General features: G+C 63.0%; 58 protein-coding genes, 1 tRNA gene and 2 pseudogenes (2 of these 61 running past the window's edge). 31 read left to right on the forward strand and 30 right to left on the reverse strand.

Features of this window, described 5'->3' with window-relative positions:
• The 6 genes from aprA to HZY77_RS06290 all read left to right on the forward strand — a co-directional run.
• Positions 1-300: the final stretch of an adenylyl-sulfate reductase subunit alpha gene (aprA, locus tag HZY77_RS06265; RefSeq protein ID WP_296819843.1), read on the forward strand. Its footprint begins 1722 nt before the window's first position; only the last 300 of its 2022 coding nucleotides appear in the window; its start codon lies off the left edge, out of view; it ends in the stop codon at positions 298-300.
• Positions 301-475: 175 nt separating this feature from the next.
• A complete protein-coding gene (locus tag HZY77_RS06270) occupies positions 476-1387 on the forward strand; it encodes a YkgJ family cysteine cluster protein (RefSeq protein WP_296636911.1) in 912 nt (303 codons plus the stop codon).
• A gap of 8 nt (positions 1388-1395) precedes the next feature.
• Positions 1396-1857, forward strand: coding sequence for a DUF4124 domain-containing protein (locus HZY77_RS06275; RefSeq protein ID WP_296819846.1), 462 nt, complete (start codon positions 1396-1398; stop codon positions 1855-1857).
• Positions 1858-1870: 13 nt separating this feature from the next.
• Positions 1871-2683 carry an AAA family ATPase gene (locus HZY77_RS06280; RefSeq protein WP_296819849.1) on the forward strand — a complete coding sequence of 271 codons (813 nt, stop codon included), beginning with the start codon at positions 1871-1873 and terminating at the stop codon, positions 2681-2683.
• Positions 2684-2712: 29 nt separating this feature from the next.
• Entirely contained in the window at positions 2713-4803 is a 2091-nt protein-coding gene (locus tag HZY77_RS06285) for a VWA domain-containing protein (protein WP_296819851.1), read from the forward strand.
• Positions 4800-5072 (forward strand): hypothetical protein, encoded by a 273-nt coding sequence (locus HZY77_RS06290; RefSeq protein ID WP_296819854.1) that lies wholly within the window; start codon positions 4800-4802, stop codon positions 5070-5072. The genes HZY77_RS06285 and HZY77_RS06290 overlap by 4 nt, the downstream gene beginning before the upstream one ends.
• Here the strand turns inward: HZY77_RS06290 and cgtA are convergent.
• From cgtA to rplU, 3 genes are all read right to left on the reverse strand, one after another.
• Positions 5069-6130, reverse strand: coding sequence for an Obg family GTPase CgtA (gene cgtA, locus HZY77_RS06295; RefSeq protein ID WP_296819856.1), 1062 nt, complete (start codon positions 6128-6130; stop codon positions 5069-5071). The genes HZY77_RS06290 and cgtA overlap by 4 nt on opposite strands.
• 94 nt (positions 6131-6224) lie before the next feature.
• Entirely contained in the window at positions 6225-6488 is a 264-nt protein-coding gene (gene rpmA, locus HZY77_RS06300; protein ID WP_018507686.1) for a 50S ribosomal protein L27, read from the reverse strand.
• 12 nt (positions 6489-6500) lie between these two features.
• Positions 6501-6812, reverse strand: coding sequence for a 50S ribosomal protein L21 (gene rplU / locus HZY77_RS06305; protein ID WP_018078920.1), 312 nt, complete (start codon positions 6810-6812; stop codon positions 6501-6503).
• A 167-nt stretch (positions 6813-6979) separates the two neighbouring features.
• Here rplU and ispB point away from each other — a divergent pair, with 167 nt between their 5' ends.
• The 12 genes and pseudogenes from ispB (at position 6980) to HZY77_RS06365 (ending at position 17905) form a co-directional block, all read left to right on the forward strand.
• Complete coding sequence (gene ispB / locus HZY77_RS06310) at positions 6980-7948, forward strand: octaprenyl diphosphate synthase (protein WP_296819859.1); 969 nt, start codon at positions 6980-6982, stop codon at positions 7946-7948.
• Between the two features lie 74 nt (positions 7949-8022).
• Positions 8023-8099: transfer RNA gene (locus tag HZY77_RS06315), tRNA-Pro, on the forward strand.
• 254 nt (positions 8100-8353) lie between these two features.
• The gene (locus HZY77_RS06320) at positions 8354-8956 is read left to right on the forward strand and encodes a TetR/AcrR family transcriptional regulator (protein ID WP_296819860.1); all 603 of its coding nucleotides are present in this window, start codon (positions 8354-8356) and stop codon (positions 8954-8956) included.
• Positions 8953-10047, forward strand: a complete 1095-nt coding sequence (locus HZY77_RS06325) for an efflux RND transporter periplasmic adaptor subunit (protein WP_296819862.1) — start codon at positions 8953-8955, stop codon at positions 10045-10047. Before HZY77_RS06320 ends, HZY77_RS06325 begins: the two co-directional genes overlap by 4 nt.
• Before the next feature lies 1 nt (position 10048).
• Positions 10049-12949 (forward strand): annotated as a pseudogene (locus HZY77_RS06330) (efflux RND transporter permease subunit); the annotation flags it as partial.
• A 97-nt stretch (positions 12950-13046) separates the two neighbouring features.
• Positions 13047-13100 (forward strand): hypothetical protein, encoded by a 54-nt coding sequence (locus HZY77_RS06335; RefSeq protein ID WP_296820849.1) that lies wholly within the window; start codon positions 13047-13049, stop codon positions 13098-13100.
• Between the two features lie 42 nt (positions 13101-13142).
• Entirely contained in the window at positions 13143-14048 is a 906-nt protein-coding gene (locus HZY77_RS06340; RefSeq protein WP_296819864.1) for a TolC family protein, read from the forward strand.
• 97 nt (positions 14049-14145) lie between these two features.
• Positions 14146-14556 (forward strand): TolC family protein, encoded by a 411-nt coding sequence (locus tag HZY77_RS06345; RefSeq protein ID WP_296820850.1) that lies wholly within the window; start codon positions 14146-14148, stop codon positions 14554-14556.
• An 85-nt stretch (positions 14557-14641) separates the two neighbouring features.
• Positions 14642-14893 carry a CDGSH iron-sulfur domain-containing protein gene (locus HZY77_RS06350; RefSeq protein WP_296636882.1) on the forward strand — a complete coding sequence of 84 codons (252 nt, stop codon included), beginning with the start codon at positions 14642-14644 and terminating at the stop codon, positions 14891-14893.
• Between the two features lie 15 nt (positions 14894-14908).
• A complete protein-coding gene (locus HZY77_RS06355; RefSeq protein ID WP_296819866.1) occupies positions 14909-15511 on the forward strand; it encodes a DUF924 family protein in 603 nt (200 codons plus the stop codon).
• Between the two features lie 68 nt (positions 15512-15579).
• A complete protein-coding gene (metG, locus tag HZY77_RS06360) occupies positions 15580-17631 on the forward strand; it encodes a methionine--tRNA ligase (protein ID WP_296819868.1) in 2052 nt (683 codons plus the stop codon).
• A 4-nt stretch (positions 17632-17635) separates the two neighbouring features.
• Entirely contained in the window at positions 17636-17905 is a 270-nt protein-coding gene (locus HZY77_RS06365) for an acylphosphatase (RefSeq protein WP_296819871.1), read from the forward strand.
• Positions 17906-18124: 219 nt separating this feature from the next.
• On the opposite strand, the gene dnaE is transcribed toward HZY77_RS06365, so the two are convergent.
• From dnaE to HZY77_RS06385, 4 genes are all read right to left on the reverse strand, one after another.
• Complete coding sequence (gene dnaE / locus HZY77_RS06370) at positions 18125-21550, reverse strand: DNA polymerase III subunit alpha (protein ID WP_296819873.1); 3426 nt, start codon at positions 21548-21550, stop codon at positions 18125-18127.
• 178 nt (positions 21551-21728) lie between these two features.
• On the reverse strand, positions 21729-22289 hold the full coding sequence (gene efp / locus HZY77_RS06375) for an elongation factor P (RefSeq protein WP_296819875.1): 561 nt from the start codon (positions 22287-22289) through the stop codon (positions 21729-21731).
• 44 nt (positions 22290-22333) lie between these two features.
• Positions 22334-23485, reverse strand: coding sequence for an elongation factor P maturation arginine rhamnosyltransferase EarP (gene earP / locus HZY77_RS06380; protein ID WP_296819877.1), 1152 nt, complete (start codon positions 23483-23485; stop codon positions 22334-22336).
• 66 nt (positions 23486-23551) lie between these two features.
• On the reverse strand, positions 23552-23857 hold the full coding sequence (locus HZY77_RS06385; protein WP_296661301.1) for a PsiF family protein: 306 nt from the start codon (positions 23855-23857) through the stop codon (positions 23552-23554).
• A 298-nt stretch (positions 23858-24155) separates the two neighbouring features.
• Here HZY77_RS06385 and HZY77_RS06390 point away from each other — a divergent pair, with 298 nt between their 5' ends.
• Complete coding sequence (locus HZY77_RS06390; protein WP_296819879.1) at positions 24156-24362, forward strand: cold-shock protein; 207 nt, start codon at positions 24156-24158, stop codon at positions 24360-24362.
• A gap of 58 nt (positions 24363-24420) precedes the next feature.
• Here HZY77_RS06390 and icd read toward each other — a convergent pair whose 3' ends face one another.
• Positions 24421-25659, reverse strand: coding sequence for an NADP-dependent isocitrate dehydrogenase (gene icd / locus HZY77_RS06395; RefSeq protein WP_296819881.1), 1239 nt, complete (start codon positions 25657-25659; stop codon positions 24421-24423).
• 42 nt (positions 25660-25701) lie between these two features.
• Here icd and HZY77_RS06400 point away from each other — a divergent pair, with 42 nt between their 5' ends.
• From HZY77_RS06400 to HZY77_RS06415, 4 genes are all read left to right on the forward strand, one after another.
• A complete protein-coding gene (locus HZY77_RS06400; protein ID WP_296819883.1) occupies positions 25702-26244 on the forward strand; it encodes a pseudouridine synthase in 543 nt (180 codons plus the stop codon).
• Positions 26237-26704, forward strand: a complete 468-nt coding sequence (locus HZY77_RS06405; protein ID WP_296819885.1) for an NUDIX hydrolase — start codon at positions 26237-26239, stop codon at positions 26702-26704. The genes HZY77_RS06400 and HZY77_RS06405 overlap by 8 nt, the downstream gene beginning before the upstream one ends.
• Positions 26701-27777: a tRNA 2-thiouridine(34) synthase MnmA gene (gene mnmA, locus HZY77_RS06410; RefSeq protein ID WP_296819887.1), complete on the forward strand. Its 1077-nt coding sequence runs from the start codon at positions 26701-26703 to the stop codon at positions 27775-27777. The genes HZY77_RS06405 and mnmA overlap by 4 nt, the downstream gene beginning before the upstream one ends.
• A 39-nt stretch (positions 27778-27816) precedes the next feature.
• Positions 27817-29511 (forward strand): glutamine--tRNA ligase/YqeY domain fusion protein, encoded by a 1695-nt coding sequence (locus HZY77_RS06415; RefSeq protein WP_296819890.1) that lies wholly within the window; start codon positions 27817-27819, stop codon positions 29509-29511.
• A gap of 121 nt (positions 29512-29632) precedes the next feature.
• Here HZY77_RS06415 and HZY77_RS06420 read toward each other — a convergent pair whose 3' ends face one another.
• Both HZY77_RS06420 and HZY77_RS06425 read right to left on the reverse strand, forming a co-directional pair.
• Positions 29633-30457: a class I SAM-dependent methyltransferase gene (locus HZY77_RS06420; protein WP_296819893.1), complete on the reverse strand. Its 825-nt coding sequence runs from the start codon at positions 30455-30457 to the stop codon at positions 29633-29635.
• A gap of 825 nt (positions 30458-31282) precedes the next feature.
• Complete coding sequence (locus HZY77_RS06425; protein WP_296819895.1) at positions 31283-31699, reverse strand: GFA family protein; 417 nt, start codon at positions 31697-31699, stop codon at positions 31283-31285.
• A gap of 205 nt (positions 31700-31904) precedes the next feature.
• Between HZY77_RS06425 and HZY77_RS06430 the strand changes: the two genes are divergently transcribed.
• Together HZY77_RS06430 and HZY77_RS06435 are read left to right on the forward strand one after the other, a co-directional pair.
• Positions 31905-32267: a hypothetical protein gene (locus HZY77_RS06430; RefSeq protein ID WP_296819898.1), complete on the forward strand. Its 363-nt coding sequence runs from the start codon at positions 31905-31907 to the stop codon at positions 32265-32267.
• Positions 32264-32734, forward strand: a complete 471-nt coding sequence (locus HZY77_RS06435; protein ID WP_296819900.1) for an energy transducer TonB — start codon at positions 32264-32266, stop codon at positions 32732-32734. Before HZY77_RS06430 ends, HZY77_RS06435 begins: the two co-directional genes overlap by 4 nt.
• A gap of 45 nt (positions 32735-32779) precedes the next feature.
• Here HZY77_RS06435 and msrA read toward each other — a convergent pair whose 3' ends face one another.
• From msrA to HZY77_RS06465, 6 genes are all read right to left on the reverse strand, one after another.
• Complete coding sequence (gene msrA / locus HZY77_RS06440) at positions 32780-33313, reverse strand: peptide-methionine (S)-S-oxide reductase MsrA (protein ID WP_296819903.1); 534 nt, start codon at positions 33311-33313, stop codon at positions 32780-32782.
• Between the two features lie 109 nt (positions 33314-33422).
• A complete protein-coding gene (locus HZY77_RS06445) occupies positions 33423-34037 on the reverse strand; it encodes a glutathione S-transferase C-terminal domain-containing protein (protein ID WP_296819905.1) in 615 nt (204 codons plus the stop codon).
• Between the two features lie 27 nt (positions 34038-34064).
• The gene (locus HZY77_RS06450; RefSeq protein ID WP_296819908.1) at positions 34065-34649 is read right to left on the reverse strand and encodes a uracil-DNA glycosylase family protein; all 585 of its coding nucleotides are present in this window, start codon (positions 34647-34649) and stop codon (positions 34065-34067) included.
• 74 nt (positions 34650-34723) lie between these two features.
• Entirely contained in the window at positions 34724-36166 is a 1443-nt protein-coding gene (thrC, locus tag HZY77_RS06455; RefSeq protein ID WP_296819912.1) for a threonine synthase, read from the reverse strand.
• A gap of 15 nt (positions 36167-36181) precedes the next feature.
• On the reverse strand, positions 36182-37495 hold the full coding sequence (locus HZY77_RS06460) for a homoserine dehydrogenase (protein ID WP_296819914.1): 1314 nt from the start codon (positions 37493-37495) through the stop codon (positions 36182-36184).
• 24 nt (positions 37496-37519) lie between these two features.
• Positions 37520-38764: a pyridoxal phosphate-dependent aminotransferase gene (locus HZY77_RS06465; protein ID WP_296632233.1), complete on the reverse strand. Its 1245-nt coding sequence runs from the start codon at positions 38762-38764 to the stop codon at positions 37520-37522.
• Positions 38765-38929: 165 nt separating this feature from the next.
• On the opposite strand from HZY77_RS06465, the gene HZY77_RS06470 reads away from it, so the two are divergent.
• Positions 38930-39319: an Mth938-like domain-containing protein gene (locus HZY77_RS06470; protein ID WP_296819916.1), complete on the forward strand. Its 390-nt coding sequence runs from the start codon at positions 38930-38932 to the stop codon at positions 39317-39319.
• A 142-nt stretch (positions 39320-39461) separates the two neighbouring features.
• Here the strand turns inward: HZY77_RS06470 and yrfG are convergent, their stop codons facing one another.
• The 13 genes from yrfG to HZY77_RS06535 form a co-directional block, all read right to left on the reverse strand.
• Positions 39462-40172: a GMP/IMP nucleotidase gene (gene yrfG / locus HZY77_RS06475; RefSeq protein WP_296819918.1), complete on the reverse strand. Its 711-nt coding sequence runs from the start codon at positions 40170-40172 to the stop codon at positions 39462-39464.
• A 22-nt stretch (positions 40173-40194) separates the two neighbouring features.
• Positions 40195-41145 (reverse strand): RNA polymerase sigma factor RpoS, encoded by a 951-nt coding sequence (gene rpoS, locus HZY77_RS06480; protein ID WP_296819920.1) that lies wholly within the window; start codon positions 41143-41145, stop codon positions 40195-40197.
• A complete protein-coding gene (locus HZY77_RS06485; protein ID WP_296819923.1) occupies positions 41142-41489 on the reverse strand; it encodes a peptidoglycan DD-metalloendopeptidase family protein in 348 nt (115 codons plus the stop codon). Before HZY77_RS06485 ends, rpoS begins: the two co-directional genes overlap by 4 nt.
• Positions 41474-42076, reverse strand: a complete 603-nt coding sequence (locus HZY77_RS06490) for a LysM peptidoglycan-binding domain-containing protein (protein ID WP_296819926.1) — start codon at positions 42074-42076, stop codon at positions 41474-41476. The genes HZY77_RS06485 and HZY77_RS06490 overlap by 16 nt, the downstream gene beginning before the upstream one ends.
• Positions 42076-42756, reverse strand: coding sequence for a protein-L-isoaspartate(D-aspartate) O-methyltransferase (locus tag HZY77_RS06495; RefSeq protein ID WP_296632216.1), 681 nt, complete (start codon positions 42754-42756; stop codon positions 42076-42078). The genes HZY77_RS06490 and HZY77_RS06495 overlap by 1 nt, the downstream gene beginning before the upstream one ends.
• Positions 42741-43484, reverse strand: a complete 744-nt coding sequence (gene surE, locus HZY77_RS06500) for a 5'/3'-nucleotidase SurE (RefSeq protein ID WP_296819928.1) — start codon at positions 43482-43484, stop codon at positions 42741-42743. The genes HZY77_RS06495 and surE overlap by 16 nt, the downstream gene beginning before the upstream one ends.
• Positions 43485-43587: 103 nt before the next feature.
• Positions 43588-47304 (reverse strand): translocation/assembly module TamB domain-containing protein, encoded by a 3717-nt coding sequence (locus HZY77_RS06505; RefSeq protein WP_296819931.1) that lies wholly within the window; start codon positions 47302-47304, stop codon positions 43588-43590.
• A 5-nt stretch (positions 47305-47309) separates the two neighbouring features.
• Positions 47310-48203, reverse strand: a complete 894-nt coding sequence (locus HZY77_RS06510; RefSeq protein ID WP_296819933.1) for a BamA/TamA family outer membrane protein — start codon at positions 48201-48203, stop codon at positions 47310-47312.
• Positions 48200-48619, reverse strand: a complete 420-nt coding sequence (locus tag HZY77_RS06515) for a POTRA domain-containing protein (RefSeq protein ID WP_296819936.1) — start codon at positions 48617-48619, stop codon at positions 48200-48202. The genes HZY77_RS06510 and HZY77_RS06515 overlap by 4 nt, the downstream gene beginning before the upstream one ends.
• 65 nt (positions 48620-48684) lie before the next feature.
• A complete protein-coding gene (locus tag HZY77_RS06520) occupies positions 48685-49041 on the reverse strand; it encodes a POTRA domain-containing protein (protein WP_296819938.1) in 357 nt (118 codons plus the stop codon).
• Positions 49042-49110: 69 nt separating this feature from the next.
• On the reverse strand, positions 49111-49557 hold the full coding sequence (locus HZY77_RS06525; RefSeq protein ID WP_296819940.1) for an SRPBCC family protein: 447 nt from the start codon (positions 49555-49557) through the stop codon (positions 49111-49113).
• A 145-nt stretch (positions 49558-49702) separates the two neighbouring features.
• Entirely contained in the window at positions 49703-49867 is a 165-nt protein-coding gene (locus tag HZY77_RS06530; RefSeq protein ID WP_296819942.1) for a hypothetical protein, read from the reverse strand.
• A 148-nt stretch (positions 49868-50015) separates the two neighbouring features.
• The gene (locus HZY77_RS06535) at positions 50016-50468 is read right to left on the reverse strand and encodes a DsrE family protein (protein WP_296819944.1); all 453 of its coding nucleotides are present in this window, start codon (positions 50466-50468) and stop codon (positions 50016-50018) included.
• Between the two features lie 215 nt (positions 50469-50683).
• Between HZY77_RS06535 and HZY77_RS06540 the strand changes: the two genes are divergently transcribed.
• From HZY77_RS06540 to HZY77_RS06550, 3 genes are all read left to right on the forward strand, one after another.
• On the forward strand, positions 50684-52078 hold the full coding sequence (locus HZY77_RS06540; RefSeq protein ID WP_296819946.1) for an ATP-binding protein: 1395 nt from the start codon (positions 50684-50686) through the stop codon (positions 52076-52078).
• Positions 52068-52802: a response regulator transcription factor gene (locus HZY77_RS06545; RefSeq protein WP_296819948.1), complete on the forward strand. Its 735-nt coding sequence runs from the start codon at positions 52068-52070 to the stop codon at positions 52800-52802. Before HZY77_RS06540 ends, HZY77_RS06545 begins: the two co-directional genes overlap by 11 nt.
• A gap of 70 nt (positions 52803-52872) precedes the next feature.
• The gene (locus tag HZY77_RS06550; protein ID WP_296819950.1) at positions 52873-53373 is read left to right on the forward strand and encodes a DsrE family protein; all 501 of its coding nucleotides are present in this window, start codon (positions 52873-52875) and stop codon (positions 53371-53373) included.
• Positions 53374-53438: 65 nt separating this feature from the next.
• On the opposite strand, the gene clpB is transcribed toward HZY77_RS06550, so the two are convergent.
• Positions 53439-56018 (reverse strand): ATP-dependent chaperone ClpB, encoded by a 2580-nt coding sequence (gene clpB, locus HZY77_RS06555; RefSeq protein ID WP_296819952.1) that lies wholly within the window; start codon positions 56016-56018, stop codon positions 53439-53441.
• Between the two features lie 91 nt (positions 56019-56109).
• On the opposite strand from clpB, the pseudogene nadC reads away from it, so the two are divergent.
• A pseudogene (gene nadC / locus HZY77_RS06560) lies at positions 56110-56949 on the forward strand (carboxylating nicotinate-nucleotide diphosphorylase).
• Between the two features lie 23 nt (positions 56950-56972).
• On the forward strand, positions 56973-57245 hold the 5' portion of the coding sequence (locus HZY77_RS06565) for a GNAT family N-acetyltransferase (RefSeq protein ID WP_296819956.1). The gene runs 198 nt beyond the window's last position; only the first 273 of its 471 coding nucleotides appear in the window; the start codon lies at positions 56973-56975; its stop codon lies off the right edge, out of view.

The raw sequence follows: 57245 nt of genomic DNA on the forward strand, positions 1-57245 counted from the left end.
ATGCTGAAGGAAGACGCGGAGAAGATGCGTGCGAAGGACCTGCACGAACTGCTGCGCGCGTGGGAAAACTACCACCGCATCCTGACGGCCGAAGCCCACATGAAGCACATCCAGTTCCGTGAAGAAAGCCGTTACCCCGGCTTCTACTACCGCATGGACAAGAACTTTGTCGATGAGGAAAACTGGCACTGCTTCGTGAACTCGGTCTACGACAAGAACTCCAAACAGTGGAACTGCTTCAAGCGCGCCCACGTGGATCTGGTCGACAAGTCCAAGCTGTTCAAGCCCGCTGCCCACTGATTCATTAGGTTCGCAGTGAACTCCGGCGCCTAACGGCGCCCGGTTTTTCCGGCAGCGATACCAGCAAGAGCAACAAGGTTGTTCAGCATCCAGCCGAAAGCGCGTAACCTACGCGTTCCCGTTTGTATGTTGTTTTTGAAGTGAGGGGCCAGGCCCCGGAAGGTAAGGTAGTGAGATGAACGAAGCCGAATTCAAGGACATGATTGCCGATTCCCCGTTTGCGGGAAGCCCGGTCAAACCCATCATGCTGGCGGAAGACGCGAAACTGCAGTTCCGTTGCCACCGCGACGTCAAATGCTGGAACGCCTGCTGTTCCAACATCGACATTCCGCTGACACCCTATGATGTCCTGCGCCTGAAAAAGCGCCTGGACATGTCGTCGGGCGAATTTCTCAAGCAGTACTCGGTCCCGTTCGAGATGGACAAGGATGGCATGCCGGGCATCAAGCTGAACCCGGTCGAGGGCGGCACCGCCTGCCAGTTCATGACGCCGGAGGGCTGCGGCGTCTATGAAGACCGCCCCACGGCCTGCCGCTACTACCCCGTCGCCCTGCTGACCATGCGCCGCTCCGACGAATACGTCGACCGCAGCGCCTATGCGATGGTCAAGGAGCCGCACTGCCTTGGCCATTTCGAAGACAAGACCCAGACCATCGAGGAATACCGCCGCGAACAGGGCGTGGACGAATACGACCGGAAGGCGCACGCCTGGCGTCAGCTGGTGGTCAAACGCAAATCAGCCGGCCCCGCCATCGGCAAGCCGACTCCGGTCTCCAACCAGCTCTTCTTCATGGCGAGCTACGACGTCGATCGTTTCCGCGCTTTCGTCATGAGCCCGAGTTTCAACGACACCTACGACATCCCGGTCGACGTCATGGCGCTGCTGATCGCCGACGATGAGGCCCTGCTCGACTTCGGCCTGAATTTCCTGCGCCACACCCTGTTCGGCGAGAAATTTGTCGAGGAACGCCCGGACGCCTACGAAAAGCGTCTGGCACGTCGCCGCGCCCTGGCCGAGCAGGAGAAAGAAGCCGAGTTCCAGCAAAAGATGGCGCTGGAGGACGACAAGTATTCGGGCGAGCATTGATTCCGCCGATGCGAAGCCTGATTGGACTGACGGTGCTCGTACTGGCGCTCGCTTCCCACGCGGAAGCCGCCACGCTCAACAAATGCATCGATGCCAAGGGTGAGGTTACGTATTCCAACCTNCCCTGCCACAACGCCCGGGAAGTTCGTACCGTCGAAATCGATCCCGCGCCGCAACCCGACCCTGTACAAGCGCAGCCCGCTCAGCCAACTATTGTTCCGACATCCAAGNNCCGAAATCCCCGCCCACGGAATCTGCCCCCGATTCGCCTCGAAACCCGTCGCACCAGCGCGCCCCCGCCCTCCCGGGCATCGGCGAGCAAATGCGACGCGCTGACCAACAAGCTTGGGCAGATATTCGACAAGATGGACCAGGCGCGCCGCAAAGGTTATACGCAGAAGCAAATGGACGCGTGGAACCTGCAAGTCAAAGAGCTCGAACGCAAAAAACAGCTGTCCGGCTGCTTCTGAAAGTCCCCCGACCATGAATGCCCGCACCCTCGACCCCGCCCACCACCTCATCGAAAAAGAGCCTTACTACGAGGCCGTCGGGGAAGAAATCCAACTGTTCGAGGCTGCCTACCGGCAACAAATACCGGTACTGTTGAAAGGCCCCACCGGCTGCGGCAAGACGCGTTTCATGGAGCATATGGCATGGCGCTTGAAGCGTCCGCTTATCACGGTCTCGTGCCACGATGACCTCACCGCCTCCGACCTGGTCGGCCGCTACCTCGTCAAAGGCGGCGAAACCGTATGGATCGACGGTCCGCTGACCCGCGCGGTGCGCTGCGGCGGCATCTGCTATCTGGATGAAATCGTCGAGGCACGCAAGGACACCATGGTCGTGATCCATCCGCTGGCCGACGACCGCCGCACCTTGCCGATGGAAAAGCTCGGACAGATCGTCGAGGCGCCACCCGAGTTCTGCCTGGCCATTTCCTACAATCCCGGTTATCAGAGCGTACTGAAGGATCTGAAGCAATCGACCCGGCAGCGCTTTGTCGCACTCGAGTTCGATTACCCGTCGGCCGCGCTCGAACGGCGCATCGTCGCCAGCGAATCCGGCGTATCCGACGCCATCGCCGACAACCTCGTCCGTTTCGCGCAAATGACGCGCAATCTCAAGGGGAGCGGACTTGAGGAAGGCGCATCCACGCGGCTGCTGGTACATGCGGGCAAATTGATCGCCGACGGCGTCAGTCCTGTCACTGCCTGCAAAGCCGCCGTCGCCCAGGCGGTCACCGACGACGCCGACATGCTCAAAGCGATCCAGGAGTTGTCCTCCTCCATCTTCTGATGGCACAGCAGCAACTGACAACAGCCGAGATGGAGGCCAGCCTCCACGTCTGGCTGGACACCGAATTCACCTATTTCAAGGTCGAGCAGCTCGCCACCGAGCTCGCCACGCTGACGCGCGACGAGCAGGATTTCATCCTCGGCTGGATACGCCGCATCGCTTCCACCCACATCACACTGGCTTGGCAATTCGGCCGCCGCGCGCCGGCCCTGTTGTCGCGCATGGAGCGGCGCCTGCTGGAAGCGTGGGCGGTGCATACCTGCGACGTGTTCGACCGCACAGGCCTGCAAACTGCGCTACGCGTGATGGAGGAAGTCGACAGCTTCGACGCGGCCCAGCACCGGAACGATGCGGCCGGCGCGCTGTTCGACGACATCGCTCCCATCCTGGGGAATTTCGTCTGCGGCCTCTCGGGACGACGGCTGCGCATCGAGGAAGGCGATGCCGCCTGGACCGACGGCGAGCGGATCGTGTTGCCGCCGCTGATCGCCGCGCTACCGGATCTCGACGACAACTTCCAGTTGGCCAAGATCACGGTCGCGCTGCTGTGGGCGCAAACCCGTTACGGCACCTTGCGCGCCGACTTTGCAGGCGTCGCCACGAAATATGCCGATCCCGAGCGCGCACTCGCCCGTCTGTACGCATTGGAAACCCTTCGCCTGAGTGCGCGCATCGCCCGCGAACTGCCCGGCCTACACCGGCAGATGCAGCGTCTGCGTGCACAGCTCGATCCTGGGTTGCCACCGAGTTGGCAGCGGTTCGAGGCCAGGCTTGCCGCCGACCAGGCCACGCTGGCCGACAGCCTGGCCCTGCTCGATGCCGCGTACTCGGATGCCGACTGCCCGCAGTGGAGCGATCAGGGTTGCCTGCGTCAGGATGCTATTGCCGCCGCTCGCATGGCCCGGCTGGACAAGGANAAAGCGCGGCTGCGCATCAAGCTGGCCGAACTGCTGGAGGAACACACGGCCACGCAACCCGATCCGCAGTCCGCCGCTGAAACACCGCCAGAACTGAACGTGACGCCGCGCGATGAAAACGGCCTGCTCGATTTCGAGATCACCCTCGACGACGCGCCGGTCGCGCCGCCCGACGGCGTCAAGCAGCTGCTGACCTCGGTCTATCTCGATTTCGGCGAGATCCCTCCGGACTACCTGACCCCTGCAGGCGACGGCGAGTACGACCCGAACCTCGTCTTCGACCAGCCCGAAGATCCCGATGCGGTGTGGCACGGCACCTATCACGAGAAGGGCGCCGAACTGTATCCCGAGTGGGATCACGGCCGCCAGCATTACCGCAAGAACTGGTGCGTGATGCGGGANAAAACCGTCACCCCGGCCTACGACGACTTCTACCACGACACGCTCGGTAAACACGCAGGCGTGGTCAAGCACCTGCGCCGAAAATTCGAAGCGCTGCGCGACGAGAACCGGATCGAGAAGCGGCAGGTCCAGGGCGACGAGATCGACCTCGATGCGTTGATCGAAGCCCTCGCCGATGCGAAGGATGGCAGTGAAATGAGCGACCGCCTGTTCGTGCGCCTGCACCGTGCCGAACGCAACATCGCCGTGGCCTTCCTGGTCGACATGAGCGGCTCGACCAAGGGCTGGATCAACGAGGCCGAGCGCGAAGCGCTGATCCTGCTGTGCGAGGCGCTGGAACTGCTGGGCGACCGCTATGCAATCTACGGATTTTCCGGCACCACGCGCAAGCGCTGCGAACTGTTCCGGATCAAGACCTTCGACGAACGCTACGACGACGAGGTAAAGGCCCGCATCTCCGGCATCCGTCCGCAGGAATACACCCGTATGGGCTTTGCCCTGCGTCACATGACCAAGCTGCTGAATCAGGTCGAGGCGAAAACCCGCGTGCTGGTCACGCTCTCGGACGGCCGTCCGGATGACTATTTCGACGTCTATCGCGGCCAGTACGGCATCGAGGACACACGCATGGCGTTGCTGGAGGCGGCACGCACCGGCATCCATCCCTTCTGCATCACGCTCGATCGCGACGCGCGCGACTATCTGCCGCACATGTATGGCGCGGCGCGTTACATCATCCTGGACGACGTGCGACAATTGCCGGTGAAAGTCACCGACATCTACCGCCGCATCACAACATGAGCCTCGACGAACTGAAAGTGGGATTCTTCTACAGCAACGGTGCCTACGGCCGAACCTGGGGCGTGCGCCAGCTCGCCCAGATCGCCACCGATGCCACAACCGGCGAAACGGTCTACCACTTCAAAGGCGTCGCCGGCACCTGCCGCCGCAAGAAAGGGCATTGCAGCGCGCTGGAATTTGCGCACTGGGCCAAATACCAGGTAGCACTACTGGAAAACGATTGGAAACGCGTGGGCGGCGACGCGCCCGTCGAGTCACAGGCCGATTAATCGGCAGCGGGTTCCATCGGGACGTGGGGCGCCGTCTCGGCAGGTACACGCGCCTGCGTTCCCAGATACTCCATCACCGCATAGGTCAACGCGTTGCAGCCGGTTCCATCGAGCGCCGAAATCACGAACACCGGCCCTGTCCAGCCATAGTCGGCGACAAATTTCGCCACCACCGTCTCGCGTTCGGCTTCGTCCACCATATCGATCTTGTTCAGCACCAGCCAGCGCGGCTTGTCGTAGAGTTGCGGGTCGTACTTGCGCAGTTCCTCGACGATGGCACGCGCTTCGTGAACGGGGTCGCCGGCCTCCCAGCGCGGCGAGATGTCGACCAGATGCAGCAGTAGATGCGTGCGTTGCAAATGGCGCAGGAACTGGTGCCCCAGGCCGGCCCCCTCGGCCGCGCCTTCGATCAGGCCGGGAATGTCGGCGATGACGAAGCTGCGTTCGCTATCCACCCGCACCACGCCCAGATTGGGCGCCAGTGTGGTGAACGGATAATCGGCCACCTTGGGGCGCGCCGCCGACACCGCACGGATGAAGGTCGACTTGCCCGCGTTGGGCATACCCAGCAGGCCCACATCCGCCAGCACCTTCAGCTCCAGCGCCAGTTCCCATTCCTCGCCCGGCTCCCCGAGCGTGTGCTGGCGCGGCGCGCGGTTGATGCTGGATTTGAAATGCAGGTTGCCTAGGCCACCCTTGCCGCCCTTGGCCAGACATACGGTCTGGCCGTTTTCGGCCAGATCGGCCACCACCTCGCCGCTATTGATATCGGTAAACACCGTGCCCACCGGCACGCGGATGGTCAGATCCTCGCCGCCCTTGCCGTAGCACTGGGCGCCGCGCCCGTTTTCGCCATTCTGCGCTTTGAAACTCCGCTTGAAACGGAATTCGACCAGTGTGTTGATATTGCAGTCAGCCACCGCATACACGCTGCCGCCGCGCCCGCCGTCGCCACCATCCGGCCCCCTTGGGAATGTATTTTCACGGCGAAACGATGCGCTGCCGTCGCCACCCTTGCCCGCCAGCACCTGGATTTTCGCTTCGTCGATGAATTTCATAGTGGAGTGATCCTAATTAACCCCGCACAAACAAAAAGCCCCATCCGGCGGACAGGGCTTTTTGGCGAACGAGTCGGACTCAGTTCAAATCGACTCAGGCTGCGACCGGTTCAATGCGAACGACACGGCGACGGGCAGCGCCCTTGACCTCGAACTTGACCGTGCCGTCCGCCTTGGCGAACAAGGTGTGGTCTTTGCCGATGCCGACGTTGTCGCCGGGATGGAACTGCGTGCCGCGCTGACGCACGATGATGTTGCCTGCCAGAACCAGTTCGCCGCCGTAGCGCTTCACGCCCAGACGCTTCGACTCCGAATCGCGACCGTTACGCGAACTGCCGCCTGCTTTCTTGTGTGCCATGTTATGTGCTCCTTATGCGGTGATGCCGCCGATTTGCACTTCGGTGAAGTACTGGCGATGGCCCTGGCTCTTGCGATAGTGCTTGCGGCGGCGCATCTTGAAAATCTTGATCTTGTCGCCGCGCGCCTGGTTCAGCACCGTGGCTGTGACCGTAGCGCCACGCAGCATGGGGGCACCCATCTTGATGTCGGCACCGTCGCCCACCATCAGCACCTGGTCAAAGGTGATCTCGCTGCCAATCTCGGCCTCGAGCTTTTCGATTTTAAGTTTGTCGCCGGCGCTCACGCGGTATTGCTTGCCGCCGGTTTTGATGACTGCGTACATGGGGGTCTCCAACCAATACGAACCCAGGAAAGCGCGAGATTTTAGCGGCGAACCCATGGCAAGTCAAACGATTTGACGCGCGCCATGCAGTATTATCCCAGCGCAAGCGATGAAAACCACGGACAGACTGCTAACATTGCAGGATTTCCCAACAACCAGCCCCTATCGTGTCCCTGGAGAGCCTGCAATCCTTTCTGGCCGACGACATGCGTGCAGTCGATCATGTCATCCGCCAAAGCCTGTATTCCGACGTGGTGCTGATCCGCCAGGTTTCCGAGTACATCATCAACAGCGGCGGCAAACGCCTGCGTCCGGCCCTGGTGCTGCTGTCGGCCGGTTGCTTCAATTATTCGGGGCGTGCGCATCACGAACTGGCGGCCGTCGTCGAATTCATCCACACCGCGACCCTGCTGCACGACGACGTGGTCGACGAATCCGAACTGCGGCGCGGCCGCGAAACCGCCAACGCGCTGTTCGGCAACGCAGCCAGCGTGCTGGTCGGCGACTTTCTCTATTCCCGGGCCTTCCAGATGATGGTGGCCGTGGACAACATGGAAGTCATGCGGATCCTGTCCGACGCCACCAATACCATCGCCGAGGGCGAAGTGCTGCAACTGCTCAATTGCCACGACCCCGACATCGACGAAGAGAACTACCTGCGCGTCATCCGCTACAAGACCGCCAAGCTGTTCGAGGCCGCCGGCCGGCTCGGCGCCGTCATCGGCGGCGGCACCGAGGAAGAGAAGGACGCGCTGGCACGCTACGGCATGCACCTCGGCACGGCGTTCCAGCTGATCGACGACGTGCTCGACTATTCCGGCGACTTCCTCAAGACCGGCAAGAACATCGGCGACGACCTCGCCGAAGGCAAGCCCACCCTGCCACTGCTGTATGCGATGAAGCATGGCACGGCGGAACAGGCCGCCAGCATTCGCCAAGCCATCGAGCACGGCGGGCTGACTGAATTCCAGAGCGTGCTCGCTGCAATCAAGGATACGCGCGCCCTGCACTACACCCGCGAAGTCGCGCAGAAGGAAATCCAGACGGCAAATAATGCAATTTCTGCATTACCGGATTCAAAATCCAAATCAGCTTTGCTACAATTAGCGGCTTTCGCGGTTGACCGTAGTTTCTGACCGCGTGGTTTTGAATTTCCCGGTAGTCTTCAAAAAGGGAGGCTGGACATCGGTCCGGCACCCGCCATCTGCCTCGGGGTGTAGCTCAGCCTGGTAGAGTACTGCGTTCGGGACGCAGGAGTCGGAGGTTCGAATCCTCTCACCCCGACCAACGGTCATTCCAGCACCATGTTCGCCTGGCACGCGCCTGTGTCTAACGCGCCTACATCGCCAGCCGGCGGAAGCGGACAGCGTGCCTCTCCTTATCCGCCTGACGGATCGTTTCGGTCATCGCACCCTACAAAACTCAAGGCGTGCTCCTCCTCCTGGTACCCGCTGCACTCGCCCCTAACCACGGCATATTCGGACCTTGCGCGCGTTCTGGCGGACGGATAGACTACCCAGTCTATTTTCGAATGGATCGACATGTCTCCTGAGCTTGACCCGCCTCACGGCCCCCGCGAACGCTTACTGGCCGCTGCCTGCGAAGCTTTCCGCGAAGAGGGCTACCAGGTCAGCATCGATCGCATCGCTGCCCGCGCGCAGGTCGCGCGGCAGACGCTGTACAACCACTTTCATAGCAAGGACGCGCTGTTCGGCGAAGTGGTTCGCCATTCCATCCAGTCCGTGCTGGTGACCCTGGACGGGGACGGCGATGTACGGGCCACGCTGCTGGCTTTTGGCGACGCCTATCGCACACGCCTGCTGAGTCCCGAGGGACTCGCGATCTTTCGCACCATGGTGGCGGAGGCCCCGCGTTTTCCGGAACTCGCGAAGCAGTTCTTTCGCCAGGGCCCGCACACCACCCGCAAGCGTCTCGCCAAGTATCTGGCCCATGCCATGGAGGCGTGCGAACTGCGGAAGGACGATCCCGATTTCGCCGCCGAGATGCTGACCGCCGCGCTGATCGATCTGGATCGCTTGCGTGGCCTCATCAATTTACAGACCGATTTGCTCAAGCCCACGAAAACGGCGCAGGTGGTGGATTGCTTCCTGCGCGCCTTTGCCCCCGAAAAGGACACACCATGAAACGCTTTGCTCTTCTTGTTGTTCTGCCTCTCCTCGCCGCCTGCGGTCCCGATGGCAAGTCCGTTCCGGGAGCGGGCGGNCCNCGTCAGGGCATGCCGCCACCGGAAGTGGCGGTGGTCCAGGTGGGAAGCAAGGCCGCCACGCTTACCCAGGAACTGCCGGGCCGCGTGGAAGCCGTCCGCACCGCGCAGGTCCGGGCCCGCGTCGAGGGCATCGTGGAAAAGCGCTTGTTCACGGAAGGCAGCGACGTGCGCGCCGGCCAGCCGCTGTTCCGGCTGGATGACCGCACCTACCGTACTGCCGCGCAAGCGGCGGAAGCCGATGTGGAGGTGAAGCGGCTCAATCTGGCCCGTGTGGAATCGCTCCTGCCCATCAAGGCGGTCAGCCAGCAGGAAGTGGATCTGGCCCGTGCCGCGCTGAAACAGTCCGAAGCCCAACTCGCGCGTGCCCGCCTCGACCTGGAGAACACCACGGTGCCCGCCCCCATCTCCGGCCACATTGGCCGCACCGCGGTGACCGAAGGCGCGCTGGTTGGCCGGAACGACGCCACCCTGCTCGCCACCATCGAACAACTCGAGCCGGTCAACGTGCTGTTCACCCAGCCCAACGCCGATGTATTGCGCCTGAAAAGCGCGCTCGCTGCCGGCCAGCTGAAGGCAACGGACAGCCGCATCGTGGAGCTCATCCTGGAAAACGGCCAGCCCTATTCCCACAAAGGCCGGCTCTTCTTCAGCGACATGAGCGTGGATCCCAGTACCGGCGCTGTCATGTTGAAAGCGGAATTTCCCAATCCGAAACGCCTGCTGCTGCCGGGCACCTTCGTGCGAGTACGACTGCCCCAGGCCGTCGCGGAAAACGTGATCACCGTGCCGCAACGCGCGGTAATGTCCAGCCCCCAGGGCCAGTTCGTCCTGCTGGTGGGACCCGAGAACAAGGTGACGCCGCGACCGGTGAAAGTCGGTGCCATGTCAGGGACCGATTTCGTCGTCGAAGACGGTCTCAAGGACGGCGAGACCCTGATCGTTGACGGCGTACAGAAGGCCAAGCCGGGCTCGGTGGTAAAACCCGTCCTCCAGAAACAGGACAACTGACATGGCACGCTTTTTCATCCATCGGCCCATCTTCGCCTGGGTCATCGCCATCCTGATCCTGCTCGTCGGGGGCATTGCGCTGAAAAACCTGCCGGTGGCGCAGTANCCNCCGGTGGCCGCGCCGCAGATCGCGTTCAACGTGACCTATCCCGGCGCATCCGCCCAAGTGGTCGAGGACACCGTCATCAAGCTGATCGAACAGCAGATGAACGGCATCGAGCACCTCCTCTACATGGAGGCGTCGTCCGAACTGGGTGCCGGTACCCTGACACTGACCTTCGAGCCGGGCACCAACGTCGACATTTCCTCGGTGGAGGCGCAGAACCGCTACAAGCGCGTCGAAGCGCGCCTGCCGGAAGACGTGCGGCGGCTCGGCGTGCCGGTGACCAAACCGCAGCGCAACTACCTGATGTTCGTCGCCATCTTCTCCAAGGACGGCAAACGCAACGCAACCGACCTCAGCAGCTATGCCGCCGCCAACGTGCTGGATCCCCTGCTGCGAGTCCCCGGTGTCGGCGAAGCCATCCTGTTCGGCAGCGAATACTCCATGCGCATCTGGCTCAAGCCCGATCAGCTCACCGCGTACGGGCTCACGCCGGCGGACGTGAAGACGGCCCTGCAGGCGCAAAACGTGCAACTCGCCACCGGTGAACTGAATCAGGCGCCGGCCTCGGCCGGTGCGCAGGTGAACGCCGTCATCGTGACACGCGGCCGCCTCAAGACGCCCGAAGAATTCGGCAACGTCGTGGTGCGCGCCCTGCCCAACGGCGCCACCGTCAAGGTCAAGGACGTGGCGCGTGTGGAGCTCGGTGCCGAAAGCTACGATCGTTACGCCCGCATGAACGGCCAGCCGATCGCCGCCATCGCCATCCGTGTTGCGCCCGGTGCCAATGCGCTCGACGTCGCCAAGTCGGTGAAGTCGCGCATGGCGGAACTCGCCCACTTCTTCCCCGAAGGAGTCGACTGGGCAGTCCCCTACGACACCTCGCGCTTCGTGGAAATCTCGATTTTCGAGGTGGTGAAGACCCTCGGCGAGGCCATGATCCTGGTGTTCATCGTGATGTACGTGTTCCTTGGGCACTGGCGTACAACCCTGATTCCGGCGGTCGTGGTGCCGGTGGCGCTGGCGGGTGCGACCGCAGGCCTGTATGCCTTCGGCTTTTCCATCAACGTGCTGACCCTGTTCGCCATGGTGCTGGCGATCGGGGTATTGGTGGACGACGCCATCGTGGTGGTGGAGAACGTCGAGCGCATCATGCGCGAGGAGCGCCTGTCGCCGCTGGCCGCCACCCTCAAGGCAATGGACCAGATCCTCGGCGCGATCCTCGGCATCTCCGTGGTGCTCTCCGCGGTGTTCATGCCGATGCTGTTCTTCGGCGGCTCCGTCGGCGCCATCTATCGACAGTTCGCCGCCACCCTGATTCTCACCATGGCGTTCTCGGTGCTGATGGCGCTGTCGCTCACGCCCGCCATGTGCGCAACACTTCTCNNGCCGGGCGAAGCGGAGGAAGACGAGAAACGCGGATTCAACCGTTTCTTCGGCAAGATCACCGCGCGCTATCACGGCCTTACGGCGCGCATCCTCGCCCGCAGCGGCCGCTGGATGGTGATCTATCTCGCCATCGTGATCGCCGCCGGCTGGCTGTTCGCCAAGCTGCCCGGCAGCTTCCTGCCGGACGAGGACCAGGGCTATTTCATCACCCTGGTGCAATTGCCGGGCGGTGCCACCCAGGAACGCACGGTGAAGGTGCTCTCCCAAGTGGAACAGTTCTACCTGAAGCAACCGGAAGTGGAGCGGGTCATCGGCGTAGTGGGCTTCTCCTTCTTCGGCCGCGGACAGAACGCGGCACTCGTCTTCACACGGCTCAAGGACTGGGATGAGCGCACGGGACCGGAACACTCGGCACAGGGCGTCATCGGTCGGGCCATGGGAAATTTCATGCGCATCAAGGAGGCCGTGATCTTTGCAGTGAACCCGCCGCCCATTCCTGAACTGGGCGCAGTCGGCGGCTTCGATTTCCGGCTGCTGGACCGCTCCGGGCAAGGACGCGAGGCGCTCATGGACGTGCGCAACATGGTGTTGGGCATGGCCAGCCAGGACAAGCGGCTGGCTGGCGTGCGGCCCGAAGGCCAGGAGCCCGGCCCTCAGGTTTATCTCGACATCGACCGCGAGAAGGCCCAGGCGCTGCAGATCGACATGGCCAACCTCAACGACACCCTGAGTTCGGCCATCGGCGTGTCCTACGTCAACGACTTCGTGCGCGCCGGCCGTATTCTCCGCGTGCAGATGCAGGCGGATGCGGACCTGCGCAAGACACCTGACGATCTGTTGAAGCTGCCGGTACGGAACCGCCTCGGCGACATCGTGCTGCTGGGAGAAATCGCGAAGCCAAAATGGATCGTGGGCCTGCCCAAACTCGATCGCTACAACGGCAATCCCTCGATGAAAATCGCCGGCACGGCCGCACCCGGGCATTCCACCGGCGAGGCGATGCAGGCCATGGAGGACATCGCCACGAAACTGCCGCCAGGCTTCGGTTTCGAGTGGTCTGGCACCTCGTTCGAGGAACGGCTTGCCGGCGCCCAGGCGCCCATCCTCTTCGCCCTGTCGCTGCTGGTGGTGTTTCTCGCGCTGGCGGCGCTGTACGAAAGCTGGGCCATTCCCTTCTCGGTGATCCTGGTGGTGCCGCTGGGCATCCTCGGGGCCGTGCTGGCCGTCTACTTGCGCGGGCTGCCCAACGATGTGTTCTTCAAGGTCGGACTGATCGCCATCATCGGCCTGTCCGCCAAGAACGCCATCCTCATCATCGAGTTCGCCCGCCAACTGCATGATGAGGGCATGGATCTCGTCGCCGCCACGCTGGAGGCCTGTCGCCTGCGCTTGCGGCCCATCCTCATGACCAGCTTCGCCTTCATCCTGGGCGTGATGCCGCTCGCCATCTCGACCGGCGCCGGNCGCGGCCGGCCGCCACGCAGTGGGAACCGGCGTGGTCGGCGGCATGATCGCCGCAACGCTGCTGGCCATTTTCCTGGTGCCGGTGTTTTCGTGGTGATCCGGAAACGCTTCCCCACCAAGCCTCGGGAGGAAACGAAACATGACTGAACGCAAATTTGAATCCGGGCACGCACTCCGCGCATTCCGGGGTGCCGCCCTCATCACGCTGGCATGGCTGGCGGGCTGTTCGCAGATCCCGGCCTACCAGCGGCCTGCCGCGCCCGTTCCGCAGCAGTTCGTCGCGGACATGCCGACAACAGATGCCGCGGCCCTGCCTGACTGGCACACCTACTTCCCCGACCCCGCCCTGCATACGCTGATCGAGGCCGCGCTCGCCAACAACCGCGACATGCGGATCGCGCTGGCACGCGTCGAGGAGGCACGCGCCCTGGCGGGCGTCGCCCGGGCCGATCGTTTCCCGACCCTCGAGGCCCAGGCGAACGCCAACCGCACCCGGACGCCGGCCGACCTCTCCGGCGTCGGCGTGGCGCGCACCACCAGCCGCTACGACGTGGGCCTGGGCGTGACCGCGTTCGAACTCGACTTCTGGGGCCGGGTGGCGGCGCTGAACGAGGCCGCCAGAGCCCAGTATCTGGCGAGCGACGAAGCAGCCAAAAGCTTCCGCGTCAGCCTCATCGGCGATGTCGCCGGCACCTGGTATCAGCTCATCGAACTCGCCGAACGCACGCGGCTTGCCGACGACACGCTGAAAACCCGCGAGGAAAGCCTGGTTCTCATCCGCAAGCGGCGCGAAGCCGGTCTGGCAAACGATCTCGACGTGCTGGCCGCCGAAAGCCTGGTCGAATCGGTGCGTGCCCAATGGGCGGACTTGAAACGCCAGCGCGCGCAGACGGAAAACGCCCTGCGCCTGCTGGCCGGCATGGCCGTTCCGCTCTCCGAGACCCCGGAGCAGCGAGCCAGACGGCGCTGGCGGAGCTGGCGCCCGGCCTGCCCTCGGACGTGCTGTTGCGGCGCCCCGACGTGCGTGCCGCCGAGCAGCGGCTGATCGCAAGCAATGCCAATGTGGGCGTCGCCCGTGCCGCCTTTTTCCCCGCATCGCGCTGACCGGCAACCTTGGCACGGCCAGCAGCGCCCTGTCCGGCCTGTTCGATGCCGGTAGCCGGGCCTGGCTGTTCCAGCCGATCCTGACGCTGCCCCTGTTCGACGCCGGCCGCAACCGGGCCAACCTGGAAGTGGCGGAAGCGCGCAAGATACAGGCGGTGGCCGATTACGAGAAAACCATCCAGCAAGCGTTCCGCGAAGTCGCCGACGCGCTGGCCGCCCGTACCACCTATGCCGAGCAGCTGAGCGCGCAGGAAGCCAACCTGCGTGCCATCCATGCCCGGCTTGAACGGGTAAAAGCCCGTGAGCAAGCCGGCATCGCCAATTATCTCGAGGTACTGGATGCCAGCCGCGACGCCTTCAGCACCGAACAGGCTCTGATCACGTCCCGGTTGCAGGTGCTCGGCGCCCAGGTCACGCTCTACAAGGCACTGGGGGCGGGGCCTGACTGACCGCGACGGAATTGCCCCATGAACCGTACGGATTTGCCAGCGGTCAATGCGTCTAGAATGGTGTTTTTCGCTCAGGAGTCAAAGCATGTCCGAACCCGTCGTGTATGACCGCAATCCCGCCGAACTCGAACTCGAACCTGGTGAATACTGGTGGTGCTCGTGCGGCCGATCGATGACGCAACCGTTCTGCGATGGCTCGCACGAAGGCAGCGGCCTGGAGCCGATGCCGTTCGTCATCAAGGAGAAGACCACGGTATGGCTGTGCAACTGCAAGCACAGCAAGGACAAGCCGTTCTGCGACGGCAGCCACAACGACCTGTCCGACGACATTTTCTGAATCGGCCAACCCGTCATGGACGTTCTGCCCGAAAACGTGCTCGATTTCTGGTTCGGTCCGTCCGGCAGCGCGACCGAGGTTGCCGGACGGAANAACACGCTGTGGTTCGGGAAATCGCCGGAAAACGACCGGGCGGTGATCGACCGCTTTGCCGCCACGCTGGTCGATGCGGCCGCAGGCCGGCTGGACCACTGGACCGCCACNCCGCGCACGCGCCTGGCATTGGTGATCGTGGTCGACCAGTTTCCGCATCATATCCATCGCGACCAGCCGCAGGCCTTCGCCACGGATCCCCGGGCACTGGCCTTGAGCCTGGACGCGCTCGCGGCTGGCGAAGACCGGCAGCTTGCGCCGATCGAACGCGTGTTCCTGTATCTGCCGCTGGAACATGCCGAGTCGCTGGCCATGCAGGACCGATCCGTCGCGTTGTATGAAACCCTGGCAAACGAAGCCGCTGCCGACGAACGCACGCTGTTCGACAATTTCCTGGATTACGCGCGCAAGCACCGCGACGTGGTGGCGCGCTTCGGGCGCTTCCCGCATCGCAACGCGATCCTGGGCCGCCCCTCCTCCGAAGAAGAACTCGAATTCCTGAAGCAGCCCGGCTCGCGTTTTTAGCAGGACATTGAAGAGCGGCACGGTCCGCTCGCGTTAAAATGGCGGCTTTTGCGCCTTCCGGCCTGCCCATGTCCCGCCAGATCCTCGTCACTTCCGCCCTGCCCTACGCCAACGGCAGCATCCACCTCGGCCACCTCGTCGAATACATCCAGACCGATATCTGGGTGCGCTTCCAGAAGATGCGCGGCCACGACTGCCGCTACATGTGCGCGGACGACACTCATGGCACCGCGATCATGCTGCGCGCGGAAAAGGAAGGGATCACCCCGGAAACATTGATTCAACGCGTGTGGGACGAGCACACGCGCGACTTCGCCGGTTTCCACATCGGCTTCGACCATTACTACTCGACGCACTCCGACGAGAACCGCACGCTCGCCTCGAAGATCTACCTCGCGCTGAAGGACGCCGGGCTGATCGAGGTCAAGACCATCGCCCAGCTGTATGACCCGGTGAAGAACCTGTTCCTGCCGGATCGCTTCATCAAGGGCGAATGTCCCAAGTGCGGCGCGGCGGACCAGTACGGCGACAACTGCGAAGTCTGCGGCGCCACCTACAGCCCGACCGAGCTGAAGAATCCGGTGTCGGCGGTGTCGGGCGCGACGCCGGTGCACAAGGATTCCGAGCATTACTTCTTCAAGCTCGGTGCATGCGAAGCCTTCCTGCGCGAATGGACGACCTCGGGTACGCTGCAAAGCGAAGCCGCCAACAAGATGCAGGAATGGTTCGCCGCCGGCCTCAACAACTGGGACATCAGCCGCGACGCGCCTTACTTCGGCTTCGAGATTCCCGGCGCGCCGGGCAAATATTTCTACGTCTGGCTCGATGCGCCTGTGGGCTACATGGCGAGCTTCGCCAAGTACGCCGCTGACAACGGCCTCGACTTCGACGCCTGGTGGGGCGCCGATGCCAAGACCGAGCTGGTGCACTTCATCGGCAAGGACATCCTCTACTTCCACGCGCTGTTCTGGCCGGCGATGCTGAAGTTCTCCGGCCACCGCACGCCGAGCGCGATCTACGCGCACGGCTTCCTGACCGTCAACGGCCAGAAGATGTCGAAATCGCGCGGCACCTTCATCACGGCCGAGAGCTATCTGGCGCAGAAGCTGAATCCGGAGTGGCTGCGCTACTACTACGCAGCCAAGCTTAACGGCTCAATGGAGGACATCGACCTCAACCTCGACGATTTCGTCGCGCGGGTGAACTCGGACCTGGTCGGCAAGTTCATCAACATCGCCAGCCGCACCGCCGGCTTCATCCACAAGAATTTCGACGGCAAGCTCGCCGACGGCGTGGCCAATATGGAACTGGTCGGAGCATTCCAGGCCGCGGCCGGCACCATTGCCACGCACTACGAGGCGCGCGACTACGCCAAAGCCTTACGGGAAATCATGGCGCTGGCCGATCGCGCCAACCAGTACGTGGCCGATGAAAAGCCCTGGGAACTGGCGAAGAAACCTGAAGCTGTTTATCGCCTACATGAAGTCTGCACGGTCGCACTGAACTGCTTCCGCCTGCTGACCCTGTACCTTAAGCCAGTGCTGCCGAAACTGGCGGAGCAAGTCGAGGCCTTCCTCGACATTCCGTCACTGGCTTGGGAAGATTCCCAGAGCCTATTCATCCGCCACCGCATCAACGAATACAGCCACCTGATGACCCGTATCGACCCCAAATCCATCGAAGCCATGGTAGACGCCAACAAGCAGAACCTCGAACCGACCCCGGCGCCCGCGCCGGCGCGTCATGCCGAAGCGCAGGCGCACGCCGCGCAGCCGTCCATGCCGGTGTCCGAAACGATCAGCATCGACGACTTCGCGAAGATCGACCTGCGCATCGCGCGCATCGCCAACGCCGAGCATGTCGAAGGCGCCGACAAGCTGCTGCGGCTGACGCTCGACCTTGGCGAACTCGGCACCCGCCAAGTGTTCGCCGGCATCAAGTCGGCCTATGCGCCCGAAGCCCTGGTCGGACGGCTCACCGTGATGGTCGCCAACCTCGCGCCGCGCAAGATGAAGTTCGGCATGAGCGAGGGCATGGTACTCGCCGCTTCGGGCGATGCGCCGGGTCTGTTCATCCTGTCACCCGACAGCGGCGCGCAACCAGGCATGAAAGTGAAGTAAGGCCATGAAAACGCATCGCCTGCGTATCCATGGCCGGGTGCAGGGCGTGTGGTTCCGCGAATCGATGCGGGTGGAGGCCGAGCGTCTGAACGTGGCCGGCTGGGTGCGCAACACGCCCGACGGTGCGGTCGAGGCCGTGATCCAGGGACCGGCCTCGGCGGTCGAGGCCCTGATCGAGTGGGCTCACACCGGCCCGCCGCTGGCGCGGGTCGACCGGGTCGACATCGGCGAAGCAGATGGCCAGTACAAGGGATTTGTGAAGCGGACCGACTGAAGGCTGGACGTCCGTCCGGAACACGGTCAAAAATGCCCAGCTCAGTGATGAGCCGGGCAGAGTATCCACCAAAGGAGGAGGATTGGAGGAGACAACACCAACCGCCATTGCGGCGACATCAGTGTTATTAGAATTTTCTAATATTATGTAATTCATGTCAACACTTTGTTAAAAGAAAAGTCCGGATCGGTACGATTGTTCCATCCGCCCCCTGGCTTTTCAGTACATCACGTTCACCGCCTCGGGTTTGAGCCAAGTGCCCAAAGACTCCAGCAGGCGGTCATCCAGCCGCACCCGCCAGTCCTCGCCCAGCCGCACCCGGCAGCGCGCATTGGGATTGTGATATTCGATCCACACCGGGCATCCGCCCTCCTGCGCCTTGTAGGGCGCAAGTAGTTCGGCCAGCTTGCGCCCGTTCGACTGCCCGTTGCAGGCCAGCCGCAAGCCCTGGGCAAACCGGGTGCGCGCGCCGGCCAGATCATAGATCCGCTCCGCCGTCACCCGCACGCCGCCTGAATAGTCATCGCGGTTGACCTTGCCTTCGATCACCAGCAGCGCGTCGTCCTTCAGCAGATGGCGACTCTGCTCGTAGAGTTCGTTGAAGATCACGACTTCGACCTGCGCCGTCGCATCGTCCAGCAGCAGGATCAGCATCTTGCCGCGCCGCGTCATCTGGGTGCGCAGCGAAACGGCAATGCCGGCCAGCATGACCAGGTCGCGCGAAGGCTCCAGGCTGTCGAGTTGCCGCTTGGCGAAGCTCGACACCTCGGACAGGTACGACGTGAAGGGATGGCCGCTGAAGAAATAACCGAGCGCGGACTTCTCCTGCAGCAGCTTTTCCTGCTCGGGCCACACCGGCACGTCGATCAAGTCTTCTCCGCCGCCGTCGAGCGCTTCGCCGAACAGGCCGACCTGGCCGCCGCTGCGCGCCGTGCGGTCGGCGGTTTCCAGTGCCGCGCCAACCGATGCCATCAAACTGGCACGATGGCCGTTGATGGCATCGAACGCGCCCGCCTTCACCAGCGCCTCGAGTACGCGGCGGTTGAGATAGCGCTTGTCGACCCGCCGGGCCAGATCGAACAGCCCCTTGAAGGGACCGTTGGCCTCGCGCTCGGCGACGATCGCGCCAATCGCCGCCTCGCCGCTGCCCTTGATCGCGCCCAAGCCATAGCGGATCTCGGTCTTGCTGACCGGTTCGAAACGATAGCCCGACAGGTTGATGTCGGGCGCCAGCATGGCCAGACCGTTGGCGCGGCAGTCTTCGTAGAACACCCGCACCTTGTCGGTATCGGACATTTCCGACGACATCGTCGCCGCCATGAATTCGGCTGGATAGTAAGCCTTGAGCCAGGCGGTGTGATACGCCACCAGCGCATAGGCGGCCGAATGCGACTTGTTGAAGCCGTACTCGGCGAATTTCTCCATCAGGTCGAACAGGCGCTCGGCGACCTTGGTATCCGCGCCGCGCTTGGCTGCACCGGCGAGGAAGATTTCCCGCTGCTTGGCCATTTCCTCGGGCTTCTTCTTGCCCATCGCGCGCCGCAGCAGGTCGGCGGCGCCGAGGCTGTAGCCCGCCAGGATCTGCGCCACCAGCATCACCTGCTCCTGGTAGACGATGATGCCGTAGGTCGACTTCAGCACCGGTTCGAGGTCGGGATGGAAATACTCCGGCTTCTGCTTGCCCTGCTTGCGCGCGATGAAATCGTCCACCATGCCGGAGCCGAGTGGGCCCGGCCGGTTCAGCGCCATCAGCGCGATGATGTCTTCGAAGCAGTCGCCCTTCAGTTTCTTTTCCAGGTCCTTGGCCGAGCGCGATTCGGACTGGAACACCGCAGTAGTGTTGCCGTCCGCAAACAGCTTGTAGACCGCCGGATCGTCGAGGGGCAGGTCTTCCAGCTGGAAGCTCTCCCGCCCCGGATGGCGTTGCACGAAGCGCACCGCTTCGGCCAGGATGGTCAGCGTGCGCAGGCCCAGAAAGTCGAACTTCACCAGGCCGATCGCCTCGACGTCGTCCTTGTCGAACTGCGACACCGCCGCGTCGGAGCCCTCGGCCTGGTACAGCGGGCAGAAATCGGTGAGCCGGCCCGGCGCGATGAGCACCCCGCCCGCGTGCATGCCGACGTTGCGCGTGATGCCCTCGAGCTTTTCCGCCAGCGGCAGCAGTTCGGCGAGTTCTTCCTCGTTGCGGGCACGCTCGTCGATCTGCGGTTCCTTCTCGCGCGCCTCGGCGAGCGAGATGCCCAGTTCGTTGGGCACCAGCTTGACGAATTTGTCGACGAACAGGTACGGCAGGTCGAGCACACGACCGACGTCGCGCAACACCGCCTTGGCCGCCATCGTGCCGAAGGTGGCGATCTGCGACACCGCGGCGTGGCCATACCGCTCCTTCACGTACTGGATCACGCGGTCGCGCCCGTCCTGGCAGAAGTCGATGTCGAAGTCGGGCATCGACACCCGCTCGGGGTTGAGGAAACGCTCGAACAGCAGGTCGTAGGCCAGCGGATCGAGGTCGGTGATGCGCAGGCTGTAGGCAACCAGCGAACCAGCCCCTGAACCCCGCCCCGGTCCCACCGGCACGCCATTGTTCTTGGCCCAGTTGATGAAGTCCGCCACGATCAGGAAATAACCCGGGAAGCCCATCTGGATGATGGTCCCGAGTTCGAATTCCAGGCGCTCGATGTACTCGGGCAGCTTGGCCGCGCGCTCGACCTCGTCGGGATAGAGGTGCGCCATGCGTTCGTGCAGCCCCTCGAAGGAACGCTGCCGCATGTAGTCGTCGAGGCTCATGCCGTCCGGCGTCGGGAAATCGGGCAGCCTGCTCTTGCCGAGTTCCAACGTCAGATTGCAGCGCTTGGCGATTTCGACGCTGTTGGCCAGGGCTTCCGGCAGGTCGGCGAACAGTTCCGCCATCTCGTCCGGCGTCTTGAAGTACTGCTCGGCCGTGAAGGGCCGCGGCCGGCGCGGATCGCCCAGCATCATGCCCTCGGCGATGCAGACGCGCGCCTCGTGCGCCTTGAAATCGTCGGGCGAGATGAATTGGATCGGATGGGTGGCGACTGCCGGCAGGTTCAGCGCCGCGCCGATGTCGAGCAGGCCGTCAATCAGACGTTCGGTATGCGGCTGGCCGAAGCGCTGCAGTTCCAGGTAGTAGCGGTCGGGGAACAGAGCGGCCCAGGCTTCCGCTGCGGTGCGCGCAGCGTCGGGCTTCTCATCCAGTATCGCCTGCGCCACGTTTCCGGCGTCGCCGCCCGATAATGCCAGCAGGCCCTCGGTGCCGTCGGCCAGCCAGGCCGGATCGATCTCGGCACGCCCCCGATAAAGATTTTCCTGGTAGGCGCGTGTCAGCAGTTCGCACAGGCGGCGATACCCTTCGCGATGCTGCACCAGCAGCATCAGGCGCGAAGGCCGATTACGGTCGGCAGCATTCGTCACCCACACGTCGCAGCCGAAGACGGGCTTGATGCCAGCACCGCGCGCGGCGCGATAGAACTTCACCCAGCCGAAGGTATTGGACAGGTCGGAGAGACCGAGCGCTGGCATTGCGATATCGCGCGCGCGCTTGACCGCTTCACCGACTCGCACCAGCCCATCAGTGACGGAATATTCGGTATGCAGGCGGAGATGGACGAAACGCGGGTCGGTCATGGGGCGAAAGCGGAGAAGCAAGCCGTTATTTTAACGCCGCTGAACGGGCGACCAAAAACAAAAGGCAGCCGAAGCTGCCTTTTGTTGGAACACGCATCGGCGGATCCACCCGCAAGCACCCTAAAGGGCATCAAGGGCAGGCCGAGGTTGTAAACCGATTAATCGGCAACAACCACGCTCAGTTGGCGCGGCGCTTGAATTCGTTGGTGCGGGTATCGATCTCGATCATGTCGCCGATCTCGACGAACGCGGCCACCGGCAGCTCGAAGCCGGTGGGCTTGATGCGGGCGGGCTTCATGACCTTGCCGGAAGTGTCGCCGCGCACGGCGGGTTCAGTGTATTCGACTTCACGAATGACGGTGGTCGGCATCTCGACCGAGATCGCCTTGCCCTCGTAGAACACCACTTCGACCGGCATGCCGTCGTCGAGGTAGTTCAGCGCATCGCCGAGGTTGTCGCCTTCGACTTCGTACTGGTTGTATTCGCCGTCCATGAACACGTACAGCGGATCGGCGAAGTAGGAATAGGTGCATTCCTTGCGGTCGAGCGTCACGGTGTCGAACTTGTCGTCGGCACGATACACGCTCTCCATGCCGGCGCCGGTGAGCAGGTTCTTCATTTTCATCTTGACGACAGAGGCGTTGCGGCCCGATTTCGAGAATTCGGCCTTCTGCACCACCATCGGGTCTTTGCCGATCATGACGACGTTGCCGGCGCGGAGTTCCATTGCGGTTTTCATGGGTGTGTGTCCTGCGGAGAGAGCTAAGGGATTGAGAAAACTCGCTATTTTAACTTGTTTTCGGCGAATTCCACCAGCTTCTCAGTCAACGATCCGACGCGCCCCAGGCGAACGCTCCACGCTGCCGCATGAGCCTCGATAACGGTCCGATGCGTCCGCCATGCCTCCCAGCAGGCCGCCATGCTGGCGGTCTCCGGCATGCCATTCCAGTGCCGCCACACCCCGCTTACCGCCAGCACTGCGTCGCGCGCGAGTCCCTCGGTGTAATGCGCCAGCAGCGCATTCGCCTTGTCCCAGTGGGCTTCGTCCGCCTGCGGGTAGGCCTGCCACACCAGCGGGCGCGCCGCCCACTGCGCCCGCACACAGGAATCCTCGCCCCGCACGAAATTGAGATCGCACGCCCACAGCAGGCGGTCGTAGGCGTCCTGGTCCGTGAACGGGAGGATGTGCAGTGCCAGATTGCCGCGTCGATGCGCCTCCCCGGCCTGCAGGCCGGGCACACCGAGCCACGCCGCGAGTTGCGGAATCACCCGGCCTTCGGGGACGAGGCAGGTCACCGGGCGCGTATCGGACGCCCAGGCGTCGAGCAGGTTGGGCAGCACCGGGTTCTCGTAGGTGAACAGCGACACCCGCAATTCATCAGGCCGCGGCGCCTCCAAACCCAGTTCGCGCCAGAACCCCGGCATGCCGCTGTTCACGAACGCGGCGCGTCGCTCGGCCAGGTCAGCCTCGACCAGCAGGCCGCCGGTATCCGGCGTGTAACCCGGGAAAAAGAAATACTTGGTCAGCGGCAGCCGCGGATGCGGCGAAGGCAGGCCATGGTGCGCGGCCACCCAGGATTCGGCACTCAGGTATTCGAGATTGATCCAGGCCGGCGGCGGCGACATGTCGCCCATGGCCTCGAGATAGGTTTCCGGCAGCGCACAGCCGAATGCCTCGATCACCACGCGCGCCGGCTCAGCGGGCGCAAACGGCGTGCGCCACGCGCAAACCGTCACCCNCTCACAGACCTGCCACGCCGCGTCCCCGTCGACGACCGGCCAGATGCGCTGGAACGCACGCAGGTCGTCCACCCACAGCCGTACGCCCAGTCCCCGCTCACGAGCCAGTCCGCGCGCCAAGCGCCAGGCAATGCCGATGTCACCATAGTTGTCGACGACGTTGCAGAAGATGTCCCAGGTACGCATGGCGCGCATGCTACCGCATCCCATAAAACGAAGCAGGCTCCTTACGGAGCCTGCTTCGTTTGCATCTGGACCAACTCAGTTCGACTTGCCGGACAGGCAGGATTTCATGAATGCCTTGCGTGCATCGCCCTTCATCTGCTTGCTCGAGGCTTCGGCATTGCAATCCTTCATGCGCTGCTGCTGGGCCGTCGCCTTGCTTTCCGGCTTCGCTCCTCCGGACAGGCAGGACTTCATGAACGCCTTGCGCGCATCGCCGGAAAGCTGCTGCTTGCCCGCATCGGCGTTACAGGATTTCATCCGTGTCTGTTGGGCGGTTTCAGCCCATGCCCCCGTGGCCAGCAGTGCGCCCGCCACCAATCCGATCAGCATCATTCTCTTCATCGCGACCCTTTCTTTGGTTGAATGGAAACTACAGTCTAGCCCAGCCCCTTGTTTTTCTCGCTTTCCACTTGTAAAAACTCATGCACGGTAGTAAAAAGCCAAAAGTTTGGTTTCAAGAACCGTACAGGTTTGGCATTACCACAGGGCATTACCGGGTAGCGCGCTTGAATTCAGACCGACGGCTAAAACAATCTCGCCGTCCTGTCATCCGCCAGAGTTTACGCCCCACGGGGTGGAGTCATGCTTATCGCGGTTATGTTTGTGGTTGTGTTTATGTTCCGCCAAGGAGGGAGTTGTAATGGCAACAGGTACTGTCAAGTGGTTCAGCGACGCCAAGGGTTTCGGATTCATCACCCCGGATGACGGCGGCGAAGATGTGTTCGCACANTTTTCCGCCATCCAATCCAGCGGTTTCAAGACCCTGAAGGAAGGCCAGAAGGTCAGCTTCGAAGTCAGCCAGGGCCCCAAAGGCAAGCAGGCTTCCAACATCCAGCCGCAAGGTTGAGTTGTTGCGCTGAAACAAAACCCCGCTTCGGCGGGGTTTTTGTTGGCTGTCACGATGCTCACATCTTCGCGACCATCGCCTCGGCGAACGCCGAGCACTTCACCTCGGTCGCGCCGTCCATCAGGCGCGCAAAGTCGTAGGTCACGGTCTTCGCCGCGATGGCCTTCTCCATGCTGGCCACGATCAGGTCGGCCGCCTCGATCCAGCCCAGGTGGCGCAGCATCATCTCGGCCGACAGGATCAGCGAGCCCGGATTGACGTAGTCCTTGCCCGCGTACTTGGGCGCGGTACCGTGGGTGGCCTCGAACATCGCCACGGTGTCGGAAAGGTTGGCGCCCGGCGCGATGCCGATGCCGCCGACTTCCGCCGCCAGCGCGTCGGAAATGTAGTCGCCGTTGAGGTTGAGCGTGGCGATCACGTCGTACTCGTCCGGACGCAGCAGGATTTGCTGCAGGAAGGCGTCGGCGATGACGTCCTTGATGACGATGCCGTTCGGCAGCTCCATCCACGGGCCTTCGCCGATGAGCTTGGCGCCGAATTCGCGCGCAGCGAGTTCGTAGCCCCACTTCTTGAAGCCGCCCTCGGTGAACTTCATGATGTTGCCCTTGTGTACCAGGGTCACCGACTTGCGCTTGTTGTCGATCGCATACTGGATGGCCTTGCGGATCAGCCGCTCGGAGCCTTCGATCGACACCGGCTTGATACCGATGGCGGAAGTCCCCGGGAAGCGGATCTTCTTCACGCCCATCTGCCGCTGCAGGTATTTGATGACGCGCTTCGCCTCGGCGGAATTGGCTTCCCATTCCACGCCGGCGTAGATGTCCTCGGTGTTCTCGCGGAAGATCACCATGTCGACCTTCTCAGGCGCCTTCACCGGGCTGGGTACGCCGGTGAAGTAGCGCACCGGGCGCAGGCAGACGTAGAGGTCCAGCATCTGGCGCAGTGCGACGTTGAGCGAGCGGATGCCGCCCGAAGTCGGCGTGGTGAGCGGACCCTTGATCGAGATCACGTAGTCCTTCACCGCCTGCACGGTCTCGTCGGGCAGCCACTGGTCGCCGCCGTAGACCTTGACCGCCTTCTCGCCGGCGTAGACCTCCATCCAGGCGATCTGCTTCTTGCCGCCGTAGGCCTTGGCGACCGCGGCATCGACCACGCGGCGCATCGCCGGGGTGATGTCGACGCCAGTGCCGTCGCCTTCGATGAAGGGGATGATGGGCGTGTCCGGCACATTCAAGCTGTTGTCGGCGTTGACGGTAATTTTCTTGCCTGCGGCGGGAATCTGGATATGTGTGCTCATAATGTCTCGAAACGATAAAATGGGGCTTTGCCCCCACCCGAAGTGTCGCGTCTTATTTTGTTCAACAAGCCCTATGGCGTGCTCAGCCAGTTCACCCCGGAAGGTCGCTGGCAGGGCTTGCGGGATTACCTCGCGCTGCCGGGCGTCTACGCGGCCGGACGACTGGACGCCGACAGCGAGGGTCTGCTGATTTTAACCGATGATGGCGCGCTCCAGAGCCGCATTGCCGATCCCCGGCACAAGCTGTCCAAAACCTATTGGGCGCAGGTCGAGGGCACACCGACGGACGCCGACCTCGACCCCTTGCGCCGCGGTGTCGATCTCGGCGACTTCGTCACCCGCCCGGCCCGGGCGCGCCTGATCGACGCACCCGCCGGCCTGTGGCCGCGCAACCCGCCGATCCGCTTCCGCCAGGCCATCCCCACCAGTTGGATCGAACTCACGATCAGCGAAGGCAAGAACCGCCAGGTGCGGCGGATGACGGCGAAGATCGGCTACCCGACGCTGCGGCTGATCCGCGCCGCTGTCGGCGAATGGCGCCTGGACGCGCTGCAACCCGGAGAATGGAAGGAACTTCATGTCTGAGCCAGGCCTGGATACAACGCAATGGATGCCGCACGTGGTCGCCGCCGCCATCGTCGAGCGCGACGGCAAATTCCTCATGGTTGAGGAGCACACGGCCGAGGGCCTGCGTCTCAACCAGCCCGCCGGCCACTGGGAACGCGGCGAGACGCTGATCGACGCCGTACGCCGCGAAACGCTGGAGGAAACCGCGCACCACGTCGAGCCGACCGCCCTGCTCGGCTGCTACACCACGCACTACCCGCGGCGCGACATCACCTACCTGCGCTTTGCCTATGTCTGCGGCGTCACCGGCTTCGACGCCGAACGTCCACTCGACCACGGCATCGTGCGCGCCCTCTGGCTAACGCCGGACGAACTCGCCGCCCACCCCACGCCGCACCGCAGCCCGCTGGTCATGCGCTGTGTGCGGGATTATCTGGCCGGGCGACGCTTCCCGCTCGACTTCGTGAGCCACGCATGAGCACGCGCGTCGTCGTCGGCATGTCGGGCGGAGTCGATTCCTCCATCTCGGCCCATCTGCTGAAGCAGCAGGGCTANCGCGTGCTCGGCGTCTTCATGAAAAACTGGAACGACGACGACAACACCGAGCACTGCACCGCGACGCAGGATTTTCTCGACGTGCTGGCGGTGGCCGACGTGCTCGGCATCGAGGTCGAGGCGGTCAACTTCGCCGCTGAATACAAGGAACGCGTGTTCAGCTACTTCCTTGCCGAATACCAGGCCGGCCGCACGCCCAACCCCGACGTGCTGTGCAATGCCGAGATCAAGTTCAAGGCCTTCCTCGACGACGCCATCGCGCGCGGTGCCGAGTTCATCGCCACCGGCCACTACGTCGGCAAGGGCCAGGATGCGGACGGTCACGCGACGCTCTTGCGCGCAGCCGACGCCAACAAGGACCAGAGCTACTTCCTCTATCGCCTGAACCAGGCACAGCTCGCCCCTTCCCTGTTTCCGCTGGCGCACCTGCCCAAGCCCGAGGTACGCCGGATCGCCGCGCAGATCGGCCTGCCCAACGCCGCCAAGAAGGACAGCACCGGCATCTGCTTCATCGGCGAGCGCAACTTCCGCGAATTCCTCGAGCGCTACCTGCCGCGCGACCCCGGCGACATGACCACGCCTGAAGGCCACGTCGTCGGCCGGCACCAGGGCCTGACGTACTACACCCTCGGCCAGCGCCAGGGCCTCGGCATCGGCGGGCAGAAAGACGGCAGCGACGAGCCCTGGTTCGTCGCCGCCAAGGACATGGCGAGCAACACGCTGATCGTGGTACAGGGCCACGACCATCCGCTACTCAAGCGCTCGACGCTCGCCGCCGGCCAGCTCAACTGGATCAGCGGCGTCGCCCCNGATCCGGCCAAGCCCTACACCGCCAAGACCCGCTACCGCCAGATCGACTCACCCTGCCGCATCACCCGGCTCGACGATGACACGCTCGAACTCGCGTTCGACAGCCCGCAATGGGCGGTCACGCCCGGACAGTCCGTTGTGCTCTATGACGGCGAAGTCTGCCTCGGCGGCGGAATCATCACCTGAACCCGCTACAATCCACGCATCCCAGACTCCCATTCCATCATGTCGCACGAAGCCCCCGCACCAGCCGCCAACTTCATCCGCAACATCATCGACGAGCAGAACGCCGCCGGGAAATGGGCCGGCCGCGTCGAGACGCGCTTCCCGCCCGAGCCCAACGGCTACCTGCACCTTGGCCACGCCAAGTCGATCTGCCTGAACTTCGGGCTTGCGCGCGACTACGGCGGCGTCTGCCACCTGCGCTTCGACGACACCAACCCGGAAAAGGAAGAGCAGGAATACGTCGACTCGATCGTCGAGTCGGTGAAGTGGCTGGGCTTCGACTGGGGCAAGCACCTCTACTTCGCGTCGAACTACTTCGACACCATGTACGCCTGCGCCGAATACCTGATCCAGGCCGGGCACGCCTACGTCGATTCGCTGTCCGCCGACGAGATGCGCGAATACCGCGGCACGCTGACTGAAAAAGGGAAGGACAGCCCCTACCGCAGCCGCAGCGCGGAAGAGAACCTCGACCTGTTCCGCCGCATGAAGGCCGGCGAATTCCCCGACGGCGCGCACGTGCTGCGCGCGAAGATCGACATGGCCTCGCCCAACATCAACCTGCGCGACCCGGCGATCTATCGCATCAAACGCGCGCATCACCACAACACCGGCGACACCTGGTGCATCTATCCGATGTACACCTACGCCCACCCGATCGAGGACGCGATCGAGCACATCACGCATTCGATCTGCACGCTGGAATTCGAGGATCAGCGCCCGTTCTATGACTGGCTGCTGGACAAACTAGCCGACGGCGGCTTCTTCACCCGCCCGCTGCCGCAGCAGATCGAATTCGCTCGCCTGAATCTCACCTACGTCGTGCTCTCCAAACGCAAGCTGATCCAGCTGGTCGAGGANAAACACGTCTCCGGCTGGGACGATCCGCGCCTGCCCACCCTCGTCGGCGCGCGCCGCCGCGGCTATACGGCCGAAGGCTTCCGCCGCTTCACCGACCAGATCGGCGTGTCGAAGTCCGACGGCTGGATCGACTACAGCGTGTTCGAAGCCAGCCAGCGCGACGTACTGAACGACTCCACGCTGCGCCGCATCGCCGTGCTCGACCCGGTCAGGCTCGTCATCGACAACTACCCCGAAGACCAGTCAGAGGAGTGCTTCGCCCCCAACCATCCGCAGCAGCCGGACCTCGGCAAGCGTGCCGTGCCGTTCTCACGCGAACTGTGGATCGAGCGCGAAGACTTCATGGAAACGCCGTCCAAGGGTTATTTCCGTTTATTCCCGGGTAATTCGGTGCGCCTGCGCTACGGCTACGTCGTCACGTGTACCGGCTGCGACAAGGACGAAAACGGCACCATCACCGCCGTGCACTGCGACTACCTCCCCGACACGAAGTCCGGCACCCCGGGCGCCGACTCGGTCAAGGTCAAAGGCAATATCCACTGGGTCTCAGCCGCGCATGCATACGAAGCCGAAGTGCGCCTGTACGACCGCTTGTTCACGACCGCGCAACCGGGCGGCGAAAGCGGCGATTTCCTGAACGATCTGAATGCCGACTCGGTGAAGGTGATCCGCGCCCAACTGGAGCCGGCCCTGAAAGATGCCGCGCCGGAAGACCGCTTCCAGTTCGAGCGGCATGGCTACTTCGTCGCGGATCGCGTCGATTCGAAAGTGGGCGCGCCGGTGTTCAACCGGACAGTGACCTTGAAGGATTCTTGGGTGAAGGCTGAGAAGTAAAACTTCAGGCGTGGACGTCCAGCCATCGGATTGGCCCTGACCGTCCGAAATTCAGCCTTGGCGGCGTGCATCTGCACGTCCGCTACACAGCTGCGCGTTAGCCACTCACCCACCAGCGTAATCATCGTGGTTTGTAGCAGATCAGTTGGATAGGATGAGTACGACCTTCCTCTATGTTCCGCAATGTGTTGCGTGTCTTCTGCAAGGCGGTCTCGCCCATGAGTAGGTGTACCCCGAGCGGAGGCAAAGCGCCTTTCTCGGCTTTTTCGATCGCAATCCTATATCCGGCTGCATACTTGGCTCCGGTGTCATCAATGACGATGTCCTCGAATCCGGCCTGTTCCAAAACCGTTCGAGTCTCGGATGGCGTAATGAGGTACGCGCCACTGCCGTCCGCCGACCATGGAACAGGATGGTGCGGGTTGCCCTTCGGCCCCAAGCCGTGCTCACTGAGAGCAAAGAAAGCACCGGGCTTGAGCACTCTATAGGCTTCCGTGAAAAATCTCTGGCGATCAGCCACGTTCATGGTGACGTGCTGCGTGTAGGCACCATCAAAGTGCGAATCAGGATAGGGCAGGCGCTGACCGTCGCCCTGTTCGATTTTTACCGCTGATTCCATACGAAGGAGCGCTGTCAGTTTGTTTGCCGCTTCAACGAAGGGCACGGTTATGTCGAGGCCGCTTACCTTGCATTGAAATCGGTTTGCCATGTAGCGAGCGGGGCCGCCCAGCCCGCAGCCGATATCCAGAATGTGCTGGTCGACCTTGATCGGGAGTAGATCCGCGAGTTCAATTGTTGCGGGAAGACCGCGCGCGTGAAAATGGTCAACCGAAGCCAGGTCTTCGAGCGTCAAGCCGTCCAGAGGCTTGGACATCTTGTTCAAGGCCGAAACGATCAAGCTGTAAACGTCGCCCTTGCCCCAGTGGTCTGCAATCTCGCTAGTCATAGGGATCTCCGATCGTTACAGTTGGACGGCTAACGTCTGAATTCACCGGCCTTGCGCGGCTTTATGCACAAGGCCGGTGGAATAATGGGTTAGCGCTCATTTTTTACTCGCGTCTTAACAAGCTCAGGGTTCTTCTTGGTAAACGTCCATCCCTTGAGATATTCAAACAATGCATCCGTCGAAGCAAGAAATCCATCTGCCAGTTCAATCCAAAGCGCGTCAGGAATACCTTCATCAGTTGCTCCGACGTTTAGCAACACCTTACCGTTATCTTCCCAATCTTGAAACACCGAAANAATGTGCTTGTCAGAGAGGTGGATAAACCCTGAAGTGGCACCGTAAACGCGCGGCATCCATTTGTACTTCTTGCCGAGAGTATCGACAAGATGTCTGTCAGTCATGAGCTTCCCATTTTGATCTTTGAGTTTTCGTATGGGAGTTTCTCGAAGAACCTCTTGGGCGAGGTCATGCGGTTTCTCTACGATGAATGCGGCAAAGAAGCGCATACAACTATCAAGCTGAAGTCTCAGCAGCGAAGCAGCGCAAATGTAGTTTTGGCCGCGTATCAGTGAGGCAAAACCTGAACACTGTGCCATTGAACGCTTAACGGTGGCACAGGCAAGAATGTCCAACGGATACATTGCGCCGTTATCGACTTTCAGCATCTCAGCCAGTACCGAGAGATGAAGATCCTTGAGGCCTTCAATATGCGAAATACGCCGATCAAGCTCCGGGTGCATATGAGCACTAACAGTTAATAGAGAGACCCATGGGTCCGGATGTTTTTAATCAAGAGACAAAAACAAATAGGGTCAGACACCATTCCTACGCCGGTGGATATTCCGTAAACCGTGGCAGTTCTTGATCACCGCACGACCACTCCGCGCGCGAATCCCAGAAGACACGTGCTTGCGGCTGGATGGGCACCGCGCAGTCGAGCGAGCCCGCAGGCACGATGACGGCGCCGAGTTCAGGCACGAAGCGGGCGACGGAGCTGCCGCATTCGCTACAGAATTGCCGCGTGAATCGCTCGGCGTCTGGAACCTTGTAGCGCTTCAGCAGCGCCTCGCCGCGCGTGAAGACGATCTTTGCGTTCGTCAGCATGAGGTTCGTCGCATGCCCGGTTCCGGAAGACTTCCGGCAGCGCGAGCAATGGCAATGATAGAAGCGTTGCGGATCGCCAACCACTTCATAGCGAACGGCGCCGCACAGGCAACTGCCGTTCAGGGTAACTTCGTTCATCCTGTCCTCCCACGTGTCTCTCGGCATATACGTCTTCGGCGGGCAGTGCCTCGCCGCTATCGATACCCTCCTGACCGCTAACCCTCCCGGGCCCTGCATGCCTTGGCATTCTAGGCGAATGGCGGTTCTCCTGCCATAAGTTACCAGTGACCGCGCCGCCTCGCCATGCCAAGATGGCGCGGTCCGCCCCGCGCCTCACGATTTCATGTCTGCACTCCGCATCCGCATGCTGCTGGCCCTTGCGCTGTCGCTGGGAGTTCACGCGAGCCTGGTGCTGTGGGCAGCGCAGGCGCCACGGCCTCTGCCGGAGCCTGAAGCCGTGCCGATCGATCTCACGCTTGCACCAAGGCAGGCGGCGAAGCCTGCCGCCCCGCTGCCGCCCAAGGTGGAGAGGCAGAAGCCCGTTCGCGTGCCGGAAGCGCCCTCGCAGCCCGCGCCCGAAGAAACGCCCGCCTCCATGGCCGCTCCGCCTCCGCCCACCGCGGAGGACTGGCAACTCGCTTCCACCTACACACTCAAGAACAGCAAGCGCTACCGCTACAACTGGGGCAGCAGGTGCGCAGCATGATGGGGACGGCGGTGGCAGGCGTGCGGCAGGGGCTCGTACGCGTCCATGTCGAGATCGCGCCCGACGGCACGCTCGCCAGGGTCGAGGTGCTGTGGTCGACCTCGGAGGTCGCCGAGAAGCTCGCCTTGCAGGCGATCCGCGCCATGCCTCCGCTGCCGCCCACGCCGACGGGTGAGCCGCTAGTCTTCGACAAGACCATCGCCTTCCTGCCCTTCGAGACCGGTTGGCCGCCGGTCTACAAGTACGACTGCCTGCCGGACCCGCCGTCATTTAGCAACCGGTTCGCGTGGGACGGTTCCTCGCCCCGGCGCGTGCAACAAGCCGGCACGGACACGACGCCACCACGCAGTACCACTGCGAAGACCGAGTGCCCCGATGCCGGACCGGACACGATCGAGGCGGAAGAGAAGGACATGGAGCGCCAGTTCAAGGAATGGAGCGCGGGTCGCTTGAACGGAGCCGAATGAATTCGACAGGGCCGATGGTTTTGACCGAGCGGGTGCCGGATCGACCTACTTGAGCCTTCNCCCGAACTTCCCCTCCGCCTTCGCCACCTTCGGCGCCACCACGAACTGGCAATACGGCTGATACGGGTTCTGCTCGAAGTAGCGCTGGTGGTAATCCTCGGCGGGGTAGAAGGTCGTCGCCTCGGAGACTTCCGTGACGATCGGCGCACCGAAGTGCCTGGATGCCGTCAGCTCGGCGATTGCGGCTTCGGCCTCGGCCTTCTGCTCGGNGGTGTGCCAGAAGATGGCCGAGCGGTATTGCGTGCCGACGTCGTTGCCCTGGCGGTTGCGCTGGGTGGGATCGTGAAGGGTGAAGAAGACGTCGAGCAGGTCGCGGAACGAAATCACCTCCGGGTCGAAGGTAACCTGCACGACTTCGGCGTGGCCGGTGTCGCCGTTGCAGATATCCTTGTAGGTGGGATTCTCGGTGTAGCCGCCCATGTAGCCGGAGACGGCGGCGTCGACGCCGCGCAGCCGGTTGAACACGGTCTCGATGCACCAGAAGCAGCCGCCGGCGAGTGTTGCGGTTTGATGTGGCATGGTGTTGCTCCGTAATTGAGCTACTCAAGTCCTCCGATCAGGCCCTTCGACAAGCCTGTCCTGAGCGTAGTCGAAGGACTCAGGGCGAACGGCAGCATGTCGATGCCGTTCAGGCGACCGGCACCGTTTCCATGAACGATGCGCGGCTCGCCAGTTTCTCGGCGAGCCTGGCCAGGTTGGGATGCGCGGCACGCCAGTCAATCTCGGNGAAGCGCAGGTCCAGGTAGCCCAGCGTGCATCCGCAGGCGACGTCGGCCAGCGTCATGCTGTTGCTGTTGCCGAGGAACCAGGGCTTCTCACCCAGCGCTTCCGACAGCGCCTCAAGCCCGCGGAACAGGGTCTTCTCCTGCAGCGTCATCCAGTCGCTGCTGCGCTGCTCGGGTGCGCGCTTGCGTTCCAGATTCACCGCCACGGCCGCATCGGTGACGCCGTCGGCCAGCGCCTCGACGCCGCGCACCATCATGCGGATCTTCGGTTCACTGGGGATCAGGTGGGCAACCGGGCTGACGTGGTCAAGATATTCGACGATGACGCGCGAGTCGAACACGCTGATGCCGTCCTCCAACACCAGCACCGGCACCTTGCCGAGCGGATTGAAGCTGGGGATCGGGGTATCGGGCGACCACGGGTTTTCGACCTGAAGGTGGAAGGGAATTTTCTTTTCCAGCAGGACCACGCGGACTTTGCGGCCATACGGGCTGGTGAGCGAGGTGATCAGTTTCATACGGATTCGTATCCTGAATGCAGGTTGCTAGGTTGGATGATGTGCGCCGCCATTATCGCCTGTCGCACGCAGCGCTCCAACTCGTTCGCGCAGGGCCGGCAGCACGTTCTGTTCGAACCAGGGATGGCGCTTGAACCATAGACGATTGCGCGGGCTGGGATGCGGCAACGNGAAGTAATCGGGAAGGAAATCGCGCCAGGCGTGCACCGTGTCGGCCAGCGTTCGCCCGCGGCGCGTTCCCAGGTAATACGCCTGGGCGTAGGCGCCGATCAGCAGGGTGAGGCGGATGCCGGGCATGGCCGCGCGCAATGGCGGATGCCACAGCGGCGCGCATTCCGGACGCGGCGCTAGGTCGCTGCCCTTGACCGTGCCGGGATAGCACAGGCCGGTGGGGACGATGGCGATGTGGGAGACATCGTAGAACTGTTCGCGTGTCATGCCCAGCCATTCGCGCAGCCGGTCGCCCGAGGNGTCGTTCCAGGGAATGCCGGTTTCGTGCACGCGCCGGCCCGGCGCCTGGCCGACAATCAGCAGGCGCGCGGTGGACGAGACGCGCAGGACGGGACGCGGGGCATGCGGCAGATTCGCGGCGCAGACTGTACACGCCTCCACCTGCTCGACCAGCCCGGCAAGGCTCGTGGGCAGGCGCGTGCAATCCGGTTTTTCATCGCCGCCCGGCGCGCCGGTCAGCCTGCGTGGTCGACGATGAACTGCTTGACCGCATGGACGTCGGCGCCCATGACGTGCTTTTTCTGCGGCTGCGCTTCGAGGTTGGCGAGTTCGGCCGGGCGCACCGGCTCGACGCCGAGCGCTTCGCGGATCGCATCCTCGAACTTGGCCGGCTGCGCGGTCTCCATGCAGATCAGCGGCACGCCCGGCTGGCGGTGCTCCAGGCCCACTTTCAGGCCGTCGGCAGTGTGCGGGTCGATCATCGTACCGTACACCTCGTACACGGTGCGGATGGTGTCGATGCGGTTGGCGTGGCTGCTCGAACCGGAGACCATGCCGAAATCGGCGACTCTGTCGAACAGGCTGCGTCCATCGGTATCGCTATGGGCCTTGAGGTCGAAGCTGCCGCCCGACTCCACCGCGCTCCACAGGCTGCGGACCTTGGCGGCATCGCGCCCGGTCAGATCGAACACGAAGCGCTCGAAGTTGGACGCCTTCGAGATATCCATCGACGGGCTCGAGGTGTGCTTGGTCTCGGGACGCGGCCGGTAGACGCCGGTCTTGAAGAATTCGTCGAGCACGTCGTTCTCGTTGGTTGCGACGATCAGCTTGTCGATCGGCAGCCCCATCTGGCGCGCGATGTGGCCGGCGCAGACGTTGCCGAAATTGCCCGACGGCACCGAGAACGACACCTTCTGGCTATTGTCGTGCGTCGCCGCGAAATAGGCCTTGAAGTAGTAGACGCTCTGCGCCGCGACGCGCGCCCAGTTGATCGAGTTGACCGCGCCGATGTGGTGCTTCGTCTTGTAGTCGAGGTCGTTCGACACCGCCTTGACGATGTCCTGGCACTGGTCGAACACGCCGCGGATGACGAGGTTGTGGATGTTGGCGTCCTGCAGCGCATACATCTGCGCCTGCTGAAATCGCGTCATGCCGTGCTCGGGCGACAGCATGAAGACCTTGATGCCGCGCTTGCCGCGCATCGCGTATTCGGCAGCAGAACCCGTGTCGCCCGAGGTGGCGCCAAGGATGTTGAGTTCGCCATGGGTCTTGTCGAGCACGTACTCGAACAGGTTGCCTAGCAGCTGCATCGCCATGTCCTTGAACGCCAGCGTCGGCCCGTTCGACAGCGCCAGCACGTGCAGGCCAGGTTCCAGCGTCTTCAGCGGGGTGATGTCCTCGGCGTTTTCCTGGTCGGTGACGTAGCGGTAGACGTCGGCGGTGTAGGTCTTGTCGATCAGGCGGCGCAGGTCGTCCGCCGGGATGTCGTCGATCAGGCGCGACAGCACCGCGAAAGCCAGTTCGCGGTAGTTCATGCCGCGCATCGCTGCGAGTTCGGCTTCACTGAAGCGCGGGTAGGCCTCGGGCACGTAGAGGCCGCCGTCGCTGGCGAGCCCGCCGAGCAGGATTTCAGAGAAGCGAAGTTGCGGTGCCAGCCCGCGCGTACTGAGGTAATTCATTGCTTGCCTTTACATTTACCGGGCTGCCAGCTCTTCGAGCCGGATGCGCATCACCTTGCCCGCTACAGTGTCGAGGGCTTCGATCTTCGCGATCGCCGCGTTGACGTTCTTCTCCACCGTGACGTGGGTCAGCAGGATGATGTTGACCTGCTCCTCGCCCTCGGCCGGCTCCTTCTGCACCATGGCGTCGATCGAGATGTGGCTGTCGGCCAGAATGCGGGTGATGTCGGCCAGCACGCCGGGACGGTCGAACGCGCGCAGGCGCAGGTAGTACGCGGTGCGCACCTCGTCCATCGGCAGGATCGGCGTGTCGGCCAGCTGGTCGGGCTGGAACGCGAGGTGCGGCACGCGGTGGTGCGGGTCGGCGGTATGCAGGCGGGTGACGTCGACGAGGTCCGCGACCACGGCCGACGCCGTGGGTTCGGCACCCGCGCCGGCGCCGTAGTAGAGCGTCGGACCGACGGCATCACCCTTCACCAGCACGGCGTTCATCGCGCCGTCGACGTTGGCGATGAGGCGGCGTTCGGGAATCAGCGTCGGATGCACACGCAGCTCGATGCCGTTGTCGGCACGCCGCGCAATGCCCAGGAGCTTGATGCGGTAGCCGAGTTCCTCGGCGTATTTTACGTCCTCGCGCGTCAGCTTCGAGATGCCTTCGGTGTAGGCGCGGTCGAACTGCATCGGGATGCCGAAGGCGATCGCCGACAGGATGGTGAGCTTGTGCGCGGCGTCGATGCCCTCGATGTCGAAGGTGGGGTCGGCCTCGGCGTAGCCCAGGCGCTGCGCCTCCTTCAGCACATCCTCGAAGGCGGCGCCCTTGTCGCGCATCTCGGTCAGGATGAAGTTGCTGGTGCCGTTGATGATGCCGGCGAGCCACTCGATGCGGTTGGCGGTGAGGCCCTCGCGCAGCGCCTTGATGATGGGGATGCCGCCGGCCACTGCCGCCTCGAACGCCACCATCACGCCCTTGGCCTGCGCCGCCGCGAAGATCTCGTTGCCGAACTTGGCGACCAGGTGCTTGTTGGCCGTGACCACGTGCTTGCCGTTGGCGATGGCCTGCATCACCAGTTCGCGCGCCGGTTCCAGGCCGCCGATCAGTTCGACCACGATATCGATGTCGGGGTCGTCGACCACGTCGAACGGGTTGGTCGTCAGCGGCAGGTCGCCGGCCAGCGTCTTGGCCTTGTCGATATTGCGCACCGCCGCGCGCAGCACGCGGATTTCGCGTCCGGCGCGGCGGGTGATTTCTTCGGCATTGCGGCGCAGCACGGTCAGCGTGCCACNCCCGACCGTTCCCAGGCCCAGCAGGCCAACGTTGATGGGTTTCATCTCGTAATCTCGTTCAAATAAAAATCAGCGATGTGCACGCTGGCGGTCGAGGAACCGGCTCATGCGCGAAATCGCCTCGGTCAGATCTTCCTCGTGCGGCAGGAACACCACGCGAATATGGTCCGGTTGCGGCCAGTTGAAGCCGGTGCCCTGCACTACCAGGACGCGCTCTTCTTCCAGCAGGTTGAGGATGAATTTCTGGTCATCGTGGATGTGGTACAGCTTGGGGTCGAGCCGCGGAAACAGATACATCGCTGCTTTCGGCTTAACGCAGGTCACGCCGGGAATCAAGGTCAGCAGTTCGTGCGCCAGGTCGCGCTGGCGAGCCAACCGGCCGCTCGGTGCGACCAGGTCGTTGATGCTCTGGTAACCGCCGAGCGCCGTCTGGATCGCATACTGTCCCGGCACATTCGAGCACAGGCGCATCGACGCCAGCATGCTGAGGCCTTCCAGGTAATCCTTGGCATGGCGCTTGTCGCCCGACACGATCAGCCAGCCCGAACGGTAGCCGCAGGAGCGATAGTTCTTCGACAGGCCGTTGAAGGTGACGACCAGCACATCATCGGCCAGCGAGGCGATCGAGGTATGCACCACGCCGTCGTACAGCACCTTGTCGTAGATTTCGTCGGCGTACACGATCAGCTGGTGCTGGCGCGCGATCTCGAGAATTTCCAGCAGCAGCTCGGTCGGATACAGCGCGCCGGTCGGATTGTTCGGGTTGATGATGACGATCGCCCGCGTGCTGGACGTGATCTTGGCGCGGATATCGTCCAGATCGGGCAGCCAGCCGGCGCCCTCGTCGCACAGGTAGTGACGCGGCTTGCCGCCGCCCAGGCTGACCGCCGCCGTCCACAACGGATAGTCCGGCGCCGGCACCAGCACTTCATCGCCGTTGTTCAGCAGTGCCTGCATCGACATCACGATCAGCTCGGAGACGCCGTTGCCGACGAAGATATCGTCGATCGTCACCCCGGCGATGCCCTTGCGCTGGGTTTCGTGCATGATCGCCTTGCGTGCCGAGAACAGGCCCTTGGAGTCGCTGTAGCCCGACGCGTTCGGCAGGTTGAGGATCACGTCCTGGACGATTTCCTCGGGCGACTCGAAATTGAACGGTGCAGGATTGCCGATGTTCAGCTTGATGATGCGCTGCCCCTCTTCCTCCATCTGCCGTGCGCGCGCCAGCACGGGGCCACGGATGTCGTAGCAGACATTGTCGAGCTTGGACGATTTGTGGATGGTGCGTAAGCGTGGTTTGTTGTCAGCCGTCACGGCGGTCTTCCTGGTCAACCTGCGTAAAATCAAGGCAAAACAACACCTTGGGAAGCGCTCGATTTTACCGGAGGCGCTCTCCCCGGCAAACAAAACCGGGCGCTACGGCGCATGAGCGGGCGCACGACGGCTTACCGCCCGGCTGGAATCTGCTAAGGTTTCAGCATGAAACTGCATCTCAACACCGATGCCAGCCAGTTGTTGTTCACCGGCTATGGCGAAGACCACGTCCTCATCAACGGCCATCGCCATGACGCCAGCCTATTACTGACCGCCCGCGGCATCGAGATCGCNCCCTGGGTCGGCCTCGGTTTCGATGCCCTGACCGCCGCGCATTTCGAATGGATCGCACAACGCGAGCTCGACATCCTCTTGCTGGGCACCGGCACCCGGTTGCGTTTTCCCCATCCCTCGCTGACGCGTGCGCTGATGGACGCGCGCATCGGACTGGAGGTGATGGATATCGGGGCGCTGTGCCGTACCTACAACATCCTGGCGGGAGAGGGACGGAGCGTGGGGGCGGCGGTGCTGATCGAGCCTGCGGCTGGGGACTGAGCCGCGTCATTGCGAGGCGCATAACGCCGAAGCAATCCAGTCCGATCAGGCGCGGAGCATCGCCGAGTAGTTGTTGGCTTCGCGGAACTACTGATCGTTGGCCGGGGTAGCCCGGCCAACGGTCAGCAATCCTGCGAATATCTCAACTACAACGTACAGCCCCCTTCGCCAAGCTCAGGACAGGATCAGGGGAACGGCGCGGAACCGGCATCACCTGTTCGAAACTCGTGATCCCCACAAACTCTCCGCAATCCTTGTGCGACTGCCGCGAATCCGGATTGCACACCGCCAGCAGCTGCGCGATCCCGTAGGCCTGCGCACTCTCCAGCACCGGCAGACTGTCGTCCACGAACAGGGTACGCGTCTTGTCGAACGGTTCGATCGCCTGCAAACCCTGCCAGAAATCAGGATGCTCCTTCGGCAGGCCGACCTGGTGCGACGAGAGCAAGGCATCGAAATAGGTGTCGATGCGGGTCTCGCGCATTTTCAGACCGAGGCTTTTGGGATGGGCATTGGTCACCATCACCATCCTGCGGCCCGCTGCACGCACCGCCTGCAGGAACGCCGGCACGTCCGGGCGAACCGCGATCAGGTGCGCGACCTCCTCCTTCAACTGCACGATGTCGAGCGCGAGTTCACTGCTCCAGAAGTCCAGGCAATACCAGTTGAGGGTGCCCGCGTGACGGGCGTAATGCGCGTTGAGATGCGCGCGTGCCGTTTCCGGCGCGAGGCCGTGGTATTCGGCATAGCGCCGCGGCATGTGCTCGAGCCAGAAATGGTTGTCGAAATGGAGGTCGAGCAGCGTGCCGTCCATGTCGAGGAAGACGGTGTCGATCTGCGCCCAGTCGATCATGGCAAGGGCACGCGGGTCCGGGTCAGAACAGCTCGTCCTTGGATACGCCGCGCCGCAGCAGCAGCTGCCGCAGCACGCGCAGGGATTCCATCTGGATCTGCCGCACGCGCTCGCGGGTAACCTGCAGTTCGAGCGCCAGGTCTTCCAGCGTGCAGGCCTCGCAGTTGTTCAGGCCGAAACGGCGCTCGATCACCCAGCGCTGCTTGTCGTTGAGTTGGGTCAGCCATTCGTGGACGTGGTGCTCGATTTCCTCGAGCTGCAGCATCTCGTCCGGCAGGTGTGCGTTGTCGTCGGCGATCGCCTCGCCCAGCGACAGTGTGGGATCGACGTCGAGCGGCGCGTCGAGCGAGGCGACCCGCTCGTTCAGCTGCATGATGCGACGGACATCCTCGACCGCATGCCCAGTCAACGCGGCGATGTCGTCTGCGCTGGCATCGGTGACGCCATGCGTTTCCAGATGCCGCTTCGCCCGCAGGTAGATGTTGAGTTCCTTGATGATATGCACCGGCAGACGGATGGTACGCGACTGGTTCATGATCGCGCGCTCGATGTTCTGGCGGATCCACCAGGTGGCATAGGTCGAGAAACGGAAACCGCGCTCGGGATCGAATTTTTCCAGCGCATGGATGAGGCCGAGGTTGCCTTCTTCCACCAGGTCGAGCAGCGTCAGCCCGCGGTTGGAATAATGCTTGGCGATGTTCACCACTAGGCGCAGGTTGCGCTCGATCATGGTCTGCCGTGCCTCGAAATCTCCCTGCACGGTGCGCCGCGCCAGAGCGACTTCTTCCTCGGCGGTCAGCAGCGGCGCCAGCCCGATTTCATTGAGATACAGCTGGGTGACGTCGACCTGCGGTTCGTCGAGGATGGCCGATGCCAGTTCCTCGTTGGTATCCGCGGCGGTCTGCTGCTCCAGGTCGGCTTCAGATTGCTCGGNGGTCAGGTCATCGGATTCGTCGCTGGGTTCGCGGCTCATGAGCGCTCCGGCAAATAGGTCAAGGGATCGAGCGGTTTGCCATAACGGCGGATTTCAAAATGCAGTTTGACCCGGTCGGCATCGCTGTCGCCCATCAGGGCGATCTTCTGCCCGGCCGTCACCATGTCACCCTCCTTCACCAGGATGGTCTCGTTGTGCGCATAGGCCGACAGGAATTCGCCGGCATGCTTGATGATGAGCAGGCGGCCATAACCGCGCAGGCCGCTGCCACTGTATACCACCTTGCCGGCCGCCACGGCTCTCACGGGCGTATTGCGCGCGCCGGCGATGTCGATTCCCTTGCCGCCCGCCGCGCCGAAGCGGCCGATCAGCGTACCGTCCACTGGCCACAGCCAGGTGTCGACCGACGCGCTGGCGGAGGATGCCGCGGACGCGGGCGCCGGTGGCGCGGTGGCCTGGACAGGGGCGCGGGGATGGGGCTGGCCGCAACGGGCGCGGGTGGCGTGGCCGGGCGGGCGCCGGACACCTGGGCCCAGTTGGCGTCGGAGTAGGTCAGCAATTGCGCCTGCGGTTCGCGCAGCACGGGTGGATCGGTCAGCGGCCGGGCGCTCGGCGCGGGTTCGTCGTCAAGCGGCTTGATCTCGACTGCGCCGGCCGGCGGCGTGAGCCTCAACACCTGGCCGACCAGGATACGGTCAGCGGATTCGAGCTGGTTCCAGATGGCGATCTCGCGATAGTCGAGGCCGTTGGCAAAGGCGATGGCATACAGCGTGTCGCCACGCTGCACGGTATGCAGGCCATTGGTGGACGGCGCGATCTGCGGCGTGGCCGGGCGCGCGCCCTCGGACTTCACGGTGCGATGCGCCGGCGACCGCTCATCCACCGGCGCCATTCCGGGCGACATGCAGCCCGCCAGACCCAGCAGCATCAAACCCAGCCAGGCGGCACGGCATCCCACAGCCTGGCGCATTACGCTACTCCCGGCAACAGGGGAACGAACTTCACACCTTCGAGCATGCGTTCGGTGAACGACTCGCCCTGGCGTTCCATCACGCACAGCGTCTGCGTGGCGTTACCGAGCGGCATCACCAGGCGTCCGCCGTCGGCCAGTTGCTCCAGCAGGACGTGCGGCACTTCCGCAAACGCGGCCGCGATCACGATGGCATCGAACGGCGCAAAATCCCGGGCGCCCGTCATGCCGTCGCCATGCTTGGGTTTGACGTTGTTGACCCGCAATTCCCGCAAACGCACCCGGGTCTTGCCGACCAGCGCCGCGATGCGTTCCATCGACACCACTTCGCGCGCCAGCTTGCCCAGGACCGCCGCCTGATAGCCGCAACCCAGTCCGATTTCGAGCACGCGGCCCAGTTCGTGGCCGTGTCCGTTCTCGCCGTGCCGCGCCAGTTCGGCCATGCGCGCCACGATATAGGGATTGGAAATCGTCTGCCCGAAACCGATCGGCAGGGCCGTGTCTTCGTAGGCGCGCGACTCCAGGGCCTGGTCGACATATAGGTGGCGCGGCACGCTGCCCATCGCCGCCAGCACCATTTCATCCTTGATGCCCTGCTCGCGCAGACGCTCGATCATGCGGCCGCGCGTACGCGCCGAGGTCATGCCAATGCCGGCACGGGGATTCAGGGTTTCAGCCATGCGTTCACGCTGTCCATCTGGCTGAAACGGGTGAGATCCATTTGCAGCGGAGTGATCGAAACCCGGTCATTGGCGACGGCATGGAAATCGGTGCCTTCGCCCGCATCCTGCGCCGCGCCGGCAGCGCCCACCCAATACACCGTCTGCCCGCGCGGGTTGGTCGTCTTCACCACCGACTCGGCCTTGTGGCGCTTGCCCAGCCGGGTCACGGAGACGCCATTCAATTCGGCAGTGGCACAGTCCGGGACGTTGACGTTGAGCAGCATCGGTTCGGTCGGCGGCCGCGTCTGGATGCGTTGCACCAGGTCAGCAACCACGCGCGCGGCCGTGTCGAAGTAACGCGCATTGTGGCTGGCGAGCGAGACCGCAATCGACGGGATACCCAGCAGATAGCCCTCGGTGGCGGCCGCGACCGTGCCGGAATAAATCGTGTCGTCGCCCATGTTGGCGCCGTGGTTGATGCCTGAAATCACCATGTCGGGCATATGGTCCAGCATGCCGGTGACGGCCAGATGAACGCAATCGGTCGGCGTGCCGTTGACATAGTAGAAGCCGCTCGGCGCCTGACGCAGCATCAGCGGGCGGTCGAGCGTGAGCGAATTGGATGCGCCGCTGCGGTCGCGTTCGGGCGCCACCACGGTGATGTCGGCGAGTGGTGCGAGCGCCTGCGCCAGCGCGGCCAGGCCGGGAGCAAAGTAACCGTCGTCGTTGGATAGCAGGATACGCATCAGCGGCAGCCTCCGGGCAGGACAGGCAAACGGAACGGAATACTCATGGCAGCGATGCGAACTTCTAACATGCGCCCGATTCTACCATCGGGATTTGATCTGTTCAGTCGTATTCCCGGGTATAGAACGCATCGAAGCTGCTGGGCTGTCCGGCCTGCGCTTCGAGCCGCACNNGCGTGGACAACTGATAGAGCACCTTGACTACCTGGCTCAGGCCGTCGAGGCTCTGCTCGTAGCTCAGCGTCGCGCGCGAGGACAAACGCTTGCCGACGCTGACCACGGTGCTGGTCAGGGATTCGCTGCTGCCCGCGCGTACGTCGAAGCTGTCGATGCCCAGGGTTTCCGCCATCTTCGCCTGCAGGTTCACGGACTCGGCCTGACTCAGCAAGGCGCCTGCCGCCACCTGCAGCAAGACGAACTCCTGCTGGCCGCTGCTTTCCAGGCCGTGCCCCAGCACCAGCCAGGCGAGCTTCTCCGTGTCGGGCATGGCCGGATCGGAATAGAGCGTCACCAGCGGACGCTGCACCGTGCCGCCCACCTGTACACCCACTTTCACGTCCGGTGTCTTGCGTACCGCCAGCACGTCGAGCCCGGGATTGTCGATGGGTCCGGCAAAACGCAGGACGCCGCGCTCGATGTCCAACGTCTGCGCATAGGCGGCGTAGCGCCCTTTCTCCACCTGGATCGTGCCGTCGCCGCGCAAGGCCTGATTCACGGTGAACACGCGCAGCTGGCCACCCAGCCGCGCGTCGAGCCCGGCGCCCTTGAACAGGAAATCGTCGCCCAGCTTGAGCGTCAGGTCGAGCGCCAGCGGGAAACGCTGGGCCACTGGCTTCTCGCGCGGCGGCCGGCCGACGACGACGACATCGCTCGACAATTCGGGACGACTCGCCTCAGGCATTTCCAGACGGGCCCGGTCGGCGGTGAGCTCGCCAGTGAGCTGCAGGCGTTTCTGGTCGAGGTTGAGCCGGGTCGTGCCGGACACGGTCACACGGCGGTCGCTGCGGTTGGTCGCCGCAAATTTCTCGAACGTGAGCGTGAGCCCGGCTTGCGGGTTTTTCAGCTGGGCGTCGCCGCTCACCACGATGCGGCCGCTGGTGCCTTTCAGCACGCCCTCCTGTACCAGGACCCGGTCGTCCGTCAACTGGAGCTTGAGCGTGCCGTCGGTGATCGCCACGCCCTGCTCCGGCATGGAGAAACGGATGGCGTCGGCGGCAACCCGGCCGTCGATGCGCGGTGCCGCCAGGCTGCCGCTGCCGCTCAACTGCGCATTGACGCGGGCATCGGCGCGGATGCCAACCGGAATGAACGGCTTCAACAGTCGCAGGTCCGGCACGTCGAACTGGGCATTCCACGTCAGCGGCGCGCTGCGCGACAGGGTGAATGCGGCCTCCGTGCGGACCAGCATGCCCCGGCCATCCAGACGCAACTGTCCTGCCTCGTGCGTGTCGGCGGCGAGCCGAAGATGGGCCTGGCTGCCGGCCGCATCGACATCGAGCGTGAGGGCGGTCAACCCCATGGCCAGCGCCGGATCGGTCAGCCGCACATCGCCGGACTGGCGACGCAGCTGCAGCCGGCCATCGAGCGACTCGCCCGCGCGCAGGTCCCAGTCGCCGTTCACGCGCAGGTCGGTGGTGAAAGGCGGCGCCGTCTCCAACAGCGCGAGCACGGNGGCCAGCGGCAGATTGGCAAGCGTGCCGCGGCTGGCCAGATGCGCGCCCTGGCGATCGAAGCGTTCGACCGTCAGCCGGCCGCCTGCCACGGTCAGCGCCAGATCGTTCACCTGCTGTCGTTCGCTCGACAGCAGCAGGTGGGCGGGGGCCACCAGTTTCACTGGCCAGTCGCCCTGCACCTCGGCCTGGTTCAATTGTCCGCGCCACACCTGGTTCGCATCCAGGCCGCCTGCCAGGTTCGCGGTCAGCCGCCACGCCGGCAAGCGGGCATCGAGCGTCAGCGTGTGGGCATTGCGGCGCCCCTGCAGGATGGCACGAAGGGTGTCCAGATGCTGCCCGGCCAGTTGCACTCCGCTCGCGTCGAGCTGCCCGTTGAACATGCCGCTGGCGGCAGCTTGCATGTTCATGCGCAGATCCACGGACTCGGCGGCGATGTCGCCGGGCAGGTGCAGGCTGCGGGCGGCGAGCTGCGCGTCGACCTCCAGGCGGGCAGGATCGCCGCTGGCGCTGCCGCGACTGGTCAGCCGCCCGGCCAGACCCAGGTTCAGGCGCGCCAGCGCCGGCGCATCGACGTCCCAGACGAGCCGGTCGCCCGCCCGGCCGTACGCGCCTTTCAGCTTTGCCCGGTTGCCGGCCAGATCCAGATCGATGTCGGCGTCGACGAGATGCCGGTTTTCATAACGCAGCCGCCCCTGTCCGCTCACCGGACGGCCTTCAAGGTCGCCCGCCGGCAGGTTGAACTGTGCCTGCACGCGCGGCATGGGCAACAAGGCGCCGCTGGCCTGGCCGCGCGCGTTGAGCCGTCCGCGCGGAAACTTGCCGAAACGGGCCGGATTGATTTGCGTGGCATCGAACGCAGCGCTGAAGGCACGCGTGGCGTCGAGATGGAGCGCGCCCTCTGCCGTCAGGCGCCCCGCCTGTCCGGCAAAACTCGCCGACTCCAGACGCAGTACCGTGCCAGCGTGCGTCAGCGTAAAGCGGCCTTGCCCCCAGCTTTCGCTGACATCGGCCGTAAGCGTCTGGCGCGCCGCATCACCCTCCAGTTGCAAGGCCGTCTGCAGGCGCGTGGCAACCAACTGGCGATGCAGCCCGGCGAGATTGAGGCGTGGACTGTCCAGATTCACGCTCAGGCGGCCGTTGCGCCATTGTCCGCTCCCGTTCAGTTGTCCGGCCGCACCCAGATCGATCGCCAGTGCACTGAAATCGGCCCGCACGCTGTCGCCCACCACCGCGCCGGTCAGATTGGCGAGCGGCAGGCGGTCCTGGTCGAGCCGCCCGGCCAGCCGGTTGCTGAGGCTGAAGCTGCCCAACAGGCGCTCGCCCGGCTGGCCTTCGAACACGCCGGAAAACGCCAGGTCGGCGCGCGGCGCGCCCGCGGCGAACAGGCGCGGGTCGATGCCCTGCCCGGCCACTAGCAGCCTGGGCAAACGCACGCGCGCGAAGGGCGCGGCTTCGCCGCTGACCATCATGGTCATGCTTCGGGCTTGGGCATCGAAGCGGAAGACGATGGTTGCCAGCCGCCCCTGCACGTCGAGCGCAGCGCCGATCGGGATGGGGTCGCGGCGCGCGGCGTCGAACCGCCCCTGCAGCTTGAACGGCGCGTCCTTGTCGAGCTCGAACCGGCCGCCGACATCCGCCCAGGGCGTGGTGGCCGTCATGCCGGTGAATCGATAGCGGTCGCCGTCGTCGTCGATGCGTCCGTGCAGGTTCTTGAAGTCGAGCGTGCCCCCGCCATCGACGACAGCGAGATGCGCCACGTCCCAGGCGGCCACGTGCATGTCGACTGGCAGGCGCAGGCTGGCGGGCAGCGTCGAAGGTGTCGGGTCCGGCTTCAGGGTCTCGACCCGTACGGTTTGCGCCGCCAGCAGGCCGATGTCGAGCCGCCGCCGCAGCAGCGCGCGCGGCTGCCATTCCAGCCGGACCTGTTCGAGTGTGACGCGCTTCGTATCCGACGTGAAAACGAATTTCGCGATGTTGATGGGAACGCCGACATGTCCGTCCACGCCCTCGACGGTCAGCCGCCCGCCACCCAGGAAAACCGCCGCCTCGGCCAGCCAGCGGAACCCCGTGTCCGTCGTCGCCATTCCGATCGCCACGGCAACCAGCAGAACCAGCGTTGCCAGCAGTGCGGCCAGTCCTCTCAGCACGCGCCTCAAAACGACACCCCGAGCGAAAAATGCAGGCGGAATTGACGGGTGGCTTCGCCATACGCCAGATCGAGATTCACCGGCCCCACCGGGGAGCGGTAGCGCGCGCCGACGCCGTAGCCGAACACCGGCGACAGCTGGCGCGGCGTATCGGCCGCATCGCCCGCATCGACGAACAGTGCCATGCCCCAGTCGCGGTTGAAGAAATAGTTGTACTCGACGCTGCCGGTGGCAAGGTAGCGCACCGACGCCACGCCGCCGGCAAGGGTGCGCCCCAGGCTCTGGTAGGCGTAGCCGCGCACCGAATTGTCGCCGCCGGCCCGGAACAGGAAATCGGTGGGAATGCCGTCGCGCGTATCTGCCAGCACGCTGCCAAGCTCGCCGCGCAGGACCAGTCGACCGTTGGCGCCGGCCTGGAAATACTGGGTGTGGCGGCCGTAGAGGCGAATGAAGTTGGTGTCCGACAACAGGGCGGCTGCGGCCCCGCCCCCTGCAGGGTCAGCACATGGCCCCGGCGGGTAGAACGCGCGCCCCACCGTGCGCTGGGTCCACGCGTAGTTGGCGGTCAGTGCCTGATTGCGTTCATTGACCACGTCGCCGATGCTCTGCTGCTCGGCCTGGTACTGCAGTGAAACCGTGGTCTCGATCTGTCCGCGCGTGCGGCTGCGCTTGGCCACCGCCAGCACGGAGCGGGTCTTCTGGCCCTTGATGTCCTCGTGCTTGATCTGTGTCCCGAGACTGTTCTCGTAGCCGGCGGAGGTGCGCGGCCAGGCGAGTTCCGCCGCGCCGGATTGTTGCGTGGTTTCGATGCGCGCATCGAGCTTGAGGCGCAACCCGCGATCGGCGATGTCGCGCGCCAGCCACCCCATCTGCACGCGCGCGCCGGTATCCGTGCTCACCCCCACCCCACGCTGAACCGTTTTTCCGGTCGCTCCACCACCTCGATCCGGATCGGTGCCGCCGCCGCCAGCGCGGGATCGGGCTCGACGCGGACCGTGGCGTGCGAGTAATAGCCGCTCGTTTCCAGCGCCATCTGGTAGTCGAGCAGGTCCTGCTGGCGAAACGGTTTACCCGGCTTGACGGGACTGAGATTGCGGATGATCGATTCGGGATAGCGCCGGGCGCCACTGACCACCGGGTCGCCGTAGAAGAACGCCGGTCCGCTGTCGATCGTCAGCGTCAGGTCGGCGGCCTGCGCGGCGGGATCGATGCGCGCCTCGCTCGCCACCAGTTGCGCCGCCGGATACCGGCTCGCCAGCAAGGGCCGCAGGACGGCCAGCTTGGCCGCATCCCAGTCCGCCTGGCGAAACGGCATGCCCTGCTTCAGCGAAAAGCTGCGCTCGATACGCCCCCGCAGGCCGGCCGCGTCGGCACGCGTGTTCAGGGCGCCGTCAAAACCAGCGCCACGTTGCGGACCGTGGTACGCGTGCCAGGGTCGATCCGGTAATCCACCCGCCAGTCGTCGCCCACCCGTTCCACCGCGCTCTCCACCCGGGGCGAGAAATAACCTTCGGTCGCCAGCAGATCGCGCGCCGTCTGATCGCTTTGCCGCTGCAGCCGTGCGATTTCGTCGGCATCCAGCTTCTCTCCCGACCGTGCCGCCCGGGCCGTTTCGAGGTGCTGCATCAGCAGCGCCTTCAGCGCGTCGGGCGCATCCACCTCCACGATCAATGCGTGCGCCGGCGTCGCGCACAGCGCGGCCAGCAGCAGCAAGGCTTTCAAAAGACGAGCAGGCAAGACGGTCCTGACGGAAAGAGGTCAGGCCATTCTAGGGGTGCTGCGCGTGGCGGGAACCCTGCGACCGGGCTAATCGGGGATATCCGGCTCGACGAGGTCCGCCAGATGGGCAAGCGATTCCTGCCAGCCGAGATAGCAGGACTCGACGGGAATGGCGCCAGGGATGCCTTCCTGCACGATGTTCAGCTCGGTCCCGCAGGATACGGGCTTCAGGCTGACCGTCGTCCGCATTTCGCCCGCCAGATTAGGGTCGTCGAATTGATCCGAATAGCAAATGCGTGCGTTCGGCACGAGCTCGAGGTAGGTGCCGCCAAAATAGTGGCTGTGCCCGGAGCTGAAGTTCGTGAACGACATCTTGTAGGTGCCGCCCACTTTCGCCTCCAAGTGGTGGACCTTTGCGGTGAATCCGTTCGGTGGAAGCCATTTGGCCTGTGCGTCCGCGTCGAGGAATGCCCGGTAGACTTTCTCGGGCGTCGTTCGAAGCACACGATGAAGCTTGACGGTATGGGTCGCCATGGGTCCTTCTCCTTTCAAGGTGAGTGCGTGATATGCCGGGTGTGGCATATCACGTCGACGAACGAGCCGGCTCGATTTCGACAGTCTTCGCACATTACCTCAAAAAGAGGGCGGATTCCGCCCTCTTTCCCTCTCGGCTAAGCGGTCAGGCTGCTTGAGCGACGGCCGCTTTCTCGAAACTGAACACTCCGCCCTGCGCATCCACCCGGATGGTGTCCTTGGGACCGAAGTGCCCGGCCAGGATTTCCTTCGCCAGCGCGTTCTCGAGTTCGCTCTGGATCGCACGTTTGAGCGGCCGCGCGCCGCACATCAGATCGCAGCTGGGCTTAGCGTGGAGAGTGAGTGAATTGGGTAGGCTATAACCACATTGAATTATGCTGGCAATCCGGGCGAAATTTCCCAACATCTCGCCCGGCGGTCATCGCATGCTCGTCATGCCAATGCCTTGAACTTTGCACTCAAGGGCGGATATAAGCATAGCCCTCCTGCTGCCTATGCATAATCTCGGGCACACCGGACTTGACGTACCCCAGATTGGGAAGCATGTCGTCTTTCGACAGATTTGTTTTTCTCATGGTGTTCTCGCATGCGACTACTTTGACTCCATCTGCAATCGCATCTGCCACTCTGGTAGCAACGGNGGAATCGAGTTTCAGAATCGGCAGGCCCGGTCCATACGCTACGATTTCAATATCCACATTCCCCTTGCCGATATCCTCTTGAACATTTTCAGCATTGTTCAGGGCGAGAGTCCATTNTTTCGGATCGTTGTCGCTTATCTGGATGACCACTTTTTGTTTGACGGCAGCGGCTGCGTGATCCGCCTTATCGCTAGCCGCAGAGGAAACTGAGGACATAGTCAACCCGCAAACAAGTCCAAGCAAAACGCAAATATGTGTCTTTGTTCTCATGAAATGTCCTTCCAGGATAGGTGAGTGTATTCATTGTTTCCGGTGCAGGAGCAAACCTGCTGAATAGGACTATTACGTCATATCGGATTTCCAGAAAGTGTTTGTCACGCAAATAATCGACACCAGCCGAGCAGTAACGACTGTGCATTCGCACAGTCGTTACTGCTCAAGTTGTGTATAAAATCTGGACAATATCCGTATCTCAGGGTCGGACTATGCTGAGGTTTCCGTTTGTTTATCAGCTCTCCCTTGCACCCGTCGTGGTGATTGCCTTGCTTACGGGACTGATAGGGTACTCATTGTTCGGTTTGGCTCAAATCCGCCATGAAAATGAGGTCGTGCAGCAATGGGTTCGCATTACCGATCGCCTTCATGTGGCAATCAGTACGGGGTATCGGCTTCAGGAAATCACCACGCGCACACTTCACGACGAGCGCGCGATCCCTGTTTTCGCGCCTCAGGAGTACCTTCAACAATCAGCCATTTTTTCCGAGAATCTCCTGTACCCGGAAGTGATTTATAAGATGCCTTCGGATCTCCGGGCACTCGTGGAGAAGGAGCAGGCAATCATAAATGACCATGCCCGGTTCAATCCCGAAAACGCCAACTCTGCTCTAGCCGTCTTGATACCTAGACTTGAAGCATTCAACAGCGCTTTATGGGAGGGAAAACGCCTCGCGTATGCCAATTACTACACCAATCTCAACAGCGTTATTGCCGATTTGGTGGAGACATCGCTTTATACATTGCTTGCATGTCTGTTTCTTGCTGTCATTCTATCGGCTATCACAGTGCACTCTGTCCGGCAGCGTATTGGCGTACTTGCCCTGCAAGCCCGCGCTCTTTGCAGTGGCAATCTAGTACCAGTCAAAGCTCCTCCTGCTGTCCGAGATGAACTTGATGAACTGACAGATTGTGTCGCCAATATGACTCAGCGCCTCCTCAACGTCGTCGCGGTGGAGAAATTCCTGCAGGGGGTAGAAAACGAACGTAAGCGAATCGCTATGGACCTTCATGACCAAGCGCTTGCCGACCTGACGGCGGTTTCGCGCGCACTGGAAGCCGCTGAAAAATTGCCAGTTACCGAACAAGCTGACCAATTGGCTCCACTTAGAGGGGAGGTGAAAAACATTTCCGCAAGCATACGGAACATTATCGATGACCTTCATCCGCAAACGCTCGACATTCTTGGACTGGAAGCTGCAACACGCTCTTTTCTTGAACGCAACGTCGCGAGAGTACCGCACTGGATTCTCCGATTTGAACAGGAAACCGAGCGAACTCTGACAGAATTCCAGCGCGTTAACTTGTTTCGCATCATCAGCGAATCCGTCTCCAATGTCTTGCGGCATGCGCATGCCACGCTATGCGAAATTACGCTGCACACAGTGGACGGCCATATTGTATTGATCATCGATGATGACGGCATAGGTATTACGACCCTCACAACTTCCAGCACCGACAGGCACGGACTTTCCAACCTCCGCCAGCGTGCCCGCGCAATGGGTGCGACATTCAATCACGGACACTCTCGGTTCGATACCGGCACACGGTTGGATTTCCGCTGGCCGCTCATCCAGAGTGTAGGGAGCCCAGTAAATGAATCCTGATCATGCCCTGATTATTGCGGACGACAATTCGAGAGATCGAAATTTCATTATCGAGGTGCTCGCCCCTCGCCAATTGATACCGGCAGAGAATGGCGCAGAGGCGCTATCCCTGTGCGCCGACGTGGAACAGCCATGGGTTATTACCGATATCCAGATGCCCCGGATAAATGGTATTGAACTGGCACGCCGCGTATGGGAAACAAAGCCAAGCGCACGTTTCCTGTTCTGGTCGCAGTATGACGACGAGATGTACGTGCGCGCACTCGCCAAGAGTGTCCCCGCGGAAACCGTGTACGGCTACATCATGAAAAATAATTCGGTAACGATTCTTGAAAAGGCGGTGAACGCGGTTTTCGATGAATGCCAATGCTGGATTGATCCTCAAGTACGCCCGGTGCAGGCCCGGGCGCACAAACATACCTCGTCGATCTCAGACCTCGAATTCGAGGTCTTGATAGACGTCGCACTGGGACTGACCGACAATGCGATTGCCGAGCGACACTATCTTTCCCGACGTGGTGTCCAGAACCGGCTTCAGTCGCTTTACATAAAGCTTGGCGCCAATACGGAAGGCCATACTTTGAGCGACAGTGAACTCATCAATGTGCGTATGCGTGCAGTGGCCCTGGCCTTGCAGCGCGGATTAATCAACGCATTTGAGCTCCAAAAAGAGGAAGAAAAGCTTTCTGCCTGGATTAAGTCTCGAACAATCAATCAAGGATGATGACTGGCCATAACCGGGATTGACGCCGCTCGTTGTACTGTATGGGAACTTAGTCTAGAGGAAACGCACCATGCGATGGAAATGGCTCGCCGCAGTCATCATGGGGATGTTGGCGTTTAATGCCGTAGCTTCGAACGGCGCCACCTCGCCGTATGGAACGGCTGGCGTCAAAACGCGCCCAATGCCCGTACTCAATACAGTGTTCGATGTCAGTTATGACGANCCAAGAAAACTCGAACTCCTCTACGATTTCGTCCAAAACACCAGGCAGGTTACGCGCGGAAAAGTCGTGATCGTGACCCATGGCCCGGAACTCAAAGCTTTCGCCAAGAAAAACTATAAGGAATTCCAGGCCATTGTTGACAAGATGGCCGACCTAGCAAACACAGGGGTGAAGTTTTATATGTGCAGCAATGCCATGAAAATGGCCGGCTACAGGCCAGAAGACATGCATGGCTTCATTACTGTTGTGCCATCTGGCTTTGCGGAAATTGCATACCTTGAGTACCAAGGTTATCAGTACATCAATCCGACNCCCCTATCCACCAAGGATATCGGGAAAACCAGATAGCCCGACGAATCGGTTGCTTGCGCACCAGTCGATATGAGCGCAAGCAATCCCTTGAAAAACGTCCGTTAAGCCTTCTCGAAACTGAACACTCCGCCCTGCGCATCCACCCGGATGGTGTCCTTGGGACCGAAGTGCCCGGCTAGGATTTCCTTCGCCAGCGCGTTCTCGAGTTCGCTCTGGATCGCACGTTTGAGCGGCCGCGCGCCGTAGATCGGATCGAAACCGGCCTTGACGATTTCGGCCAGCGCCGCATCGCTGATGTCGAGCTTCATCTCCATCTGCGCCAGGCGCTGCTCCAGGCCTTGCAGCTGGATCTTCGCGATGCTGGCGATGTTCGATTCGGACAGCGCGTGGAAGACGACGACCTCGTCGATGCGGTTGATGAACTCGGGGCGGAAGTAGGACTTCACTTCGCCCAGCACCGCGAGCTTCACCACTTGATAGTCGTCGCCCGCCATCTGCTGGATCATCTGGCTGCCGAGGTTGGACGTCATCACGATCACGGTGTTGCGGAAGTCGACGGTGCGGCCCTGGCCATCGGTCAGGCGGCCGTCGTCGAGCACCTGCAGCAGCACGTTGAAGACGTCCGGGTGCGCCTTCTCGACCTCGTCCATCAGGATGACGGAGTAAGGCTTGCGGCGCACCGCTTCGGTCAGGTAACCGCCCTCCTCATAGCCGACGTAGCCGGGCGGTGCGCCGATCAGGCGGGCGACCGAATGCTTCTCCATGAATTCACTCATGTCGATGCGGATCATGTGGTCGGCGGAATCGAACAGATACTCGGCGAGCGTCTTGCACAGTTCGGTCTTGCCGACGCCCGTCGGGCCGAGGAACAGGAAGGAGCCGAGCGGCCGGTTGGGATCGGACAGGCCCGCGCGTGAACGCCGGATGGCGTCGGAGACGACGCGCACCGCCTCATCCTGCCCCACCACGCGGCTGTGCAGCTTGTCTTCCATGTGCAGCAGCTTGTCGCGCTCGCCCTGCAGCATCTTGGATACCGGAATGCCGGTGGCGCGCGAGACGACCTCGGCGATTTCCTCGGCGCCGACTTCGGTGCGCAAGAGCTTGAAGGCGGGCTTGCCCTCACCCGCCGTTTCGGCCTGCTTCAATTGTGCCTCCAGTTGCGGCAGCTTGCCGTACTGGATCTCGGCGACCTTGTCGAGCTTGCCCTGGCGCTGCAGTTCGACCATCTCGCCGCGCAGCTTGTCGATTTCTTCCTTGATGTGCGCGGAGCCCTGCACCTGCGCCTTCTCGGATTTCCAGACTTCCTCGAGGTCGGCGTATTCGCGGCCGAGCTTCTCGATCTCGGCTTCCAGCAGACCCAGGCGTTNTTTCGACGCCTCGTCGGTTTCCCGCTTCACCGCCTCGCGCTCGATCTTCAGCTGGATGATGCGGCGGTCGAGCTTGTCCATCACCTCCGGCTTGGAGTCGATTTCCATCTTGATGCGCGCGGCGGCCTCGTCGATCAGGTCGATGGCCTTGTCGGGCAGGAAGCGGTCGGTGATGTAGCGGTGGCTCAACTCCGCCGCGGCGACGATCGCCGGGTCGGTGATGTCGACGCCGTGGTGCAGTTCATAGCGTTCCTGCAGGCCGCGCAGGATGGCGATGGTCGACTCGACCGAGGGCTCGTCGACCATGACCTTCTGGAAGCGGCGCTCGAGCGCGGCGTCCTTCTCGATGTACTTGCGGTATTCGTCGAGCGTGGTCGCGCCGATGAGATGTAATTCACCCCTGGCCAGCGCAGGCTTCAGCATGTTGCCGGCGTCGATCGCGCCTTCGGCCTTGCCGGCGCCGACCAGGGTATGGATTTCGTCGAGGAAGACGATGTAACGGCCGGCATCCATCGCCAGCTCCTTCAGCACCGCCTTCAGGCGTTCCTCGAATTCACCACGGTACTTGGCGCCGGCCAGCAAGGCGGCGAGGTCGAGCACCAGCACTTTCTTGCCCTTGAGCGTCTCGGGCACTTCGTCATTAATTATCCGCTGCGCCAAACCTTCAACAATTGCCGTTTTTCCGACGCCAGGCTCGCCGATCAGCACCGGGTTGTTCTTGGTACGGCGCTGCAGGATCTGGATCGAGCGGCGGATTTCGTCGTCGCGCCCGATCACCGGATCGAGCTTGCCGTCGCGGGCGCGCTGGGTGAGGTCGAGCGTGTACTTGGCGAGCGCCTCGCGCTGGCCTTCGGCTTCCTGCGACGTCACGCCCTCGCCGCCGCGAATGGCCTGGATGGCCTGTTCCAGTGCGGCCTTCTGGGCGCCGTGCTGTTTCAGCAGGCGGCCGGTCTCGCCCTTGTCGTCGAGCGCCGCCAGCAGGAACAGCTCGGAGGCGATGAAGGCGTCGTTGCGCTTCATCGCCTCCTTGTCCGTGAGATTGAGCAGATTGTTGAGTTCGCGTGAGATGCTCACCTCGCCGCCCTGGCCCTGGACCTTGGGCAGGCGATCCAGCGCCTGGGCCAACGAGGCTTTTAGCGCGGGCACCTGCACGCCGGCGCGCGACAGGATCGACGCCGCGCCGCCGCCTTCCTGGTTCAGCAGCGCCAGCAGCAGGTGCTGTGGCTCGATATAGGCATGGTCGCCGCCGACGGCCAGGCTTTGCGCGTCGGAAAACGCCTGTTGGAACTGGGTGGTGAGCTTGTCGAAACGCATAAGTAACCTCGTGCTGGGTTATATTCAATGGCAACCAAATAGAGGCGTTCCCGCCCATTTCAACCCGTCATGTCTTAATTAAAGACCAGTCATGTCAGATTTGCTCGCTTCCGCCGTCGAAACCGATGTGAACCGCGCGCTGGCCGAGGATGTCGGCAGCGGCGACCTCACTGCCCTGCTCATCCCGGCGACGCAGACCGCCCACGCCTGCGTCATCACCCGCGAACCCGCCGTGATCGCCGGCCGGCCGTGGTTCGACGCCTGCTTCCGGGCGCTCGATCTCGGCTGCGTCATCGACTGGCGCGTCAACGAAGGCGCACCGGTTGCGGCCGGCAGCGTACTGGTCGAACTCAGCGGCAATGCGCGCGCTGCTCACCGCCGAACGCCCGGCGCTGAACTTCCTGCAGACGCTGTCGTCGGTGGCCACTGCGACACGTCCCTACGTCGAGGCTGTACGCGGCAACCATGCCGCAATCCTCGACACCCGAAAACCTTGCCCGGCCTGCGCTTGGCCGAGAAATACGCGGTGCGGGTGGGCGGTGGGCAGAACCAGCGCGTGGGGCTGTACGACGGCATCCTGATCAAGGAAAACCACATTGCGGCGGCCGGCGGCATCGCGCAGGTACTCAATGCCGCATTCGAGCTGGCCGCAGGTAAGGTCAGCGTACAGATCGAAGTGGAAAACCTGGATGAACTCGACCAGGCGCTGGCGGCCGGCGCATCGCTGATCCTGCTCGACAATTTCAGCCTCGACGACATGCGCCATGCGGTGCGGCTCGCCCACGGGCGCGCCCTGCTCGAAGCCTCGGGCAATATCACACTCGATACCGTGCGCGCCGTGGCCGAAACCGGGGTCGACCGCATTTCCGTCGGCAGCCTGACCAAGCATATCCGCGCGGTGGACCTGTCGATGCGCATCGACACCCTGTGATAGCGCCATCCTCAATTCACATCGTGCGCGTCCGCTACAACGACCCGGCGCACGCCGCGGCACTGGTCGGCCTGCTGGACGCCTACGCGCGCGATCCGGCGGGTGGCGGCGAACCGCTCGGCGACTTCGCACGCGCCAACCTGGTTGACGAACTTGCCGCGCGACCCTTCATCTTCAGCGTGCTGGCCTTCGACGACGACACCCCGGTCGGCCTCGTCAACGCCATCGAGGGCTTTTCCACCTTCGCCTGCCGGCCGCTGGTCAATGTGCACGATGTCGTCGTGCTGCCCAGTCAC

This window comes from Thiobacillus sp. (assembly GCF_013693775.1).
GTDB lineage: Bacteria > Pseudomonadota > Gammaproteobacteria > Burkholderiales > Thiobacillaceae > Thiobacillus.

Coding starts and splice junctions, on each gene's coding strand:
- HZY77_RS06270 (WP_296636911.1), top strand. CDS start 476: ATGAACGAAGCCGAATTCAAGGACATGATTGCCGATTCCCCGTTTGCG.
- HZY77_RS06280 (WP_296819849.1), top strand. CDS start 1,871: ATGAATGCCCGCACCCTCGACCCCGCCCACCACCTCATCGAAAAAGAG.
- HZY77_RS06290 (WP_296819854.1), top strand. CDS start 4,800: ATGAGCCTCGACGAACTGAAAGTGGGATTCTTCTACAGCAACGGTGCC.
- cgtA (WP_296819856.1), bottom strand. CDS start 6,130: ATGAAATTCATCGACGAAGCGAAAATCCAGGTGCTGGCGGGCAAGGGT.
- rpmA (WP_018507686.1), bottom strand. CDS start 6,488: ATGGCACACAAGAAAGCAGGCGGCAGTTCGCGTAACGGTCGCGATTCG.
- rplU (WP_018078920.1), bottom strand. CDS start 6,812: ATGTACGCAGTCATCAAAACCGGCGGCAAGCAATACCGCGTGAGCGCC.
- HZY77_RS06320 (WP_296819860.1), top strand. CDS start 8,354: ATGTCTCCTGAGCTTGACCCGCCTCACGGCCCCCGCGAACGCTTACTG.
- HZY77_RS06340 (WP_296819864.1), top strand. CDS start 13,143: ATGACTGAACGCAAATTTGAATCCGGGCACGCACTCCGCGCATTCCGG.
- HZY77_RS06350 (WP_296636882.1), top strand. CDS start 14,642: ATGTCCGAACCCGTCGTGTATGACCGCAATCCCGCCGAACTCGAACTC.
- metG (WP_296819868.1), top strand. CDS start 15,580: ATGTCCCGCCAGATCCTCGTCACTTCCGCCCTGCCCTACGCCAACGGC.
- HZY77_RS06365 (WP_296819871.1), top strand. CDS start 17,636: ATGAAAACGCATCGCCTGCGTATCCATGGCCGGGTGCAGGGCGTGTGG.
- dnaE (WP_296819873.1), bottom strand. CDS start 21,550: ATGACCGACCCGCGTTTCGTCCATCTCCGCCTGCATACCGAATATTCC.
- efp (WP_296819875.1), bottom strand. CDS start 22,289: ATGAAAACCGCAATGGAACTCCGCGCCGGCAACGTCGTCATGATCGGC.
- HZY77_RS06385 (WP_296661301.1), bottom strand. CDS start 23,857: ATGAAGAGAATGATGCTGATCGGATTGGTGGCGGGCGCACTGCTGGCC.
- icd (WP_296819881.1), bottom strand. CDS start 25,659: ATGAGCACACATATCCAGATTCCCGCCGCAGGCAAGAAAATTACCGTC.
- HZY77_RS06405 (WP_296819885.1), top strand. CDS start 26,237: ATGTCTGAGCCAGGCCTGGATACAACGCAATGGATGCCGCACGTGGTC.
- HZY77_RS06420 (WP_296819893.1), bottom strand. CDS start 30,457: ATGACTAGCGAGATTGCAGACCACTGGGGCAAGGGCGACGTTTACAGC.
- HZY77_RS06425 (WP_296819895.1), bottom strand. CDS start 31,699: ATGAACGAAGTTACCCTGAACGGCAGTTGCCTGTGCGGCGCCGTTCGC.
- HZY77_RS06430 (WP_296819898.1), top strand. CDS start 31,905: ATGTCTGCACTCCGCATCCGCATGCTGCTGGCCCTTGCGCTGTCGCTG.
- HZY77_RS06435 (WP_296819900.1), top strand. CDS start 32,264: ATGATGGGGACGGCGGTGGCAGGCGTGCGGCAGGGGCTCGTACGCGTC.
- thrC (WP_296819912.1), bottom strand. CDS start 36,166: ATGAATTACCTCAGTACGCGCGGGCTGGCACCGCAACTTCGCTTCTCT.
- yrfG (WP_296819918.1), bottom strand. CDS start 40,172: ATGATCGACTGGGCGCAGATCGACACCGTCTTCCTCGACATGGACGGC.
- HZY77_RS06490 (WP_296819926.1), bottom strand. CDS start 42,076: ATGCGCCAGGCTGTGGGATGCCGTGCCGCCTGGCTGGGTTTGATGCTG.
- HZY77_RS06495 (WP_296632216.1), bottom strand. CDS start 42,756: ATGGCTGAAACCCTGAATCCCCGTGCCGGCATTGGCATGACCTCGGCG.
- surE (WP_296819928.1), bottom strand. CDS start 43,484: ATGCGTATCCTGCTATCCAACGACGACGGTTACTTTGCTCCCGGCCTG.
- HZY77_RS06515 (WP_296819936.1), bottom strand. CDS start 48,619: ATGCCGTTTCGCCAGGCGGACTGGGATGCGGCCAAGCTGGCCGTCCTG.
- HZY77_RS06525 (WP_296819940.1), bottom strand. CDS start 49,557: ATGGCGACCCATACCGTCAAGCTTCATCGTGTGCTTCGAACGACGCCC.
- HZY77_RS06530 (WP_296819942.1), bottom strand. CDS start 49,867: ATGTGCGGCGCGCGGCCGCTCAAACGTGCGATCCAGAGCGAACTCGAG.
- HZY77_RS06540 (WP_296819946.1), top strand. CDS start 50,684: ATGCTGAGGTTTCCGTTTGTTTATCAGCTCTCCCTTGCACCCGTCGTG.
- HZY77_RS06545 (WP_296819948.1), top strand. CDS start 52,068: ATGAATCCTGATCATGCCCTGATTATTGCGGACGACAATTCGAGAGAT.